The 53,993-nt window shown below is 66.4% G+C and carries 66 protein-coding genes, 2 tRNA genes and 1 pseudogene (1 of these 69 running past the window's edge); 8 read left to right on the top strand and 61 right to left on the bottom strand.

Going from position 1 to position 53,993, the window contains the following annotated elements:
- A protein-coding gene (locus RDU83_11960; GenBank protein MDQ7841720.1) for a 4-hydroxyphenylacetate 3-hydroxylase N-terminal domain-containing protein crosses the window boundary here: on the top strand, positions 1-630 show its 3' end. It extends 870 nt beyond the left edge of the window; the window shows 630 of its 1,500 coding nt (coding positions 871-1,500); the start codon falls outside the window, past its left edge; the stop codon is at positions 628-630.
- 146 nt (positions 631-776) lie between these two features.
- Here RDU83_11960 and RDU83_11955 read toward each other — a convergent pair whose 3' ends face one another.
- On the bottom strand, positions 777-1,055 hold the full coding sequence (locus RDU83_11955; protein MDQ7841719.1) for a helix-turn-helix domain-containing protein: 279 nt from the start codon (positions 1,053-1,055) through the stop codon (positions 777-779).
- A 265-nt stretch (positions 1,056-1,320) separates the two neighbouring features.
- Between RDU83_11955 and RDU83_11950 the strand changes: the two genes are divergently transcribed.
- From RDU83_11950 to RDU83_11925, 6 genes and pseudogenes are all read left to right on the top strand, one after another.
- On the top strand, positions 1,321-3,672 hold the full coding sequence (locus RDU83_11950; GenBank protein MDQ7841718.1) for a glycosyltransferase family 4 protein: 2,352 nt from the start codon (positions 1,321-1,323) through the stop codon (positions 3,670-3,672).
- A gap of 17 nt (positions 3,673-3,689) precedes the next feature.
- A complete protein-coding gene (locus RDU83_11945) occupies positions 3,690-4,715 on the top strand; it encodes a glycosyltransferase family 4 protein (GenBank protein MDQ7841717.1) in 1,026 nt (341 codons plus the stop codon).
- A gap of 209 nt (positions 4,716-4,924) precedes the next feature.
- A pseudogene (locus RDU83_11940) lies at positions 4,925-5,047 on the top strand (ATP-binding protein).
- Positions 5,048-5,253: 206 nt separating this feature from the next.
- Positions 5,254-6,687 (top strand): efflux RND transporter periplasmic adaptor subunit, encoded by a 1,434-nt coding sequence (locus RDU83_11935; protein ID MDQ7841716.1) that lies wholly within the window; start codon positions 5,254-5,256, stop codon positions 6,685-6,687.
- A gap of 1 nt (position 6,688) precedes the next feature.
- Positions 6,689-7,435: an ABC transporter ATP-binding protein gene (locus RDU83_11930; GenBank protein MDQ7841715.1), complete on the top strand. Its 747-nt coding sequence runs from the start codon at positions 6,689-6,691 to the stop codon at positions 7,433-7,435.
- 1 nt (position 7,436) lies between these two features.
- The gene (locus tag RDU83_11925) at positions 7,437-9,848 is read left to right on the top strand and encodes an FtsX-like permease family protein (GenBank protein ID MDQ7841714.1); all 2,412 of its coding nucleotides are present in this window, start codon (positions 7,437-7,439) and stop codon (positions 9,846-9,848) included.
- 35 nt (positions 9,849-9,883) lie between these two features.
- Here the strand turns inward: RDU83_11925 and murA are convergent, their stop codons facing one another.
- The 57 genes from murA to RDU83_11640 form a co-directional block, all read right to left on the bottom strand.
- Positions 9,884-11,161 carry a UDP-N-acetylglucosamine 1-carboxyvinyltransferase gene (gene murA / locus RDU83_11920; GenBank protein ID MDQ7841713.1) on the bottom strand — a complete coding sequence of 426 codons (1,278 nt, stop codon included), beginning with the start codon at positions 11,159-11,161 and terminating at the stop codon, positions 9,884-9,886.
- Positions 11,162-11,191: 30 nt separating this feature from the next.
- Positions 11,192-11,464, bottom strand: a complete 273-nt coding sequence (locus tag RDU83_11915) for an IreB family regulatory phosphoprotein (protein ID MDQ7841712.1) — start codon at positions 11,462-11,464, stop codon at positions 11,192-11,194.
- Positions 11,465-11,493: 29 nt separating this feature from the next.
- A tRNA-Ile gene (locus RDU83_11910) sits at positions 11,494-11,569 on the bottom strand.
- A 39-nt stretch (positions 11,570-11,608) separates the two neighbouring features.
- Positions 11,609-12,400, bottom strand: a complete 792-nt coding sequence (truA, locus tag RDU83_11905) for a tRNA pseudouridine(38-40) synthase TruA (GenBank protein MDQ7841711.1) — start codon at positions 12,398-12,400, stop codon at positions 11,609-11,611.
- Positions 12,401-12,406: 6 nt separating this feature from the next.
- Positions 12,407-13,213: an energy-coupling factor transporter transmembrane component T gene (locus RDU83_11900; GenBank protein ID MDQ7841710.1), complete on the bottom strand. Its 807-nt coding sequence runs from the start codon at positions 13,211-13,213 to the stop codon at positions 12,407-12,409.
- Positions 13,200-14,072: an energy-coupling factor transporter ATPase gene (locus RDU83_11895; GenBank protein MDQ7841709.1), complete on the bottom strand. Its 873-nt coding sequence runs from the start codon at positions 14,070-14,072 to the stop codon at positions 13,200-13,202. The genes RDU83_11900 and RDU83_11895 overlap by 14 nt, the downstream gene beginning before the upstream one ends.
- Positions 14,065-14,931, bottom strand: coding sequence for an energy-coupling factor transporter ATPase (locus RDU83_11890; GenBank protein ID MDQ7841708.1), 867 nt, complete (start codon positions 14,929-14,931; stop codon positions 14,065-14,067). The genes RDU83_11895 and RDU83_11890 overlap by 8 nt, the downstream gene beginning before the upstream one ends.
- A gap of 14 nt (positions 14,932-14,945) precedes the next feature.
- The gene (rplQ, locus tag RDU83_11885) at positions 14,946-15,293 is read right to left on the bottom strand and encodes a 50S ribosomal protein L17 (GenBank protein ID MDQ7841707.1); all 348 of its coding nucleotides are present in this window, start codon (positions 15,291-15,293) and stop codon (positions 14,946-14,948) included.
- Positions 15,294-15,316: 23 nt separating this feature from the next.
- Entirely contained in the window at positions 15,317-16,279 is a 963-nt protein-coding gene (locus RDU83_11880) for a DNA-directed RNA polymerase subunit alpha (GenBank protein ID MDQ7841706.1), read from the bottom strand.
- Positions 16,280-16,324: 45 nt separating this feature from the next.
- On the bottom strand, positions 16,325-16,948 hold the full coding sequence (rpsD, locus tag RDU83_11875; protein ID MDQ7841705.1) for a 30S ribosomal protein S4: 624 nt from the start codon (positions 16,946-16,948) through the stop codon (positions 16,325-16,327).
- Positions 16,949-16,957: 9 nt separating this feature from the next.
- Entirely contained in the window at positions 16,958-17,344 is a 387-nt protein-coding gene (gene rpsK, locus RDU83_11870; protein MDQ7841704.1) for a 30S ribosomal protein S11, read from the bottom strand.
- 17 nt (positions 17,345-17,361) lie between these two features.
- Positions 17,362-17,772, bottom strand: coding sequence for a 30S ribosomal protein S13 (rpsM, locus tag RDU83_11865; protein MDQ7841703.1), 411 nt, complete (start codon positions 17,770-17,772; stop codon positions 17,362-17,364).
- Positions 17,773-17,782: 10 nt separating this feature from the next.
- Complete coding sequence (gene rpmJ, locus RDU83_11860) at positions 17,783-17,896, bottom strand: 50S ribosomal protein L36 (protein MDQ7841702.1); 114 nt, start codon at positions 17,894-17,896, stop codon at positions 17,783-17,785.
- Between the two features lie 27 nt (positions 17,897-17,923).
- Positions 17,924-18,142 (bottom strand): translation initiation factor IF-1, encoded by a 219-nt coding sequence (gene infA, locus RDU83_11855; GenBank protein MDQ7841701.1) that lies wholly within the window; start codon positions 18,140-18,142, stop codon positions 17,924-17,926.
- A complete protein-coding gene (locus RDU83_11850; protein ID MDQ7841700.1) occupies positions 18,142-18,396 on the bottom strand; it encodes a KOW domain-containing RNA-binding protein in 255 nt (84 codons plus the stop codon). The genes infA and RDU83_11850 overlap by 1 nt, the downstream gene beginning before the upstream one ends.
- A gap of 39 nt (positions 18,397-18,435) precedes the next feature.
- Positions 18,436-19,218 (bottom strand): type I methionyl aminopeptidase, encoded by a 783-nt coding sequence (map, locus tag RDU83_11845; GenBank protein MDQ7841699.1) that lies wholly within the window; start codon positions 19,216-19,218, stop codon positions 18,436-18,438.
- Positions 19,215-19,871, bottom strand: coding sequence for an adenylate kinase (locus tag RDU83_11840; protein MDQ7841698.1), 657 nt, complete (start codon positions 19,869-19,871; stop codon positions 19,215-19,217). Before RDU83_11840 ends, map begins: the two co-directional genes overlap by 4 nt.
- Before the next feature lie 13 nt (positions 19,872-19,884).
- Complete coding sequence (gene secY / locus RDU83_11835; protein MDQ7841697.1) at positions 19,885-21,141, bottom strand: preprotein translocase subunit SecY; 1,257 nt, start codon at positions 21,139-21,141, stop codon at positions 19,885-19,887.
- A 14-nt stretch (positions 21,142-21,155) separates the two neighbouring features.
- Positions 21,156-21,620 carry a 50S ribosomal protein L15 gene (gene rplO, locus RDU83_11830; protein ID MDQ7841696.1) on the bottom strand — a complete coding sequence of 155 codons (465 nt, stop codon included), beginning with the start codon at positions 21,618-21,620 and terminating at the stop codon, positions 21,156-21,158.
- 34 nt (positions 21,621-21,654) lie between these two features.
- Positions 21,655-22,167: a 30S ribosomal protein S5 gene (rpsE, locus tag RDU83_11825; protein ID MDQ7841695.1), complete on the bottom strand. Its 513-nt coding sequence runs from the start codon at positions 22,165-22,167 to the stop codon at positions 21,655-21,657.
- A gap of 18 nt (positions 22,168-22,185) precedes the next feature.
- Positions 22,186-22,554 carry a 50S ribosomal protein L18 gene (gene rplR / locus RDU83_11820; GenBank protein ID MDQ7841694.1) on the bottom strand — a complete coding sequence of 123 codons (369 nt, stop codon included), beginning with the start codon at positions 22,552-22,554 and terminating at the stop codon, positions 22,186-22,188.
- A 19-nt stretch (positions 22,555-22,573) separates the two neighbouring features.
- Positions 22,574-23,125: a 50S ribosomal protein L6 gene (gene rplF / locus RDU83_11815; GenBank protein ID MDQ7841693.1), complete on the bottom strand. Its 552-nt coding sequence runs from the start codon at positions 23,123-23,125 to the stop codon at positions 22,574-22,576.
- Positions 23,126-23,149: 24 nt separating this feature from the next.
- Complete coding sequence (gene rpsH / locus RDU83_11810) at positions 23,150-23,554, bottom strand: 30S ribosomal protein S8 (GenBank protein ID MDQ7841692.1); 405 nt, start codon at positions 23,552-23,554, stop codon at positions 23,150-23,152.
- A gap of 13 nt (positions 23,555-23,567) precedes the next feature.
- Positions 23,568-23,753: a type Z 30S ribosomal protein S14 gene (locus RDU83_11805; GenBank protein ID MDQ7841691.1), complete on the bottom strand. Its 186-nt coding sequence runs from the start codon at positions 23,751-23,753 to the stop codon at positions 23,568-23,570.
- 21 nt (positions 23,754-23,774) lie between these two features.
- Complete coding sequence (gene rplE, locus RDU83_11800) at positions 23,775-24,341, bottom strand: 50S ribosomal protein L5 (GenBank protein MDQ7841690.1); 567 nt, start codon at positions 24,339-24,341, stop codon at positions 23,775-23,777.
- Positions 24,342-24,366: 25 nt separating this feature from the next.
- Entirely contained in the window at positions 24,367-24,708 is a 342-nt protein-coding gene (gene rplX, locus RDU83_11795; GenBank protein ID MDQ7841689.1) for a 50S ribosomal protein L24, read from the bottom strand.
- Between the two features lie 27 nt (positions 24,709-24,735).
- Positions 24,736-25,104 carry a 50S ribosomal protein L14 gene (gene rplN / locus RDU83_11790; GenBank protein MDQ7841688.1) on the bottom strand — a complete coding sequence of 123 codons (369 nt, stop codon included), beginning with the start codon at positions 25,102-25,104 and terminating at the stop codon, positions 24,736-24,738.
- 27 nt (positions 25,105-25,131) lie between these two features.
- Positions 25,132-25,389, bottom strand: a complete 258-nt coding sequence (gene rpsQ / locus RDU83_11785) for a 30S ribosomal protein S17 (GenBank protein MDQ7841687.1) — start codon at positions 25,387-25,389, stop codon at positions 25,132-25,134.
- Positions 25,390-25,405: 16 nt separating this feature from the next.
- On the bottom strand, positions 25,406-25,600 hold the full coding sequence (gene rpmC / locus RDU83_11780) for a 50S ribosomal protein L29 (GenBank protein ID MDQ7841686.1): 195 nt from the start codon (positions 25,598-25,600) through the stop codon (positions 25,406-25,408).
- A gap of 2 nt (positions 25,601-25,602) precedes the next feature.
- A complete protein-coding gene (gene rplP / locus RDU83_11775) occupies positions 25,603-26,016 on the bottom strand; it encodes a 50S ribosomal protein L16 (GenBank protein ID MDQ7841685.1) in 414 nt (137 codons plus the stop codon).
- Positions 25,994-26,758 (bottom strand): 30S ribosomal protein S3, encoded by a 765-nt coding sequence (gene rpsC, locus RDU83_11770; GenBank protein MDQ7841684.1) that lies wholly within the window; start codon positions 26,756-26,758, stop codon positions 25,994-25,996. The genes rplP and rpsC overlap by 23 nt, the downstream gene beginning before the upstream one ends.
- A gap of 29 nt (positions 26,759-26,787) precedes the next feature.
- Positions 26,788-27,129: a 50S ribosomal protein L22 gene (rplV, locus tag RDU83_11765; GenBank protein MDQ7841683.1), complete on the bottom strand. Its 342-nt coding sequence runs from the start codon at positions 27,127-27,129 to the stop codon at positions 26,788-26,790.
- A gap of 27 nt (positions 27,130-27,156) precedes the next feature.
- Positions 27,157-27,441, bottom strand: a complete 285-nt coding sequence (rpsS, locus tag RDU83_11760; protein ID MDQ7841682.1) for a 30S ribosomal protein S19 — start codon at positions 27,439-27,441, stop codon at positions 27,157-27,159.
- Positions 27,442-27,465: 24 nt separating this feature from the next.
- A complete protein-coding gene (gene rplB, locus RDU83_11755; GenBank protein MDQ7841681.1) occupies positions 27,466-28,290 on the bottom strand; it encodes a 50S ribosomal protein L2 in 825 nt (274 codons plus the stop codon).
- 21 nt (positions 28,291-28,311) lie between these two features.
- A complete protein-coding gene (gene rplW, locus RDU83_11750) occupies positions 28,312-28,605 on the bottom strand; it encodes a 50S ribosomal protein L23 (protein MDQ7841680.1) in 294 nt (97 codons plus the stop codon).
- Positions 28,593-29,231 carry a 50S ribosomal protein L4 gene (rplD, locus tag RDU83_11745; protein ID MDQ7841679.1) on the bottom strand — a complete coding sequence of 213 codons (639 nt, stop codon included), beginning with the start codon at positions 29,229-29,231 and terminating at the stop codon, positions 28,593-28,595. The genes rplW and rplD overlap by 13 nt, the downstream gene beginning before the upstream one ends.
- Positions 29,228-29,842, bottom strand: coding sequence for a 50S ribosomal protein L3 (gene rplC / locus RDU83_11740; GenBank protein MDQ7841678.1), 615 nt, complete (start codon positions 29,840-29,842; stop codon positions 29,228-29,230). The genes rplD and rplC overlap by 4 nt, the downstream gene beginning before the upstream one ends.
- A 12-nt stretch (positions 29,843-29,854) precedes the next feature.
- Positions 29,855-30,166, bottom strand: coding sequence for a 30S ribosomal protein S10 (gene rpsJ, locus RDU83_11735; GenBank protein ID MDQ7841677.1), 312 nt, complete (start codon positions 30,164-30,166; stop codon positions 29,855-29,857).
- A 4-nt stretch (positions 30,167-30,170) separates the two neighbouring features.
- Positions 30,171-31,388, bottom strand: a complete 1,218-nt coding sequence (gene tuf, locus RDU83_11730; GenBank protein MDQ7841676.1) for an elongation factor Tu — start codon at positions 31,386-31,388, stop codon at positions 30,171-30,173.
- A gap of 22 nt (positions 31,389-31,410) precedes the next feature.
- Positions 31,411-33,489, bottom strand: coding sequence for an elongation factor G (gene fusA, locus RDU83_11725; protein ID MDQ7841675.1), 2,079 nt, complete (start codon positions 33,487-33,489; stop codon positions 31,411-31,413).
- 38 nt (positions 33,490-33,527) lie between these two features.
- Positions 33,528-34,001, bottom strand: coding sequence for a 30S ribosomal protein S7 (rpsG, locus tag RDU83_11720; protein MDQ7841674.1), 474 nt, complete (start codon positions 33,999-34,001; stop codon positions 33,528-33,530).
- 16 nt (positions 34,002-34,017) lie between these two features.
- Complete coding sequence (gene rpsL, locus RDU83_11715; protein ID MDQ7841673.1) at positions 34,018-34,392, bottom strand: 30S ribosomal protein S12; 375 nt, start codon at positions 34,390-34,392, stop codon at positions 34,018-34,020.
- Positions 34,393-34,699: 307 nt separating this feature from the next.
- Positions 34,700-34,978, bottom strand: a complete 279-nt coding sequence (locus RDU83_11710; protein MDQ7841672.1) for a ribosomal L7Ae/L30e/S12e/Gadd45 family protein — start codon at positions 34,976-34,978, stop codon at positions 34,700-34,702.
- A gap of 47 nt (positions 34,979-35,025) precedes the next feature.
- Positions 35,026-38,466 carry a DNA-directed RNA polymerase subunit beta' gene (gene rpoC / locus RDU83_11705; protein MDQ7841671.1) on the bottom strand — a complete coding sequence of 1,147 codons (3,441 nt, stop codon included), beginning with the start codon at positions 38,464-38,466 and terminating at the stop codon, positions 35,026-35,028.
- A 3-nt stretch (positions 38,467-38,469) separates the two neighbouring features.
- Positions 38,470-41,820: a DNA-directed RNA polymerase subunit beta gene (gene rpoB / locus RDU83_11700; GenBank protein MDQ7841670.1), complete on the bottom strand. Its 3,351-nt coding sequence runs from the start codon at positions 41,818-41,820 to the stop codon at positions 38,470-38,472.
- 345 nt (positions 41,821-42,165) lie between these two features.
- Positions 42,166-42,552: a 50S ribosomal protein L7/L12 gene (gene rplL, locus RDU83_11695; GenBank protein ID MDQ7841669.1), complete on the bottom strand. Its 387-nt coding sequence runs from the start codon at positions 42,550-42,552 to the stop codon at positions 42,166-42,168.
- Between the two features lie 66 nt (positions 42,553-42,618).
- Entirely contained in the window at positions 42,619-43,140 is a 522-nt protein-coding gene (gene rplJ / locus RDU83_11690; protein ID MDQ7841668.1) for a 50S ribosomal protein L10, read from the bottom strand.
- A 267-nt stretch (positions 43,141-43,407) separates the two neighbouring features.
- Positions 43,408-44,118, bottom strand: coding sequence for a 50S ribosomal protein L1 (gene rplA / locus RDU83_11685; GenBank protein ID MDQ7841667.1), 711 nt, complete (start codon positions 44,116-44,118; stop codon positions 43,408-43,410).
- Positions 44,119-44,177: 59 nt separating this feature from the next.
- Positions 44,178-44,603, bottom strand: a complete 426-nt coding sequence (gene rplK, locus RDU83_11680) for a 50S ribosomal protein L11 (protein MDQ7841666.1) — start codon at positions 44,601-44,603, stop codon at positions 44,178-44,180.
- Positions 44,604-44,612: 9 nt separating this feature from the next.
- Positions 44,613-45,254: a transcription termination/antitermination protein NusG gene (gene nusG / locus RDU83_11675; protein MDQ7841665.1), complete on the bottom strand. Its 642-nt coding sequence runs from the start codon at positions 45,252-45,254 to the stop codon at positions 44,613-44,615.
- 5 nt (positions 45,255-45,259) lie between these two features.
- Positions 45,260-45,544, bottom strand: a complete 285-nt coding sequence (secE, locus tag RDU83_11670) for a preprotein translocase subunit SecE (GenBank protein MDQ7841664.1) — start codon at positions 45,542-45,544, stop codon at positions 45,260-45,262.
- Positions 45,545-45,625: 81 nt separating this feature from the next.
- Entirely contained in the window at positions 45,626-48,091 is a 2,466-nt protein-coding gene (locus RDU83_11665; protein ID MDQ7841663.1) for a heavy metal translocating P-type ATPase, read from the bottom strand.
- A gap of 8 nt (positions 48,092-48,099) precedes the next feature.
- Positions 48,100-48,258: a hypothetical protein gene (locus RDU83_11660; protein MDQ7841662.1), complete on the bottom strand. Its 159-nt coding sequence runs from the start codon at positions 48,256-48,258 to the stop codon at positions 48,100-48,102.
- 107 nt (positions 48,259-48,365) lie between these two features.
- Complete coding sequence (locus tag RDU83_11655; GenBank protein MDQ7841661.1) at positions 48,366-49,229, bottom strand: ABC transporter permease; 864 nt, start codon at positions 49,227-49,229, stop codon at positions 48,366-48,368.
- A gap of 5 nt (positions 49,230-49,234) precedes the next feature.
- A complete protein-coding gene (locus RDU83_11650) occupies positions 49,235-50,221 on the bottom strand; it encodes an ABC transporter permease (protein ID MDQ7841660.1) in 987 nt (328 codons plus the stop codon).
- A gap of 24 nt (positions 50,222-50,245) precedes the next feature.
- Positions 50,246-51,838, bottom strand: a complete 1,593-nt coding sequence (locus tag RDU83_11645; GenBank protein ID MDQ7841659.1) for an ABC transporter substrate-binding protein — start codon at positions 51,836-51,838, stop codon at positions 50,246-50,248.
- A 131-nt stretch (positions 51,839-51,969) separates the two neighbouring features.
- Positions 51,970-52,728, bottom strand: a complete 759-nt coding sequence (locus RDU83_11640) for a GlcNAc-PI de-N-acetylase (protein MDQ7841658.1) — start codon at positions 52,726-52,728, stop codon at positions 51,970-51,972.
- A gap of 152 nt (positions 52,729-52,880) precedes the next feature.
- Between RDU83_11640 and RDU83_11635 the strand changes: the two genes are divergently transcribed.
- Positions 52,881-53,147 (top strand): metal-sensing transcriptional repressor, encoded by a 267-nt coding sequence (locus RDU83_11635; GenBank protein ID MDQ7841657.1) that lies wholly within the window; start codon positions 52,881-52,883, stop codon positions 53,145-53,147.
- Here the strand turns inward: RDU83_11635 and RDU83_11630 are convergent.
- The 3 genes from RDU83_11630 to rpmG all read right to left on the bottom strand — a co-directional run bounded on the left by RDU83_11630 (position 53,137) and on the right by rpmG (position 53,934).
- Positions 53,137-53,589: a cupin domain-containing protein gene (locus tag RDU83_11630; protein MDQ7841656.1), complete on the bottom strand. Its 453-nt coding sequence runs from the start codon at positions 53,587-53,589 to the stop codon at positions 53,137-53,139. The two genes, RDU83_11635 and RDU83_11630, sit on opposite strands and share 11 nt — an antisense overlap.
- 68 nt (positions 53,590-53,657) lie before the next feature.
- Positions 53,658-53,734 (bottom strand) — tRNA-Trp (locus tag RDU83_11625).
- Between the two features lie 47 nt (positions 53,735-53,781).
- Positions 53,782-53,934, bottom strand: coding sequence for a 50S ribosomal protein L33 (gene rpmG / locus RDU83_11620; GenBank protein MDQ7841655.1), 153 nt, complete (start codon positions 53,932-53,934; stop codon positions 53,782-53,784).
- Positions 53,935-53,993 lie beyond the last annotated feature (59 nt).

Here is a 53,993-nt window from a genome sequence, read left to right as displayed (position 1 = left end):
GGCTGCAAGCCCGCCATCGGCGACGTGCTGCTGGGCGCGGCGGCGCTGGCGGCAGAATGCAACAACATCCACAAGGAACCGCATGTCCGCGAGAAACTCGCCGAGATCATCATGACGACCGAACTGGGTTACGCCGCCGGTTACACGGCATCCGATCTGGGCAAACCCGAAGTCTACATTCCCGGCGCTGGCTTCATGCCCTACGGCCCCGGTTCTTTCATCCCGCACTCCATCTACTGCAACGTCGGCCGTTGTCTTACCGGCGAAGAGGTCTGGCGTGAAGCGGAAATTCTCTGCGATCTGGCCGGCGGTGTCGTCGCGACCTTCCCGCATGAGAAGGATTTCGTCAATCCGGCGACCGGCGAAGCGCTTCTGAAATACACCAAGCGCAGTGCCAGAATGTCCGCCGAGGATCAGGCGCAGTTCTGGAGATTCCTGGGCGACACGATGTGCTCCGCCACCGGCGGGATCATCCACATCGGCAACTACCACGGCGGCGGCTCGCCCATCATGGAGCAGATTGCCATCACCACTCAGTACGACATCGAGTCCCGCAAGAAACTGGTCAGATACATCGCCGGCATGAGCGGAGGGGATCGCGAAGCGCTGGCTAAGAAGATCGGTAGATAAGAGCAATCAATAGAAAGGGGCCTCATCGCCTACCAGCGGCCTGGGTCCGCGCGGCGCAGTGAGCAACCGGCAGACACGGACCAGCGCCACCCCGGTCTCCTCGCTCACCTCAGCGGCTTCCTGAGCGGGATCTGGAGCCCCCTCCCTCAGGCCACCGCCCGGAGCACCTCGTTCTCCATCGTCAGCTCGCCGAGCGTGCGCTCGGCCTCCCTCAGCCGGCGGTCCTCCGGCGCCAGGGGCTTGCCCTTCAACCCATCGAGGCCGCCAGCCACAAACTCATCGCGCCAGGCCTGCAGCCGGTGGGCTTCCACGCGCAACTCGCGGCTGAGCTCATCCAGACTCTCCCCGCGCAGCAGGCGGACGACCGCATCGGCCTTCTTCCGGGCAGACCACCGATTCTCGTGCGGACGACTTGGCTTTGCCACCGCTGACCTCCCGTCTCCCATGGGGACCCCCTCTCATTATCGGGTGTCCAACGAAACCGGGTGCGGTGGAAACCTGCATCTTCACGCCGGATTCATGTTATAGTTTGTTTGTCCTGAGGTTCTGCGCACAGACTACCGAGTCCGGCGCACGCCGGGCCGCCGTCACGCCCTCGCTGGGCATTGGTGGCGGCCGCGGAGCCGGTCTCGCATCGAATCCCCGCGAGTGTCGGGCGCCGGGTCGCCCACAGCGAGGTGTACAGCGTCCATGGACCGCCAGAACCGCGCGCGGCCACTCGAGGTGGCTGTGATCGGAACCTACCCGCCCCGGCAGTGCGGGATCGCCACCTTTACCGGCGATCTCTGTGACGCCCTGGGCGCCGGGTGCCCTGAGGTGACGTGCTTTGCCGTCGCGGTGAACGACACTGCCACGGGTTGCGCGTATCCTCCCCGCGTGCGCTTCGAAATCGAAGAAGGGGACTTCACCTCCTACCGGCGCGCGGCGGAATTCCTAAACATCAATAACGTCGACGTGGTCTGCGTGCAGCACGAGTACGGCATCTTCGGCGGGCCCGCCGGCAGCCATCTCCTGGCGATGCTGCGCGACCTCCGCATGCCGATAGTCACCACGCTGCACACGATTTTGCGTGAGCCCGACCCCCTGCAGCGCCGGGTCCTGGAGGAGCTGGTTCAGTGCTCGGACCGGCTGGTGGTCATGAACCAGCGCGCCGCCGACTTTCTCCGGGAGCTGTATGGTGCGCCCGAAGCGAAGATCGACACCATACCCCACGGCATTCCCGACGTGCCGTTTGTCGATCCCAACCTCTACAAGGGCCGGTTTGGGCTGGAAGGCCGGCAGGTCTTGCTGACCTTCGGGTTGCTATCTCCCAACAGAGGAATCGAATACGCGCTCGAAGCGCTCCCGGCCATCCTGGCGCGCTACCCCAATGTGGTCTACATCATACTGGGCGCCACTCATCCACACGTGCGGCGCCGGGAAGGCGAATCGTACCGGCTGTCCCTGGAACGGCTGACCCAGGCGCGCGGGGTGGGCCAGCACGTCATCTTTGACAACCGGTTCGTCAGCCTCGAGAGACTCGTGCAGGTCATCGGGGCCGCGGACATCTACATCACACCGTATCTCAACCCGGCGCAGATCGCCTCGGGCACGCTGAGCTACGCGGTTGGCGCGGGGAAAGCCGTCGTCTCGACGCCATACTGGCATGCCGAGGAACTCCTGGCGGACGGGCGCGGGGTGCTGGTGCCCTTCCGGAATCCCCAGGCCATCGCCCAGCGGGTCATCGAACTGCTCGACAACGAGGCCGAGCGGCACGCCATGCGCAAGCGCGCGTACCTCTATGGCCGCGAGATGATCTGGCCGGTCATCGCGCGGAAGTACGTGGAGAGTTTCGAGCGGGCACGCCAGGATCGGATGCGCCGGCCGCGGCCGGCGTTCGCGGTCAAGCCTCTGCGGGAGCGGCCCGTCGAGCTGCCGGCTGTCGAGCTGCCGGCCCTCAAGCCCGACCACCTGCATCGTCTGACTGACGATGTGGGGATCATGCAGCACGCCGTCTTCACGGTGCCAAACTACGACGAAGGGTATACCACCGACGACAACGCCCGGGCCCTCATCGCGGCCGTCTTGCTGGAAGAGGCGGGGGATGTGGCCATCGACGAGGCCCATGATCTGGCGTCGCGCTACCTGGCCTTTCTTTGGCATGCCTTCGATGGCCCGTCGGGCCGGTTCCGGAACTTCCTTCCATTTGATCGCCGGTGGCTGGAGCGGGCGGGTTCGGAGGACAGCCACGCCCGCGCCCTGTGGGCCCTCGGGGTGGTCGTGGACCGGTCCATACATGCGGGCCTCCGGGGGCCTGCCGGCAGGCTGTTTGACCAGGCGCTCCCGACGGTGCTGGACTTCACCAGCCCGCGGGCCTGGGCATTCGCCCTCTTCGGCATCCAGGAGTACCTCAGGCGGTTCTCCGGGGACCGGGCGGCCCGGCAGGCGCGCGAGGTGCTGGCCGGCCGGCTCCTGGACGCCTACCGGCGGACGGCCTCCCCGGACTGGCCCTGGTTCGAGGAGATCGTGGCCTACTGCAACGCCAGCCTGCCGCATGCCCTGCTGGAGTGCGGCCGGTGGATGGGGCGGTCCGATATGATCGAGGCCGGCCTGACCTCCCTGGAGTGGCTGGCGAGCGTCCAGCGATCGCGCAAGGGGCACTTCGCGCCCATCGGCTCCAATGGATTCTATCGCCGGGGCGGGGAGCGCGCCCGCTTCGATCAGCAGCCTGTCGAAGCGCAGACCATGGTCTCGGCGTGCCTGGCGGCCTCGGGGATCACCGGCGAGGCCCGCTGGCAAGAAGAAGCCCGGCGGGCCTTTGAGTGGTTCCTGGGACGGAACGATCTCGGCCTGCTGCTGTACGACCCATCGTCCGGCGGCTGCCGCGACGGGCTGCACCCCGATCGCGCCAACGAGAACCAGGGCGCCGAGTCCACCCTCGCTTTCCTGCTGGCCCTGCTGGAGATGCGGCTGGCCGAGCACGTGATGCGCCCGGCGGATGCCATCGTCCCGGAGGTCCCGGCGGCGCCGGTCCTCTCGCAACCAGTTGTGGTCCATCCCTGATTCGAACGGAGACGTCCGTGCGCGTCGCGATGCTGGCTCCGATCTCCTGGCGTGTGCCGCCCCGGCACTATGGGCCGTGGGAGCGCGTGGTTTGGCTGCTCACCGAAGGGCTGGTCGAGCGTGGGGTCGATGTCACGCTCTTCGCCACGGCCGATTCCATCACCCGGGCACGGCTCGTGTCGGTCTGTCCGCGGCCCTACTCCGAAGATCCCACCCTCGATGCAAAGGTGTGGGAGTGCCTGCACGTCGCGGCGGCATTCGAGCGCGCCGCGGAGTTCGACCTCATCCACAACCACATGGATTTCCCGCCGCTCACCTACAGCGGCCTGGTCCAGACCCCGGTGCTCACCACGATCCACGGCTTCTCGTCCGACCGGATCCTCCCCGTCTACGAGCGCTACGACGGGCGGACGCACTACGTCGCCATCAGTGAGGCCGATCGCCATCCGCGGCTCGACTATGTCGCCACGATCCATCACGGCATCTTGCTGTCTGAGTTCACGCTGTGGGAGACTCCGGGCGACTATCTGCTCTTCTTCGGTCGAATTCATCCGGACAAGGGGACGGCCGAGGCGATCGAGGTGGCCAGGCGGGCGGGGCGCCGGTTGATCATTGCCGGCATCATCCACGATCGCGACTACTTCGAGCGCCAGGTCGTGCCGCACCTGGACGACGACCGGGTGCGCTACGTGGGCTCGGTGGGCCCCGAGGAACGCGATGACCTGCTGGGCGGCGCGTTCGCCCTGCTGCACCTCAACAACTTCGAGGAGCCGTTTGGGCTCAGCATGGTGGAGGCCATGGCCACCGGCACGCCGGTCATCGCGCGCGGCCGCGGCGCGGTGCCGGAAATCGTCAGCCACGGGGAGACCGGCTTCATCGTGGACACCGTGGATGAGGCGGTGCGCGCGATGGACGAGATCCCGGCCCTGGACCGAAGGCGGGTGCGCCGGCATGTCGAGCAGCACTTCAGCCGCGACCGCATGGTGGACGACTACCTGCGGGTCTACCACGAGGTCCTGCGGAAGCATGCCGCTGCACGATGACCTTCCGGCTGGGCATCAATTACTGGCCGCCAGACACCACCATGGCATGGTGACGGCGCTTCGACCCCGCGCGCAGCGCGCGCGACTTCGCGGTGATCCGCGCGGCGGGGTTCGATAGCGTGCGCATCTTCCTGTTGTAGGAGGACTTCCAGCCCGCCCCCGACCGCGTATCTTCGACGGCGCTGGGTAGACTGGCGCAGGTCTACGACGCCACCGCGATCCTCGACCGGCTCCTGCACCACAGCATGACCATCAACATCAAGGGCGAGTCCTACCGGCTGAAGGAAAAGCAGAAGGCGGGGATCCTCAAGCGGTCGGTGGTTTCCGCCTGATCCGTCAGAGGGGGGTGGGTCAAAATTCGAGCATCGTTGACACTTGATGGGCAGAAGATCATCGTGCAGGCGGTCGATCCCGGCGGGGGAGAGCCGTCAACCCCCTGCAGGCCCCTGCATTATGCCCCGCGAATCCAGACACAGGCCAATCGCTGCAGCCCTATTGGCACGCGATTCCGCCCGAGGCATGAAGTGCGAGGTGTCCGATGAAGCGCTGGAAGATCGTTGTCGGCATCGTTCTGGTGGTCTCCGTCCTGGTGGCCTACGCCATGTGGTCAAGATCAGGCGGACCGGCCCCGGTGGAGGTGGCCAGGGTCAGCCGAGGCCCCATGACCGCGTCGTTCACTGCCGACGGCGTCGTCAAGGGAAAGACCGTGAACATCGCGGCCAGGATCGCAGCCCGGGTCGAGGCGATTCCTGTCAGGGAGGGCCAGTCGGTCAGGTCCGGGGAGATCCTCCTCAAGCTCGACGACCGTGACCTGCGCGCCGGTCTCAGCGAAGCCGGGGCCGCCCTGCGCGCCGCGAGTGCGGGAGTGAAGCAGGCCGAAGCCGCGATAGCGCTCACCCGACAGCAGATCGAGGCCCGGGAGGCACAGGCCGAGGCTCTGCTAAGAGCGGCTCAGGCGCAGCTCCAGCAGGTGCTCTCCGGGGCCCGGCCGCAGGAGGTGGCCCAGGCCCAGCAGCAGGTGGAGCAGGCCCGGGCAAACCTCACGGCCGCGGAGGGGGCGCTTAGGCGCGCCCGCGATCTGCACGCCCGGGGAGCGGTCTCCCGGGCGGATCTCGACGAGGCAGAGGCGCGCCATGAGGTGGCGCGCGCCCAGTTCCGCGCGGCCGGCGAGGTCCTTGATCTGATCAAGGCAGGAGCGCGGCTTGAGGAGCAGGCAGCGGCCAGAGCCCAGGTGGAATCGGCCGGGGCAGGGGTTCTGGCGGCAAGAAGCGCCCGCGGCGAGGTTCGCCTGAGGCAGGCCGATGCTGAGATGGCCCGTGCCAGGGTGGCACAGGCAGAAGCCGCGGTTGAAGCCGCCACCGCCCTGCTGACTTCGGCCACGCTGCGGGCACCGTTTGCCGGCACTGTCAGCCGCGTCGCCGTGGAGGTGGGGGAACTCGTCTCCCCTGGCCTTCCTGTCGTCATCCTGTTCGACCCGGCCGACCTCTGGATCACATCGGACGTGGCAGACGAGGACGCCGCCAAGGCCCAGGTATCCAATGAAGTCGCGGTCACGGTGCCGGCCTACCCCGGCCGCCGGTTTCGTGGGCGCATCGAAGAGCTCGCCCCGCAGGCGGAGCTGAAGCAGGATGCGGCGCTGCGCACGCGGATCGTGAGGATCAAGGTCAAGCTCCTGGAGGGCTCGGACCTGCTCAGGCCCGGGCTGGAGGTGGACGTGGAAGGAGAAGGCACGATCGTCGCCTCCGCGCTCTCGGTGCCCGGCGATGCGCTGCTCTTTCGCGAGAACCGCAACATGGTGTTCCTGGTGGAAGGCGGTACCGCGCGCCTGCGCGAGGTCAAGATAGGGTACACGACCCACGCCGCCGCGGAGATCCTGGAAGGGCTGAAAGAAGGGGACCTGGTTGTCATCAAGGGCAAGGACGTTCTTCAAGATGGCCGGCGCGTTCGCGTCACTAGGACCGGGGGCTCCTGACATGCCGCTGGGCGACGAAGCACCTGGCGGCGAAGCGCCGGGCGGCGAGGCCCTGGTCAGACTCGAACGGGTCTCCAAGGTCTACCGGATGGGAGAGGTCGAGGTGCACGCCCTCCGCGACGTTGACCTTGATGTCCGCCGGGGAGAGCTTGTGGTCATGTTGGGCCCGAGCGGATCCGGCAAGACGACCGTCCTGAACCTCGTGGGAGGCATTGACACCCCCACCTCCGGGCGCGTGCTCGTCGGGGGCACGGACATCACGAAGTTCGGCGACGCCGAGCTCACCGCGTACAGGAGGGATCGCATCGGTTTTGTGTTCCAGTTCTTCAACCTCATCCCGACGCTCACCGCACGAGAGAACGTAGAGCTGGCCGCCGAGCTCGTCCGCTCGCCCAGGAACACCGATGAGGTCCTCGACGCGGTGGGCCTGGGCGAGCGCGCCGCCCACTTCCCTGGGGAACTGAGCGGCGGAGAACAGCAGAGGGTCGCAATTGCCAGGGCACTCGTGAAGAACCCCCCGATCCTGCTGTGCGACGAACCCACCGGAGAACTCGACCACGAGACAGGCCGCAGGATCCTCCAGGTAATCGGGGAGATAAACCGCTCCGAGGGTCGCACCGTGCTGCTGGTCACGCACAACTCGGCGATCGCGTCAATGGCCGACCAGGTGGTGCGCCTGCGCAGCGGCGCCGTGGACTCGCGAGAGGAGAACCCCGCGCCGACAGATCCAATGGAGCTGAAGTGGTGAGATGTCGCTGCTCGCGCTGAAGCTGGTCAGAGACCTGTGGCAGTCGCGCTGGCAGTACCTTGCCGTGGGCTTCACGGTAATGCTGGGCGTGACCTTCTACGGCGCCGCCTACATGTCGTACGGGAACCTGGACGCGTCCTATCGGTACTCCTACGACCGCCTGCAGTTCGAGGATTTCGGCATATCGTTCCACGCCGCGCCGGAGCGGGTTGCGGAACGGGTGCGGCGGATACCTGGCGTCAAGGCGGTCGAGGGACGGCTCATCGAAGACGTGGTGATCCAGATCCCCGGGCGGTCCACGAAGAAGCTGATAGGAAGGCTCATCTCCACCCCGGCCGACCGTCGGCCCTCTGTCAACGACCTGTTCATCGTCCAGGGCCGGTATCTCTCCACCCGGACCGCGCGCGAGATAGTCCTCGAGAGCAGCTTCGCGAAACACCACAAGCTCCGGCCCGGAGACACCATTGAGGTTGAGCGGGCCGGCACCCGGGTAAGGTTCCTGATCGCCGGGATAGCCATGAGCCCGGAGTACCTGTACGTGGTCCGCAGCAAGCAGGACCTAATGCCCTTCCCCGAGTCCTTCGGGGTGATGTTCGTCTCCGGCGACGTCCTCGGGCCGCTCGTGGGCAAGACGGGACTGGTCAATCACATCGTGGCCACCATCGCCGATCCTCATCGCGGGCCTGCGATCATGCGGGAGACAAAGAGACTGCTTGACGTCTACGGGGCTGAGGACCCGGTGGCCCGAGAGGACCAGCCCAGCCACCAGCTCCTCGAACAGGACCTGCAGGGGTTCCAGGCCTACTCCGTCCTGTTCCCGTTCCTCTTCCTCAGCGTCGCCGGTCTCACGGTCTACACGCTGCTGACGCGCATGGTCCACATGCAGCGACCCGTGATAGGAATGCTGATGGCGATAGGGTTCTCGCGGCGGAGGGTCGTCCTGCACTACCTGGCCGCCGCGGTGCTCATCGGCGCGATCGGAAGCCTGCTGGGCAGCGCTTTGGGGTTCTGGCTCTCTGGGTGGGCCACCCGCGGCTACACCTCGTTCCTGTCACTCCCCTATGTCCTGATCGTGCCCCGCTGGGGAGCGCTGCTCATTGGGTTCCTCATCGGAACCGGGGTCTGCCTGGCGGCCGGCATCATACCCGCCCGTGCGGCCGCGCGGATCAGCCCGGCCGAGGCCCTCCGCGCCGCGGTGCCCGCGACCGGACGCGTCGTCCTGCTCGATAGGGTAATACCGGGGCTGGGGAAGATGGCGCTGGCCTGGCGCATCCCGCTGCGCAACGTCTTCCGCCACCCGAGGCGGACCGTCTCCACCCTCTTCGGCGTCGCGGCAGGGATATCGCTGATCATGGTCTCCCAGGGGTTGCTGGATTCATCGGAAGAGGCAATGAACCGCTGGATCCATGACACCCTCTATGATGACATCCGGGTAGAGTTCGCAATCTACCAGGACCGGGGTGTGGTCAACGCCGTGCGGAGCTGGCCAGGGGTGATCTGGGCCGAGGGCGCGCTCGAGATGCCCGTGGAGTTCAGGAAGGGAAACCGTACTTACTCGGCACTGCTCGTGGGACTCGAGAGCGGAAGTCGACTCTACCGCCTCCGGTCTGAGGGCGGGGAGAATATGCGCCCGGTGGATGCCGGTTTCCTGTTCGGCCAGGTGCTGCGGTCGAAGCTGGGGGTCGAGCAGGGTGATACGGTCCTCGTCTCTCTGCCGCGCACCCGCGCAGAGCAGGAACCGGTGCAGCGCACGGCAAGGGTCGCCGGGTTCGTGTGGGAGTCGATCGGGACGGTGGCCTACCTGCCCCTGGACCGCACGAGGCAGCTGTTCCGGGAAGACCTTCCACTGCCGCCCGGCGCCATCACGGGCGTGCGCGTCAAGGTTGACCCAGACTACCTGGCGGAGGTGAAAGAACGCCTGCTGAACCTGCCCGGGGCCGGCGCCGTGAACGTCCTCGCCGACCTGCGCAAGATGCTGGACAGCATGATGGCCCTGGCGCGGAACATCTTCGCGATCATGCTCCTGTTCGGAATGGCCCTGGCCTTCTCGATGGTCTTCAACATGATTACCATCAACGTGTTGGAACGGAGCAGCGAGGTGGCTACTATGCGCACTCTGGGCATTGGTCGCTGGAAGATCCTGGGGATGATCACGCTGGAGAACATGCTCACTGCGGCGATGGGGGTGTGCCTGGGACTGCCCGCGGGCAGGTGGCTGGTGGACGCCTTCATCAAGGCGGGGTCAACAGAGAAGCAGATGGAGCTCTTTTCGTTCAAGGCGGTGGTGTATCCGCGGACCTACGTGATGGCCGCGGTTGCGATCGTCATCGTGGTGCTCATAAGCCAGCTACCGGCCATCTCGCACGTCAACCGGCTCAATCTGGCCCGCGCCACGAAGGAACGCGTAACGTAGACGCCCCGGCCTAGGCGCCCCGGAGCGGGCCTGCCCTACCCGACCTCCCTCGACTCGACAGAACCGGCGCGCGTAATCTGCGCGCCCAACAACGTGAGCTTGCGCTCGAGCCCCTCGTAGCCGCGGTCCAGGTTCTCGACCCGACTGATCTCGGTCACGCCCTCGGCGGCCAGGGCCGCGATCAGCACGGCCGCGCCCCCCCGGATGTCCGGCGCCTCCACCGGCGCGCCGGTGAGCCGCTCGACCCCGGTGATGTGAACGCTGTCGCCTTCTGCCTTGATGTTCGCGCCCATCCGGCGCAGTTCGTCGGTGTAGGCAAACCGCGCCTCAAACACGGTCTCGCGTATTGTGGACGAGCCGCGCGCCAGAGTCAGGAGCGCGGCCATCTGGGGGTGAAGGTCGGTGGCGAACCCAGGGTACGGGGCGGTGTCCACGTCCACCGCGCGCAGGTCGGCGCCGGCGCATGCCCGCACGCCGTCGGTGTTGCGGATGACCTCGATGCCCGCCTCCTCCATCTTAGCCAGCAGGGCGGTTATGTGCTCAGGGATCATTCCCTCTACGAGCACGTCGCCGCCGGTGGCGGCACCGGCCATCAGGTAGGTTCCGGCCTCAAGCCGGTCAGGGATGATTGCATAGGAGTTGCCGTGCATCTCCCTGACCCCCTCGATGGTGATGGCATCTGTGCCGGCCCCCTTGATCCTGGCACCCATGAGGTTCAAAAAGACCGCGGTGTCCACCACCTCTGGCTCCCTTGCGGCGTTCTGGAGAACGGTGGCGCCCCGCGCCGTGCTGGCGGCCATCATGAGGTTGATGGTCGTGCCGACGCTGCTGCGGGGCACGTAGAAGGTGTTGCCCTTCAGCCGCCGCGCCGAGGCCTTCATGTACCCGTGCTCTGTCACGACGCGGGCGCCCAGCGCGGCAAAGCCCCGCAGGTGGAAGTCCACGGGCCTGGCGCCGATTGAGCAGCCGCCCGGCAGCGGGACCTGGGCCCGGCCCATCCGCCCGAGCAGGACCCCGGCGGTGTAGAACGAGGCCCGCATGCTCCGGCACAGGTCGTAGGGTGCCACATGGCCGTTCAGCCCGCGCGCGTCAATCGTGAGGCGCCCACCTTCCAGCGAGGTGCGGGCTCCCAGCGCCTCCAGGATGTCGAGCAAGGTTGCAACATCCCGGCAGTGCGGCACGTTCTCCAGGGTCGAGACATCGGGGGCGAGAGCAGAAGCGGCTATCACGGCCAGCGAGCTGTTCTTTCCCCCGGCCACCCTCACGGCGCCGCGCAACCGGCGGCCGCCGTTGATAATCAACTCCACTGACATGATCCTCCTGCGAGATGTGCGCGTGCGATGCTAGGACGTTGCGGTGCGCAGCCTGGCGTCCACGTAGGCCTTGACCAGCTCTTCGAGCAACAGTATCCGGTCCACCTGGCGAATGGCCTTCCGCGCGTCGCCGTGGCTGGTGATGTAGGTCGGATCTCCCGACAGGAGGTACCCAACGATCTGGTCCACGGGGTCGTATCCCCGCTCCTCGAGCGCGCGGTATACGAACCTCAGGATCTCCTCCACGCCCTGCGCCGTGAGGTCGCCGAACTGAAAGACGCCGGTGCGCTCGCGTTCTTCCAAGGACATCACCCCTACGGCCAGGCGCGCTTTGGTGGGCCCGCCTGGCTTCGATCCAGGAACCGGCGCCTTATGAGGGCGCTGCTCTGCCACTTGAGCTACGGGCCCGCGCGACGATTATAGCACAGGCCCTGCGCCGCTCACCCGCTATCCCGCACCGCTCGCCGGTGATCCCGGGCCGCTCAGCGCTGGGCCGTGCTCCGGCCCGTAGATGACGCGCCGGAGGTAGAGACCGCAGGGAGGCATCGCGGGGCCGGCTCGCTGGTTGTCCCCGGAAGCCAGAATTGCGGCGATCGCCTCGGGCGGCCGCGCACCGCGCCCCACCGCAACCAGCGATCCCACGATCAGCCGCACCATCTGCCTCAGAAACCGGTCGGCGGCCACCGTCACCGTGACCAGGTCGCCGCGGCGCTCCACCCTGACGGCGCGCACGGTGCAGAGCGCGGATGCCGTGGCCGTTCCCACGACGCGGAACGCGGTGAAGTCGTGCCGGCCGACCAGCGCTGCGGCGCCGGCCCGCATCGCATCGAGGTCCAGGGGTGCAACGATGTGGTGCGTGTACCGGCGCAACAGCGCCGAGGACCTGGGACGGGCCAGGATCGCGTAGCGGTATATGCGCAGGCGCGCGTCATAGCGCGCGTGAAACGCCGGCGCCACTTCCAGCACGTCGCGTATCACGATGTCGTCGGGCAGCAGCGCGTTCAGTCCCGTCCGGATGCGCTCCACCGGCAGGGCGCTGCGGGTAGAGAGGTGGGCCACCTGCCCAAGCGCGTGGACGCCCGCGTCGGTGCGGCCGGAGCCGATTACCCGACAGGGCTCCGAAAGGATCGAACCGGATGCGGCCTCGATCGCGCCCTGGATCGTGGGGGTGGAGCCCTGGCGCTGCCAGCCCGCGTATCGCGTGCCGTCGTACTCGATCAGCAGCGCGAGGGTTCGCACGGGGAACTACCGCAACCTCACCAGGACTGTGGAGACGGCGATCACGAAAGCGCCGGCCACCAGGTCCGCGATTCGCCAGCGCAGCTCCTTCATCCGCGTGCGCCCCTCTCCTCCCCGATAGCAGCGCGCCTCCATCGCCAGGGCCAGCTCCTCGGAGCGGCGGAAGGCGCTGATCAGCAGCGGCACCAGAACCGGCACGAAGGCCCGGGCCCGGCGGAGTATCGATCCCTGGCCGAACTCCGCCCCCCGCGCCATCTGGGCCTTCATGATCTTCTCGGTCTCCTCCAGCAGGGTCGGGATGAAACGGAGCGCGATGGACATCATCATGGCCAGCTCGTGCGCGGGCACCCCTACGCGACGAAACGGGCGCAGCAGCCACTCCAAACCGTCGGTCAACTCCACCGGCGAGGTGACGAACGTCAGCAGCGTGGCCGCGGTCACCAGCAGGATGAATCGGAGTCCCACAAAAAGAGCGCGCCTGAATCCCTCCTCCGTCGCGACCAGCGGGCCGGCCTGGAACAGGGTGCGCCCCCCTTCTCCACCGCCAAAGAAGGTGTTGAGGAAAACCGTCAGCAGCAGCAGCACGGCGATCGGCCGCAGGCCTCTCAGCGCGTACCCGAGCGGGATCTGGCCCAGCACCAGCAGCGCCAGAAGTCCCGCGGCCAGCAGCCCCAGGCCCGCGAAGGAGGGAATGAGGAACAGGGTGACCATCAGCGCCGTCGTTGCCAGGATCTTCGTACGTGGATCCAGGTTATGCAGCGGCGATGATCGCGGGAGATACTGCCCGACCGTAATGTACCTAGTGAGCTCCACTGCCCATCTCCCGCACGGCAGCCATGATGGCCTGCCGTGCCTCCGCGATCGTGATCGCATCACCAACCGGCATCCCGCGATCGCGCAGCAACCGCACCAGGCGCGCGGCCTGCGGCAACGCAAGCCCTATGCGCCGGAGATCGTCTTCTCGGGCGAAGACCTCATGGGGGGGACCGTCCAGCATCACCCGGCCGGCGTCCATCACCACGATGCGGCCGGCCAGTAGGGCGGCCTCGTCCATGCTGTGCGTGACGATCACCAGCGTCAGGCCCTTCCGGTGCAGCGCGGCTATGCGCTCGAGCAGCTCCTCCTTGCCCCGCGGATCCAGCCCGGCAGTGGGCTCGTCCAGGACCAGGGCACCAGGGCGCATCGCCAAGACGCCTGCCAGCGCGACGCGCCGCATCTCACCTCCCGAGAGGGTGAACGGGGAGCGATCGCCAAACCGCCCCGGATCGAGCCCGACCGCTCGGAGGGCCTCGTCCACCCTCGCGGCGATCGTCTCGGCGGGCAGCCCCAGGTTCTTGGGCCCGAAGGCGACGTCCTTCCGCACGGTCTCCTCGAAAAGTTGATACTCGGGGAACTGAAAAACCAGCCCGATCTGCTGCCGGGCCCGGCGACGATCGGCGCGCGGCGCCCAGAGATCCTCCCCGGAGATCCTAACCTCGCCGGCAGTCGGACGCAGCAGTCCGTTGAAGTGCTGTATCAGCGTGGACTTACCGGACCCGGTCGGGCCGATGATTGCCACCATCTCTCCGGGACGGATTTCAAGTGTGACCCCGTCCAGGGCCGCGGCCTCCATCGGCGTCCCCCGCAGGTAGGTGTGGCAGAGCCCGCGGCAGGCGATCAGTGGGTCAGACATCGCCCTGGGTCCGGAGGCCCGCGGCGGCTGCCACCGCATCCGCGAGGGCTTCCACCGTGAGCACGCTCTCTGGGAGTCGGAGGCCATCCTCCCGAAGCCAGCGCGCGAGCTTCACCATGGGAGGAGCACCCAGCCGACCGCCGGGGATCTCCTCGGCCCGCGCCATGACCTTCTCCGCGGGGCCGTCCAGCACGATGCGGCCGCGGTCCATAGCGATGATGCGCTCTGCGTCGGAGAGGTCTTCCATCGCGTGGGAGATCAACATGACGGTGACCCCGTCGCGCCGGTTGAGGACGGAGAGGGTTTCCAGTACCTCGGCCCGGCCCGCGGGGTCCAGCATCGTGGTCGCCTCGTCCAGCACCAGGCATGTCGGCCGCATGGCCAGGATGCCCGCAATCGCCACGCGCTGCTTCTGGCCGCCGGAGAGGAGGTGCGGGGCCCGGCGGCGGAACGCCGTCATGCCCACCGCCGCGAGCGCTTCGCCCACGCGCTCCCGGATCACCGCCGGCGGCAGGCCGAGGTTCTCGGGGCCGAAGGCCACGTCTTCCTCGACGACCGTGGCCACGAGCTGGTTGTCGGGATTCTGAAAGATCATGCCCACACGGCGGCGGATCTCCCAGATTGCCGCGCGGTCGCGGGTGTCAAGGCCTCCCACGCGCACGCAGCCCGCTGTGGGCAGGAGAAGCGCGTTGAGGTGCTTGGCCAGGGTGGACTTGCCGCTTCCGTTGCCGCCGACGATTCCCAGGTACTCCCCGGGCTCAACCGAGAACGACAGACCGTCGAGAGCGACGACGGCCTGAGGGGTATCAGGGTGATAGACGTATCGGAGGTCGGCGACTTCAATTAGGGGCTCGCTCACGCGGCGAACCCCCCTTACTTGACCAGTTCGACCAGCGCCATCTCCGCGCCGTCACCCCGGCGGGTCCGCGTCTTGATGACGCGGGTGTACCCGCCGCGACCTGCCTGCAGCTTGGGCACCACGTCCCCGAAGAGCCGGTTCAGCACGGTTCGATCGGTGAGGAAGCGGCGAACCTGCCTCCGCGCGTGCATGTCGTTGCCCAGCGCCGTGGAGATCAGCGTATCGGCTATCTTCTTGGTTTCCTTGGCCTTGGCGCCGGTCGTCTCGATCCGCCCGTGCATGATCAGCGCGCCGACAAGATCCCGGAACAGCGCCCGGCGCTCTCCTGTGTCACGGCCCAACTTGCGGCCTTTCGCTCCCATGCCCATGGTATCGCTCCCTACGCCTACGACGGCTCCGGCTGCCGCAGACTAAGTCGGTGAAGGGCCAGCTTCTCCCTCACCTCGTCTAGCGACTTCCGACCGAAGTTCTTGACCGCGACGACCTCATCCTCGGTCTTCCGAATCAGGTCGCCCACGGTGTGTATTCCCGCGCGCTTCAGACAATTGTACGGCCGTACCGATAGGTCAAGCTCCTCGATCGGCATCGTCGCGGCACGGGCCTGGTCGGGATCCTCGGTCCCACCGAAGGAAACCCCAGGGCCCGCCTCGTCCGCAATCCCTGCGAACAGGCGGAAGTGATCAATCAGGAGACGTGAGGCCTCCTGCAGGGCCTCTTCGGGCCGGATGGATCCGTCGGTCCAGACCTCCATCACCAGCCGATCCAGATCGATCGAATGACCTACCCGCGTGTCCTCCACGGTGAAGTTCACCTTCTGGAGCGGTGAGAAGATCGAGTCAATCGGTATCACGCCGATCACATGCTCGCTGCGGCGGTGGCGGTCGGCCGGGACGTATCCCTTCCCGCGCTCGACGACCATCTCCATCGCCAGGTGCGCGTCCTTTCGATCCAGGGTGGCCAGGTGCAGACCGCGGTTGATGATCTCGACTTCCGGGTCTTCCTGGATGTCCGCCGCCGTGACTTCCCTCTTGCCCTTGACGTCGAGCCGCAGCAGCTTGGGCTTGTCCGTGTAGAGCCGGAGCGTGAGCTCCTTCAGGTTGAGCACGATCTGGGTAACGTCCTCCACGACCCCGGTGATCGTCGAGAATTCGTGAAGCACGCCGTCTATCTTGACCGAGGTCACGGCCGCGCCCGTGATCGCCGAGAGCAACACCCGGCGCAGTGAGTTGCCAAGCGTCACGCCAAACCCGTGATCGAGCGGCTCCAAGACGAACTTGCCGTACGTATCAGAGAGTTCAGCCTGCTCCACCTTGGGGGTTGGAGCCTCCCACACGATGCCCACAGCCATAGTCAACCTACCTCCTGCATCCCTACCGGCGCTCCCGGAGGATCATCACCGGGAGTAGTACTCAACGATCAACTGCTCCTGAACCGGTACATCGATCTCCTCGCGCGCGGGAAGCGCCAGCACCCGGGCCTCCAGGCGGGAGGGGTCGAACTCCAGCCAGGACGGGGGCTTGCGCCCGGGCAGGGCCGCCAGTTCCTTGACCCTCGGTGGAACGTCGGCAGGATCGGCCACCGTCACCCTCTGTCCGGGTCGGACCTGGTACGACGGTGCCTTCACGCGCCCGCCGTTCACAGCCAGATGCCCGTGGGCCACGAGCTGGCGGGCCTCCTTGCGGGACGCGGCCAGGCCGAGCCGGTAGACGACGTTGTCCAGCCGGGCCTCGAGCATCTGCAGCAACCGGGTGCCGGTGACTCCCTTGGTCTTGGAGGCGCGCTCGAAATAAGTCTTGAACTGCGTCTCGTAGACCCCGTAGATGCGGCGAAGCTTCTGCTTCTCGCGCAACCGGACCCCGAACTCGCTGAGCTTGCGCCTGGAAACGCCGTGCATCCCAGGAGGCGCCGGCCTTTTGTGCACCGGGCACTTCTCGGCATAGCACTTGTCCCCCTTGAGATAGAGCTTCATGCCTTCGCGCCGGCAGAGCCGGCAGACCGCTTCCGTGTAGCGTCCCATCCTCTCCCCCTACACGCGCCGCCGCTTCGGCGGGCGGCACCCGTTGTGCGGCACCGGCGTCACGTCCTTGATCACGTTAACTTCCAGCCCGGCGGATTGCAGCGACCGAATGGCCGCCTCGCGCCCCGCTCCCGGACCTCGCACAAATACCTCCACCACCCGCAGGCCGTGCTCCATCGCCTTGCGCGCTGCCGTCTCCGCCGCCACGCTGGCGGCGAAGGGCGTGCCCTTTCGGGAACCCTTGAAACCAGAGGTTCCCGAGCTTGACCAGGCCACGACGTTGCCGCGCGGGTCGCTGATGGTCACGATCGTGTTGTTGAAGCTCGACCGGATGTGGGCGATCCCCACCGGCACGTGCTTGCGCTCGCGCTTCCGGCCCCTCGGCTTGTTTGCCATCTCGATCTCCCTCGCGCCTACTTGGTTGCCGGCTTGGTTGCCGGCGCCGATGTGGCTACGGTCTTGCGGCGGATCCCCACGGTCCTCTTGGGCCCTTTCCGGGTCCGCGCGTTCGTGCGCGTGCGCTGACCGCGGGTCGGTAGGCTCTTCTTGTGTCGGAGCCCCCTGTAGGAACCAATCTCCACGAGCCGGCGGATGTCCATGGCGACGTCGCGGCGCAGGTCGCCCTCCACCTTGTAGTTGCGCTCGATGAAATCGCGCAACCGTGTCACCTCGTCCTCGGCCAGCGCCCGCACCCGCGTATCCGGGCTCACTCCGGTCGCCCGGCAGATCGCCCGGGCCCGGCTCGGCCCGACGCCGAATATATACGGGAGCGCCGCCTCAATGCGCTTGTCTCGCGGCAGATCCACTCCGGCGATCCGTGCCATCCTCGGCCTCCTATCCCTGCTTCTGCTTGTGCTTCGGGTTCTCGCAGATAACCCGCACCCGACGCCCACGCTTGATGATCTTGCACTTCTCGCACATCGTGCGAACCGACGCCCGAACCTTCATGCCTGCCCGCTCCCTCTGCCGGGACCCCTACCGGTACCGGTAGGTGATCCTGCCGCGCGTAGGATCGTACGGCGACAGTTCCACCTTCACGCGGTCACCGGGGAGGATCCGGATGAAGTGGATGCGCATCTTGCCCGAGATGTGGGCCAGCACCTTGTGCCCGCTGGCCAGCGTTACGCGGAACATCGCGTTCGGCAGCACTTCCGCGACCGTCCCCTCGACCTCGATGGCATCCTTCTTTGTCATCAGCCCTCCGTGGGCCTGGTCAGTACCGCCCGAAGATCCTCGTCGGTTATGGCCCGACCCTCACGCAGCCGCTCCGCGATTGTACCCGCCGGACCGTGCACGGCCAAGTGCTTCACGTTCTTACGCTTGGGGCAGCCTGTACTCCGACGCCGGCCGTCGGCCACGAGCACCATGTCATCCCCGGCTGCGCCGACAACCACGTAGCGATCGCCCGCATCACGGCCCGCCCGCGAGGTAACCACCATCCCGACCATCTCTTCCAGGGACCTTCCCCCAACCTGATCCACAAAGTCTTAGTATAGAGTGCCGGCGTCTTCCAGTCCAGTCAGGATCATCGGGCCATCCGCCGCTACGGCCACGGTGTGCTCCGCGTGCGCCGACCATGCGCGATCGAAGGTGCGCACCGTCCACCCATCGGCACCCAAGGCCACCCCTGGCCCCCCGGCGTTGACCATTGGCTCTATCGCCAGCGTCATGCCGGGCTGGAGCGCCATGCCCGTCCGGGACCGGCCCACGTTAGACACCTGCGGGTCCTCGTGCAGCGCCCGGCCGATCCCGTGTCCGGCGTAGTCCCGAACCACGGAGAATCCGGCGGCCTCCACGACCGACTGCACGGCCCACCCTATGTCCCCCAGGAAACCGCCCGGCCTCGCCGCGGCCACCCCGGCTTCGAGCGCCCTGCCGGTGACCGCCAGCAGCCGCCGGACCTCCGGCTTCACCTCGCCCACGGGCACGGTCAGCGCCACATCTGCGTGGAAGCCGTCCAGGAACACCCCAAGGTCAATTGATACGATCGAACCTTCCTCCAGGACCCGGTGGCCTGGGATGCCGTGCACAACCTCATCGTCCACCGACGTGCAGATGCTCGCCGGGTATCCCCTGTAGTCCTTGAACGAAGGCACGCCACCGTCGTCGCGAATGAACGTCTCAGCGGTGCGATCAAGCTCCGCTGTGGTGGCGCCCGGCACCACAGCCCGCGCCACCTCACGGATCGCGCGCGCCGCCAGGCGTCCGGCGCGCCGCATGCACGCGATCTCGTCCGCGGCCTTGATCACGACCGTGCAGACCGGCTTCACCCGCGCACCCGCGGGGCCGCGGCTGCCAGAAGGGCTTGGTAGATATCCTCTATCTCGCCCTCGGCGCTGATCGCCGCGAATACGCCCCGCGCCTGGTAGAAAGCAACCAGCGGTTCGGACTGCTCGCGGTACACCTGCATCCTGCGCCGTATCGTCTCCGGCCGGTCGTCGTCACGCTGGTAGAGCGGGCTCGCGTCAACGTCGCAGACCCCGGAGGTGACCGGGGGATTGGAGTCCAGATGGTAGATGTGGCCGGACGCGCTGCAGATCCTACGGCCGCTCATGCGGCGGACAATCGTGTCCTCGGCCGCCTCGAACGCGATGACCCAGTCGAGCCGGCGGCCCATGCCGGCCAGCACGGCATCCAACGCCTCGGCCTGAGGGATCGTCCGAGGGAAACCGTCCAGGACGAACCCCGCAGCCGTATCGGGCCGCTGGAGCCGTTCTGCCACGGCCTCGATCATCACCGCATCTGGGACGAGGTCGCCGCGGCTCATGTAACGGTCGGCTGCCTCCCCAAACGGGGTCTTGCCTGCCCTCGCCGCCCGAAGTATGTCGCCCGTAGCGATCTGCGGGATCCCCATCCGCTGCTCGATCAGGCGCGCCTGCGTGCCCTTGCCGACGCCGGGCGGACCGAGAAAGATCAGGTTCATCGCGCCGGACCGCTCACTTCATGAACCCCTCGTAGTGGCGCATCAGCACGTAGGCCTCGAGCTGCTTCATCGTCTCAAGCGCCACGCCGACGACGATGAGCAGTGAGGTCCCGGCGAGATACAGGGTGAGCGCGCCGGCGCCGCGCGCCATGTACACCGGGGCGATGGCGATGGTGGCCAACGACAGCGCTCCCACGAACGTCAGCCGCTCGGTAACGCGTGCCAGGTATTCGCTCGTCGGCTTCCCCGGCCGGAGGCCGGGTATGAAACCGCCGTACTTCTTGATGTTGTCGGAAACGTCGTTCGGGTCAAACGATACCGCGGTATAGAAGTACGTGAACACGATGATGAGCGCGAAGTAGAGCAGGTCGCCCATGGGCTGACCAGGAAGGATTTGCTGCCCCAACCGCTGCAACCACTCCCAGCGCGAGAACTGCGCAATCGTCCCCGGGAACTGCAGCACCGAGATCGCGAAGATGATGGGGATGACGCCTGCCTGGATCAGGCGCATCGGCAGGTGCGTGGACTGCCCGCCGTAGACCCGCCGCCCCACGACGCGCTTGGCATACTGGACGGGGATCTTGCGCACTGCCTGGGTTATGAAAACCACCGCGACAATGCTGGCCAGGATGATGATGATGTCCAGAAGGAACTTCCAGATCGCCACCTCGCCCGCGCGCACCAGCGTGAGCGTCTGGGCGGTCTGCGCGGGCAGCCGTGCGACGATGCCCCCGAAGATGATCAGCGACACGCCGTTGCCCACCCCGTACTCGGTCATGATCTCACCCATCCAGGTGAGCAGCATGGTCCCCGCGGTAAGGGTGATGATGATGGTGGCCATGGTTATCGGCCGGGGATCGAGGATGGCTCCCTGGCTCCGGATGAGGAAGACCTGCCCGATGCCCTGCAACACCGCCAGGACCACGGTCAGGTACCGCGTGTACATCCCTATCTGGCGCCGGCCGGCCTCGCCCTCCTCGGTGGCCATCTCCTTGAGACGCGGGAAGACCACCCGCAGCAGGCTGAAGATGATGGAGGCGGTGATGTACGGAAAGACGCCCAGCGCGAAGATGGCGAAGTTGGAGAGCGCCCCGCCGACGAACAGGTCGAGGAAGCTGAACAGGCTGCCCTTCTGCTTGAACAGGTTCTCGAGGGCGGCGACGTTCACGCCGGGCACCGGCAGATGGGCCCCAAGCCGGTAGAGAGCCAGCATTACTGCCGTGAAGAGCAGCCGTCGCCGCAGATCGGGGATCCGCAGCGGGTTGGACATCGAGCGGACCTGGATCACCGACCGATCACCTCGGCGCGGCCGCCCGCGGCCTCAATCGCCCGGCGTGCGCCCGCCGTGAAGGCCTGCGCCCGGACGGTCAGCGGATGCGCCAGTCTTCCGGTGGCCAGGACCTTGACCCGACCAGCGCCCACAATCCCGGCACGCCGCAGCAGTACCGGTGTAACCTCACTCCCCGCCGGGAACCGGTTGAGGTCGCGCAACCGGACCTCCTGCATCGCGGGCCTGGGCCCGCCGCCGGTCATGTTGCTGCCGGCGCCACGCACCCCGCGGCGGAACGGCAGACGCTTGATCAGCGGCGTCTGTCCGCCCTCAAACCCGGGGCGCATCCCGAAGCCCGAGCGGGACTTCTGTCCCTTGCGGCCCTTGCCGGAGTACACCCCACGACCGGAGCCCAATCCCCGGCCCACCCGACGGCGGCGCCTGTGAGCGCCACGCGGTGGCTTCAACCCTCCCAGCATCGGCTTCGTGCCTCCCCCCTCCACGCGCGCCATCCTAGGCCCTCCGGGCCGCGGACTCGAGCGGCCGGCCGCGCAGGCGCGCCGCCTCCTCCGAGAGACGCAGCGCGTCCAGTCCGGCCAGCGTTGCGCGGGCCACGTTGATGGAGTTGGTGGAGCCCAGCGCCTTGGTCAGGATGTCCTTGATCCCGGCGGCTTCCAGCACCGCCCGTACGGCCCCCCCGGCTATGACCCCGGTGCCCCGCGAGGCCGGCCGCAGAAGGACACGCGCCGCCCCGTAGGCGCCTATGATCTCGTGTGGAATCGTGGTGCCGTTCCGGCTGATCTTCATCAGCCCCTTCTTGGCATCCTCGACCGCCTTGCGGATCGCGTCGGGCACCTCGGAGGCCTTCCCCAGGCCCACCCCGACGTGTCCGTCCTCGTCACCCACGACCACAAGAGCGCTGAACTTGAATCGCTTCGCGCCCTTCGTCACCTTGGCGACGCGGTTGATGAAGACCGCCTTTTCAACGGTCAGGTTAACGGACGATGGATCGATGCGCTGCGGCACGTCACTCCTCCAGAGACACTAGAACTGCAGCCCGGCCGACCGCGCCGCCTCTGCCAGCGCCCGGATGCGACCATGGTAGAGGTACCCTCCGCGGTCGAAAACCACCGCGGCAATGCCTTTGGCCAGAGCGCGCCGGGCCAGCACCTCGCCCACCACCGCGCCGGCTTCCGTCTTCTTCTTTGCGGCGATCTGCGGGCGCACCTCGGGATCCAGCGTAGAGGCCGACACCAGCGTCCGACCGGTCTGGTCGTCAATCACCTGTGCGTAGATCTGCTTCAGGCTGCGAAAGACGGACAGACGTGGACGGGTGGCTACGCCGGCCAACCGCCGCCGGGAGCGCATGTGCCTCCGGCGTCGAAGGGCGTTGCGATCGGGTAGAGTGTACATCTCGTTCTCTCTGACCTCCCTACGCCTTCCCGGCTGTGCGCCCGGCCTTGCCGGCCTTCAGACGCAACCGTTCTCCAGCGTACCGGATTCCTTTGCCCTTGTAGGGATCTGGGCGCCGGACCGCCCGCAGGGTGGCCGCGAACTGTCCCACCGCTTCCTTGTCGTTGCCGGTCACCGAGATCCGGTTGGGTTGCGGGATCACCAACTCTACTCCCTCGGGCGGGGTCAGCTCAACGGTGTGAGAATACCCCACCTGCAGAACCAGCCCACGCCCCTGCTTGGTAGCCCTGTATCCGACGCCGTGGATCTCCAGATCAATCCTGAAACCCTCCACCACGCCCTTCACCATGTTGGCGATCAGCGCACGGGTCAGCCCATGCAGCGCGCGGTGGAACTTCTGCTCGGTCGGCCGGGCAACCGTCACGACGCCGCCCTCGACCGCGACACGCATGTCGGGGTGGATCTGGCGGGCCAGGTTCCCCTTGGGGCCGCGTACCTCGACGCTACGGCCGCTCACCGTGACGTCTACGCCCGCGGGCAGGGTGACGGGCATGCGCCCGATGCGTGACATGGCTACTCCCTCCCCGCCCACTGACTACCAAACATAGCAGATGACCTCCCCGCCCACGCCGCTCTGACGGGCTTCCTTGTCGGTCATGATCCCGCGGGACGTTGAAATGATTGCCACGCCCAGCCCTCCCCTCACCCGGGGAACGGCCAGCCGCTTCGCATAGAACCGCAGGCCAGGCCGGCTCACGCGCCGGATACCGGTTAGAATCTGCTGGCGCTTGGGACCATAGCGGAGCAGCAGTCGCAACTGGCTCTGCGGCTTGCGCTCGACGACCTGGAAGTCGGCGATGAAACCCTCCGCCTTCAGGATCTTGGCGATCTCCTGCTTCATCCGGCTTGCCGGAACAAGGACATTGTCGTGCTTGGCGGCGTTCGCATTCCGCAGCCGGGTCAGCATGTCCGCTATCGAATCCGTGACCACTCCACCCACGGCGTTACCCCCCTTACCAGCTTGCCTTCATCATCCCAGGGATCTCGCCCCGGTACGCCAGCTGCCGCAGACACAACCGGCACAACCCCAGGCGCCGGTAGACGGCACGTGGCCGACCGCACCGGCGGCACCGGCTATACTTGCGCACGGCGAACTTCGGCGTGCGCTTCCATTTCTCGAGCATCGACTTTTTCGCCACCCGCGGATTCCCCCTCCGGACCTATGCGCCCGGTACAGTCTGTGCGGCCTCCCGAAGAGGGAGGCCCAGATGACGGAGCAGCTCTCGCGCCTGCTCGTCCGAACGCGCGGTGGTTACCACCGTCACATCCATCCCGCGAATCTTGTCAACCTTGTCGTACTCGATCTCGGGAAAGATCAGCTGCTCCTTGAGACCCAGGTTCAGGTTGCCGCGGCCGTCGAACGCACGCTCGGAAACGCCCTTGAAGTCCTTGATCCGCGGCAGGGCAATGTTCAGGAGCTTGTCCAGGAAGTAGTACATCCGGTCGCCGCGCAGCGTCACCTTCACGCCGATCGGCATGCCCTGGCGCAGCTTGAACGCCGCGATGGACCTGCGGGCCTTCGTGACCACGGGGCGCTGGCCGGCGATCGCCACAATGTCCTCGACAACCTTGTCGATCAGCCGGGGGTCAGCCACCGCGCCGCCCACGCGCACGTTGATTACGACCTTCTCGAGCCGTGGGACCTCCATGCGGTTGCGATACTGAAACCGCTCGAGCATCTTCGGCACGACATCCGTCTGGTATCGTTCTTTCAGCCGAGTTGCCATCTATCTCCTCGCTCCTGCCCGCCGCCTACTTGTCCATCTGCTCCTTGCAGCGCTTGCAGTACCTAACCTTCGTCCCGTCTCCCAAGTACCGGTGTCCGACCCGCGAGGCCTCCCCGCACCTGGAGCACACGATCATCAACCGCGCCACCGGAATCGGCGCCTCTTTGGGCACTATGCCGCCCTGGGGCGACTTGCGGCTGGGCTTCACGTGTCGCTTCACGATGTTGACGCCCTCGACGATGGCTCGCTCGTCGCGGGGCACAACCCGAAGCACCTTGCCCCGCTTTCCGCTGAACTTGCCGCCGGTCACCTCCACCATGTCGCCCTTGCGGAGGTGAAGCCGTACATGCACCGTTGCTACCACCATCGTCCCTGCCTCCGTCCGAATCCGCTACTACAGCACTTCAGGCGCGAGCGAGATGATCTTCATGAACTGCTTCTCTCGGAGTTCGCGCGCAACCGGCCCGAAGATGCGAGTGCCCCGGGGATTAGTGGCATCGGACAACAGCACCGCCGCGTTGTCGTCGAACCGTATGTAGGACCCGTCGTGACGGCGCAATTCCTTCCGGGTGCGCACGACGACTGCCCGAACGACCTCCCCCTTCTTGACGGGGCTGTTGGGGATGGCCTGCTTCACCGTTGCCACGATGATGTCCCCCACGCTGGCGTATCGCCTGTGGGACCCTCCCAGGACGCGAATGCAAAGCAGCTGGCGCGCGCCGGTGTTGTCCGCCACCTTCAATCGGCTCTCTTGTTGAATCATGGCTCCACCTCAGTCCAGCCCGCGCGCCTAGCGCGCCCGCTCAATGATCTCAGCAACCCGCCACCGTTTGTCGCGGGACAAAGGACGCGTCTCCACAATTCGGACGCGATCACCCACATGAACCGTGCCCTGCTCATCGTGAGCCTTGAGCGTCTTGGACCGCCGGACGATCTTCTTGTAGAGCGGGTGGCGTGTCACGACCTCGATCTTCACCACCACGGTCTTAGCCATCTTGTCGCTGGTCACAACGCCCACCTGGCTCTTGCGCCTCGCCCGCTCCTCCATGCTCAACCCTCCGACCCTACTTCTGGCCTGCGGCCATGCGGCCGCCCAGCACCGTCTTCATGCGCGCGATGTCGCGCCGCAGCTCGCGGATCCGCGCCGTGTTGCGCTGCTGGGACACCTTGATCCGCAGCGACCATAACTCGCGCTCCGCCTCATCGAGCTTCTTCTCGATCTCCGCCGGGATCATCTCCCGTAGCACGCTCGCCTTCATCTTCAGGCCACCACCCGGGAAATGAACTGGGTCTTGATCGGCAGCTTGTGCGATGCCAGGGACATCGCCTGCCGGGCCTGGGGCTCAGCCACGCCGGCCAGCTCGAACAGGATCCGGCCCGGTCTGACGACGGCAACCCAGAACTCAGGGTTCCCCTTGCCGCTGCCCATGCGCGTCTCGGCCGGCTTCTTCGTGACCGGCTTGTCGGGAAAGACCCTGATCCATAGCTTTCCCCCGCGCTTGATGAATCGGGTAATCGTGCGCCGGGCCGCCTCGAGCTGGGCGCTGGAAACCCAGCCTGGGTCCAGTGCCTGAAGGCCGTACTCGCCGAACGCCACGGAGGTACCGGCGCGAACCTTGCCGGCCATGTTCCCCCGGTGCGCCTTCCGGAACTTAGTCCGCTTGGGCATCAACATCGCTGCCCTGCCTCCTCACGCTAACCGGCGCCGTCCGGCTCGGAATCACAACGGGCCCAACGCCTGCGGCCGGCTCATGGCGGGGCGGCCGGCGGTGTTCGGGCTCATGCCGGCGGCTCTCGGGAAGCTGGTCTCCCCGGTAGATCCAGACCTTGACCCCGATGCGCCCGTACGTGGTAAGCGCCTCGGCCATCCCGTAGTCAATGTCGGCCCGGAGCGTGTGCAGGGGCACGCGCCCTTCCCGGTACCATTCGTAACGCGCGATCTCGGACCCGCCGAGCCGTCCGCCGCACGCGATGCGTATGCCCTTGGCCCCTGCCCGGAGACTGCGCTGAACCGCCTGCTTCATGGCGCGTCGGTAGGCGATCCGTCGCTCCAACTGCTGCGCCACGTTCTCGGCGACAAGCTGTGCCTCGATCTCGGGCCGGCGCACCTCGTTCACGCTCAGCATTATCTGCCGGCCGGTCAGGGCATCCAGCTCCTTCTTGAGAGCATCAATCCCAGTCCCGCCGCGCCCGATGATTATGCCGGGCCGCGCGGAGTGTATGACGACTCGGACACGGTTTGCCGCCCTCTCGATCTCGACGCGCGAGATTCCGGCGCGGTGGAGCTTCTTCTTAATCATGTGCCGGATCTTCTGATCTTCCTCGATCAGATCCGCCATGTTCCGGGCATACCATCGGGACTCCCAGTCCCGAATGATACCGACCCGCAGCCCGATTGGGTTGACCTTCTGCCCCACCTCACACCTCCGGAACTACGCTACCCAGCCTACCGACCCGCGCGCTCGCCCACCACGACGGTAATGTGGCTGCTGCGCTTGGTGATGACGTCCGCCCGCCCGCGCGCGCGCGGCGTGACCCGCTTGGTCACAGGCGCTTTGTCGGCATAGGTCCGCATTACGATCAGGTCATCGGCATCCATCTCGTGGTTGCTCTCGGCATTGGCCACCGCCGACTTCAGAACCTTGGCCACCGCCTTGGAGGCCATGTCAGGTGCAGCCAGCAGCCGAGCCTCGGCCTCTCGGACCGGGAGCCCGCGCAGGACCGCCAGCGCCCGCCGTGCCTTCAGGGGCGATATGCTGATGTACTTGGCGATCGCCTTGGCTTCCATGCTGTTCCTCCCGTCGTCCTCCGCGGCCTACTTCGGCGTCGTTGCGCGCTCGGTGTGAGCGCTGTGCCCCTTGAACGTGCGCGTCGGCGCGAACTCGCCGAGCTTGTGTCCCACCATCTGCTCGGAAACGTATACCGGAACGTGTTTCCGGCCGTCGTATACGGCAATCGTGTGCCCGATGAAATCGGGTAGCACGGTCGAGCGTCGCGACCAGGTCTTGATGACGCGCCGCTCACGAGATCGGTTCAGGCCCTTGATCTTCTCGACCAAGTGCTGGTCCGCAAACGGCCCTTTCTTTTGCGATCGTCCCATGGCTCGTGCCCGACCTCCCTCGCCCTACTTGCGCCGCTTCACGATCACCGCGTCGGAGCGCTTGGCCTTGCGCGTCTTGTACCCCAGCGTGGGCTTGCCCCACGGAGTAACCGGCCCCGGCATCCCGATCGGGGACCGTCCTTCCCCGCCCCCGTGCGGGTGGCTGGACGGATCCATGGCCACGCCGCGGACGGAGGGCCTGCGGCCCAGCCACCGCGATCTCCCGGCCTTGCCGAGCTTGGTGGCATCGTGGTCCACATTGCCGACCTGGCCGATGGTGGCAGTACAGTCCAGCGGCACCAGCCTAACCTCGCCCGAAGGCAACCGGATGTGCGCCACTTTCCCTTCCTTTGCCATGACCTGCGCGCCCGCGCCGGCGGCCCGCACCATCTGGCCGCCCCGTGAGGGCATCAACTCAATGTTGTGAACCACGGTGCCCACCGGAATCGCCCGCAGCGGCAACGCATTGCCGGGGCGGATGTCGGCCTGCGGGCCGGAGGACACCGTGTCCCCAACGCGCAGGCCCACCGGCGCCAAGATGTAGCGCTTCTCGCCGTCGGCATAGTGCAACAGCGCGAGGCGCGCCGACCGGTTGGGATCGTACTCCACCGCCGCCACGCGGGCGGGGATTCCGTCCTTGTCGCGCTTGAAGTCAATGACCCGGTAACGTCGCTTGTGCCCCCCGCCCTGGTGGCGCACGGTCACCTTACCCTGCCCGTTGCGGCCCGCGCGCCGGCGCAACGGCTCCAGAAGCGGCCGTTCGGGCCTGGTCTTCGTAATCTCCTCGAAGCTCGAGACGCTCCCAAACCGCCGCCCCGGCGTCGTTGGTTTGAACTTCTTGATTCCCATCGTGGCCTCCCAGCCGTCGGCCTACGTCATGCTCTCCAGGTCTATCTTGTTGCCCGGGGCCAGCGTGACCACGGCCTTACGCATGCCGGGTGAGACGAACTCGTACCGGCCCCTCCGGCGCGTGCGCCCTGGGATGTTGATCACGTTGACCTGACGCACGCGCACCGAGAAGATCGCTTCCACCGCCTGCTTCACGGCGATCTTGTTCGCGCCGCGCGCGATCTCGAACGTGTACTTTCCGCCCTCGTTGCCGCGCAGGCTCTTTTCGGTCAGAATCGGGCGGCGGATGATCTCGCGCGGGTTCACGATCCCCATGCCTCCTGCAACACGGCCAGAGCCGATTGTGTGATCACCAGGGGGCGCGGCACCAACAGGTGACGAACCGCAAGGCGCCGGGCAGAGAGCACGCGGGCGCCCCGCAGGTTGGCCGCGGCCCGTACCAGATCCTTCTCGGCGTCGGCCACAACGATAACCGCCGGGGGACGCACCCCCACCGCCTCCAGCAGCGCCGCCAGGGACTTCGTCTTGGGCTCGCCGCCGGCCAGACGCTCCAGGATCACGATTCGGCCCGCTTGGGCCTGGGCCGACAGCGCCGATCGCAGGGCCAAACCCCGCTCCTGCTTGGAGAGCTTCTGAGAGTAATCGCGAGGCTGCGGGCCAAAGGTGATCCCACCGCCCGTCCAGAGGGGAGAGCGCCGGCTTCCGGCTCGCGCGCGCCCAGTGCCCTTCTGGCGCCAGGGCTTGCGGCCTCCTCCCCTGACTTCGCCCTTGGTGCGGGTCGCGTGCGTACCCGCACGGGCGTTGGCAAGTTCGGCGAGTACCGCGCGGTGTAGTAGGGCCCGGTTTGGCCGCAGGCCAAAGAGCGCCGCGGGCAGCTCGATCTCGCCGGCGGGCGCGCCGGTCACGTCAAAGGCGGTGGCCTTGGGCATCATGGTCGTCATGCGCTCCTCACCATCAGCAGCGCCCCCCGAATGCCCGGCGTGGCGCCGCGTAGCAGCAGCAGGTTGTTCTTTGGATCCACGCGGACCACGCGAAGCTTCTGCACGGTCACCCGCTTGTTACCGTGGCGTCCGGCCATCCGCTTGCCGGGAAACACTCGAGCGATATCCGACGATCCGATGGAGCCTATCGCGCGGTGCATCAGTGACACGCCGTGCGAGTCTCGCTGGCCGCTGAAACCGTGCCGTTTCATCGCGCCGGTGAATCCGTGCCCGATGCTGGTGCCGGTTACGTCCACGATCTGCCCGGGGGAAAACTCCTCGACGGTGATAACCTGCCCAGGAACTACCCCTCCCTCAGGCAGTGGCAGCTCTCGGATCACCCGATGGGGCGCCATCTTTAGCTTAGCGAACACGCCCTTCATCGGGCGGTTCACCTTACGGTCGGGCACGGGCTCAAAGGCCACCCGCATCGCGGCGTAGCCGTCGCGCTCGAGCGTTCGGGCGTCCACTACGACGCAAGGACCCGCCTCGATAACCGTCACTGCGATGCTGGCCCCTTCGTCGTCGAAGATACGGGTCATGCCGAGCTTCCGTCCAAGAATGGCCGTCATCTCCTGCAACTCCTACAACTTGATCTCAATGTCAACGCCCGCGGGAAGGTCGAGGTGCATGAGCTCGTCCACCGTCTTCTGCGTGGGGTCAAGGATATCGATCAGGCGCCGATGGGTCCGAATCTCGAAGTGCTCCATCGAATCCTTATCGACATGCGGGGACCGGATGACACAGAAGGCGCTGCGGTTGGTCGGCAACGGGACCGGGCCGCTGACCCGCGCCCCGGACTTGCGCACCACGCTGACGATCTTCTCGGCCGACTGGTCGAGGACCTTGTGGTCGAAGGCCCTGAGCTTTATGCGAATCTTCTGCGCCACCGCCATCCCTTTACGCCTCCACCTTCACAACGACACCGGCGCCCACCGTCCGTCCGCCTTCCCGGATCGCAAACCGCAGGCCCTCCTCCAGCGCCACCGGGGTGATCAGCTTCACCCCCATCGTGATGTTGTCACCCGGCATCACCATCTCTACCCCTTCGGGTAGCACTATGTCACCGGTCACGTCCGTCGTCCGGAAGTAGAACTGCGGCCGGTATCCCGTGAAGAACGGCGTGTGCCGTCCCCCCTCCTCTTTCGCCAGTACGTATACCTCCGCCTGAAAGTCCGTGTGCGGCTTGATCGACCCAGGCTTCGCCAGCACCATCCCCCGCTCTACCTCGTCCTTCTCTACCCCTCGCAGCAACACGCCTACGTTGTCCCCTGCCAGCGTCTCGTCCAGCGACTTGCGGAACATCTCCAGCCCCGTCACCACCGTCCGCCGCGCCTCTGGCCGCAACCCTACTATCTCCACTTCTTCCCCTACGCTAAGCTTCCCACGCTCTACCCGCCCCGTCGCTACCGTCCCCCGCCCTGTGATCGTGAAGATGTCCTCTACCGCCATCAGGAATGGCTTCTCTACCTCGCGCTGTGGCGTCGGAATGGATTTGTCCGCCGCGTCCATCAGCGCCCACACCCCGTCTACCCACTCGTTCTCCCCGCGCGCTAGCTTCGGGTTCCCCTGCAACGCCTCCAGCGCCCGCAACGCCGACCCCCGGATCACCGGCAGGTCGTCCCCGGGAAACTTGTAGGCGCTCAGCAGTTCCCTCACCTCTAACTCCACCAGCTCCAGCAGCTCAGGGTCATCCACCATGTCTACCTTGTTCAAGAACACCACCACGTACGGTACGTTCACCTGCCGCGCCAACAGGATGTGCTCCCGCGTCTGCGGCATCGGCCCGTCCGCCGCCGATACCACCAGGATCGCACCGTCCATCTGCGCCGCTCCCGTGATCATGTTCTTGATGTAGTCCGCGTGCCCCGGACAGTCTATGTGCGCGTAGTGCCTCGCCACGGTCTCGTACTCTACGTGGCTGATCGCTATCGTGATCCCCCGCTCCTTCTCCTCCGGAGCGTTGTCGATTTCGTAAAATCCCATCGCCTTGGTCTTGCCTGCCACCGCCAACGCATGCGTCACCGCCGCCGTCAGCGTCGTCTTTCCGTGATCTACGTGCCCTATCGTCCCTATGTTTACGTGCGGCTTCGTCCGCTCAAACTTCTGCTTGGCCATCGTCGGTGGCTCCTCTCAAGTCCTACGCCCGCACGCCCACGCCTGAACGGGCGCGGACCGCGTCGGCAACGCTACCGGGGACCTCCTCGTAGTGCGAGGGCTCCATCGAGTATGTGGCGCGCCCCTGGCTGGCCGAGCGCAGCGTCGTCGCGTACCCAAACATCTCCGCCAACGGGATAATCGCCCGGACGACCTGCAGCGGCCCCTGAGCCTCCATGCCCTCTATGCGCCCGCGCCTGGAGTTGAGGTCTCCGATGACGTCGCCCGTGTATACCTCGGGCGTCACTACCTCGATCCGCATCATGGGCTCCAGGAGCACCGGCTTGGCGCGCAAGGCCGCTTCCTTGAAAGCGAGCGAACCGGCGATCTTGAACGCCATCTCGCTCGAGTCCACCTCGTGGTACGAGCCGTCCACCAGGGTGGCGCGGAAGTCAATGACCGGGTAGCCGGCCAGCACGCCGCCCTCAGCGGCTTCACGGATCCCAACCCCCACCGGGCGTATGAACTCCCGGGGGATGTCGCCGCCCGTGATCTTGTCGACGAACTCAAAACCGCCACCGCGTCCCAGCGGTTCCAACTCCACGACCGCGTGGCCGTACTGCCCGCGGCCGCCGGTCTGCCGTATGTACCGGCCCACGCCCTTTGCCGCCTGCCGGATGGTCTCCTTGTACGCGACCTGCGGCCGGCCCACGTTGGCTCCCACCTTGAACTCGCGCAGCAGGCGGTCCACGATGATCTCCAGGTGAAGCTCACCCATACCGGAGATGACGGTCTGGCCGGTCTCGGAATCGAAGCGCACGCGGAAGGTCGGATCCTCCTCCGTGAGGCGTGCCAGCGACGCCGTGAGCTTCTCCTCATCGGCCCTTGTCTTGGGCTCCACCGCCACCGAAATGACCGGGTCTGGAAAGTGCATGGACTCCAGCACCAACGGTGCATCCTCATCGCACAGCGTGTCGCCCGTAGCGGTGATGCGCAGGCCTACCGCCGCGACCACGTTGCCCGCCGACACCTCGGAGATATCCTCACGATGGTTTGCATGCATCTGCAGGATGCGGGAAATCCGTTCCTTCTGAGCCTTGTTCGCGTTGAACACGTACGACCCGGCGCGGAGCGTCCCCGAGTACACACGGAAGTAAGTAAGCTTACCCACATAGGGATCGGAGATGATCTTAAACGCCAGCGCCGCCAGAGGCCCGGAGGGATCGGCCAACCGCTGAACCGCTTGCCCTGTCTTCTTGTCCACTCCCGTTACCGGGGGCATGTCCAGGGGGGACGGCAGGTAGTCAATCACGGAGTCCAGCAGCGGCTGCACTCCCTTGTTTCGGAACGAGCTGCCGCACAACACTGGGATGATGCGCCCCGCGATCGTGCCTCGCCGGAGGGCGGCGCGCAACTCCTCCTCGCCGATCGGCGCACCATCGAGGTACTTCACGGCGATGGCGTCGTCCAGGTCGGCTGCGGTCTCGATCAGCCTCTCGCGGAACTGCTCAGCCAGCTCGCGCGGCCCCTCGGGGGTGTCGGTCTCGTCAGATCGCGTGCCCAGGTCGTCCAGGTAGATCGTGGACTTCATGCGGATGAGGTCAACCACGCCCTGGAAGCCGTCCTCGGCGCCGATCGGGAGTTGCACCGGTACCGGCACAGCCCCCAACCGCTCGCGAATCATCTCGACCGTTCGGAGAAAATCGGCCCCGGTCCGGTCCATCTTGTTGATGTAGATGATCCGGGGAACCCGGTAGCGTTCCGCCTGGCGCCAGACGGTCTCCGACTGCGGCTGCACACCCTCTACCGCGGAAAGCAGCACGACGGCGCCGTCCAGCACGCGCATCGAGCGCTCAACCTCCATGGTGAAGTCCACGTGACCGGGAGTATCAATGATGTTGATCCGGTGGTCCCGCCACTCGCAGGTGGTGGCCGCGGAGGTAATGGTAATCCCACGCTCCCGCTCCTGGATCATCCAATCCATGGTCGCGGAGCCCTCGTCTACCTCTCCCAGCCGGTGCACCCGGCCCGTGTAGAACAGGATGCGCTCGGTAGTTGTAGTTTTCCCGGCGTCAATGTGGGCGACGATGCCAATGTTCCGAATTGTAGCGAGCGCGGCCATGTCCACCGTTCCCACTCCCGCCCGCGGCGAAACCGCAGTTACCATCGATAGTGTGCGAAGGCTTTGTTAGCCTCTGCCATCCTGTGTATGTCTTCCCGCTTCTTCACCGATGCGCCCTGTCCGGCCGCCGCGTCGAGGATCTCGGCCGCCAACCGATCGGCGATGGTCCGACGGTCCTTGCGCGCGCGCGAATACCCCACCAACCAGCGAAGCCCCAGCGAGAAGCGGCGCTCAGTCCGCACCTCAATGGGCACCTGATAAGTCGCGCCGCCGACCCGGCGGGGACGGACCTCGAGCACCGGCATCACGTTGCCCAGAGCCTTGTCGAACATCTTCACCGGATCCTGCCCGCTCTTCTCTTGGACGACCTCGAATGCACGGTATACGGCGCGCGCGGCCAGGCCTTTCTTGCCCCGCGTCATTACCTTGTTGATCAGCCGATGTACGGCCACATTCTCGAAGACCGGATCCGGACCGATCTCGAGCCGTGCGACGCTTCCCTTCCTCGGCATCCCAGTCCCCTCCGGTCTACTTCTTGGGCCGCTTGGCCCCGTACTTGGAGCGGCTGCGCATGCGATTGACCACCCCCGCCGAGTCCAGCGAACCCCTCACAATGTGGTACCGGATGCCCGGGAGGTCCTTAACGCGACCGCCACGGATCAGCACCACCGAGTGCTCTTGTAGGTTGTGGCCGATCCCCGGGATGTAGGCGGTCACCTCCATGCCGTTGGTCAGCCGGATGCGGGCGATCTTGCGCAGGGCGGAGTTCGGCTTCTTGGGCGTTGTCGTCTTCACCTGGATACACACGCCGCGCTTCTGCGGGCACTCGCCCAGTGCCGGCGATTTGCTCTTTTCCCGGACCTGGTAGCGCCCAAGTCGGACTAGTTGACTCACGGTCGGCATGCATCTCCTCCTTCACCCGCATCACACAGCATACCCCAGCGACCTCCGGAAGGAAGCCCGTGCGCGGGGCGCGATGCCTCAGCCGTTACCACGCGCGGGCGGCGGCTGGGTTATCGCAGTGCTAATCTGTCTTCAGTTGACGCTGCGCCATACGAGATACGCCATCGTTGGAGCCTCGCCCAACCGGACGAGGCCGGCAGTACCCTGCGGCGCAACCAGAGGGCTCTGGAGGATCGAGGGAGCGCAACGACCAGACGAGCCCCGATTAGCTCCGGCCGGAACCGCACCGGCCGGATCGTACCCGGCGCTACGAAGGATCCGGGCTGACAATCAGAACCGCCGCGGCAGTGGCGCCTACGGCAATCCCGCAGGCCCGCCCCAGGGCGGTCATCGATTCCACCTCGACAACGGCGACCCCCCGCTCGGCTGCCGCGCGCACGATCGGCGCGACCACCTTCGGATCCGCGTCGGCCGCGATGAACACCTCCACCGCCGCCCCGCGCGTGATCGCCTTCGTCGTTTGATGCGCACCAACCGCACGAGCCGGTGCGCCTCGAATCCGCGCAAGAGCACCAGATGCGCTCATGCGCGCCAGCCGATTCTAGCACCGGCCCGAAGGAGTGTCAACACGGCCTAGAGCTCCGCGTGCACCTTGAGTTGACGGTACCGGGCCATGCCCGTGCCGGCCGGAATGAGCTTACCGATGATGACATTTTCCTTCAACCCTATCAACGGATCCACCTTGCCGCGCGTTGCGGCGTCGGTCAGCACGCGCGCCGTCTCCTGGAACGAGGCGGCGCTCAGAAAACTCTCGGTCGCCAGCGACGCCTTGGTTATTCCCAGCAGCGCCGGTCGGGCCTTGGCCGGCTCTCCGCCGGTGGCCATCACGCGGGCGTTCTCCTCCGCGAAGGCGAACCGATCCACCAGCTCGGCGGGCAGGAACTCCGTATCCCCTTCCTCATCAACCTTCACCTTGCGCAGCATCTGACGGGCGATAATCTCGATGTGTTTGTCGTTGATGTCCACGCCCTGCGACCGGTAGACGGACTGGATCTCCTGGACCAGGTAGCCCTGCAGATCCTGGAGACCCTTGATGCGGAGGATGTCATGCGGGTTGGCCGAACCCTCGGTAAGCTGGTCGCCCGGCTCCACCTGATCGCCGGCGGCCACCCGCAGACGGATGCCCAACGGCACTGCATAGGACCGCTCGTCGTTCTTGCTGGTGATGGTCAGGCGCCGCACACCGCGGGACTCGCTGACCGCCGCGGTCCCCCCGATCTCGGCGACTATGGCCTGGCCCTTGGGCTTGCGCGCTTCGAACAGCTCCTCGACCCGGGGCAACCCCTGGGTGATGTCGAAGCCCGCGATCCCGCCGGTGTGGAACGTGCGCATCGTCAGCTGGGTGCCCGGCTCGCCGATGGACTGCGCGGCAATGATCCCAACGGCCTCACCGATCTCAACCGCCTTGCCCGTGGCAAGGTTGCGGCCGTAGCACTTGGCGCAGACCCCGTAGCGGCTCTTGCAGGTAAGCACCGAGCGAACCACTACCTGGTCCAGCCCCGCCTCCTCGATCCGCTCCGCAGCCTCCTCGTCAACCTCCGCACCGGCCTCCAGCAGCGGCTTGCGGCGCGGCGCCCCAGCGTCCTCGGCCAGGGTCCTGCCCACGATCCGCTCGCGCAGCGGCACGACGACGTCGTTACCCTCCTTGACGGCCGTCATGGCCACGCCCTCAGTCGTCTTGCAGTCCACCTCGCGGATGATGACATCCTGGGCCACGTCCACCAGCCGGCGGGTTAGGTACCCGGACTCGGAGGTCCGGATGGCGGTGTCGGCCAGGCCCTTACGCTGCCCGTGGGTCGATATGAAGTACTCCAGGACCGTCAGCCCCTCGCGGAAGTTGGCCTTGATGGGCAACTCGATGATCCGGCCGCTGGGGTCGGTCATCAGGCCGCGCATGCCGGCGAGCTGGCGGATCTGCTGGATGTTGCCGCGCGCGCCGGAGAGCGCCATCATGTACAGCGGGTTGAACGGCTCGAACTGCTCGAGCATCGCGTCCGTGATTTCCTCAGTGGCCTTCGTCCAGACGTCAATCGCCCGCTGGTACCGTTCGCCGTCCGTGATGAGGCCCTTACGGTACTGCTGTTCAATGGCATCGATGCGTTTGTCCGCCTCCGCCAGCACCTTCTTCTTCGCGTCGGGGATTACGATGTCTGAAATTGCGATACCCGATCCGCTGCGGGTGGCGTACTTGAAGCCCAGGTCCTTGAGCGCATCGAGAAGGTGCACGGTCTTCGTCGAGCCCAGCCGGTTGTAGGACTCCGACACGATCTGGGAGAGAACCTTGCGGTCGCACACGTCGTTGACGAAGCGCAGCTCCTCGGGAATCGCCTCGTTGAAGATCACGCGTCCCGCCGTGGTGACGATCAGCTCCGGGTCCCGGTAGCGAACCCTGATCCGGGAGTGGAGACCCAGTGTTTCGCTCTCCAGCGCCAGAACCACCTCGCTGGGTGAGGAGAAGGCCTTAAGGTCCTTCTCGAGCTTATCCTTGTCGGCGGGATCGTCCATCGTCAGGTAGTAGCAGCCGAAGACTATGTCGCGGGTCGGGCTGGTGATGGCCTTCCCGTAGGCCGGCGAGAGGATATTGTGGGCCGAGAGCATCAGCAGGCGGGCCTCGGCCTGCGATGCGGCGGAAAGCGGCACGTGCACCGCCATCTGGTCGCCGTCGAAGTCGGCGTTGTAGGCGGTGCAGACGAGCGGGTGGACCTGGATCGCCTTCCCTTCGATCAGGACCGGCTCGAACGCCTGGATCCCCAACCGATGGAGCGTGGGCGCGCGGTTGAGCAGCACCGGGTGTTCCCGCACGACCTCCTCCAGGACGTCCCAGACCTCGGGGCGCGCGCGCTCCACCATGCGCTTGGCGCTCTTGATGTTCTGAGACAGGTTGCGGTCCACCAGCTTCTTCATGACGAATGGCTTGAAGAGCTCCAGCGCCATCTCTTTGGGCAGGCCGCACTGGTAGAGCTTGAGGCGCGGGCCGACCACGATCACGGAACGGCCGGAGTAGTCCACTCGCTTGCCCAGCAGGTTCTGCCGGAAGCGCCCCTGCTTGCCCTTGAGCATGTCGGACAGCGACTTAAGAGGCCGGTTGTTCGGCCCGGTTACCGGCCGTCCGCGGCGGCCGTTGTCGATCAGCGCGTCAACGGCCTCCTGCAGCATCCGCTTTTCGTTGCGCACGATGATCTCCGGCGCGCCCAGGTCCAGCAGCCGCTTGAGCCGGTTGTTGCGGTTGATGACGCGGCGATAGAGATCGTTGAGGTCGCTGGTGGCGAAACGGCCGCCGTCGAGCTGCACCATTGGGCGCAGATCAGGCGGGATGACCGGGACGACGCCGAGGATCATCCAGTGGGGCTGCTGGCCGCTCTTGCGAAAAGCCTCCACGACCTCCAGCCGCTTGAGGACCTTCAACCGCTTCTGACCTGTGGCGGTCTTGAGGTCGGCGCGAAGCTGGCGGCTCAGCTTCTCGATGTCCATCTCGTCAAACAGCTCTCTGATCGCCTCGGCGCCCATGCTCGCGCGAAACGCGTTCCCGTACTTCTCGCGCATGTCGCGGTAGTCGCTCTCGGAGAGCAGCTGACGCTTCTGGAGCGGCGCGGTCCCAGGATCCACCACCATGTAGGCGGCAAAGTACACCACGCGCTCCAACGCCCGGGGGGACACGTCAAGCAACAGCCCGATCCGGCTCGGGACGCCCTTGAGGTACCAGATGTGGCACACCGGCGCGGCCAGCTCTATGTGCCCCATGCGCTCGCGCCGCACTTTGGCCCGGGTGACCTCAACGCCGCAGCGGTCGCAAACGATCCCCTTGAATCGGATCCGCTTGTACTTGCCGCAGTGACACTCCCAGTCCTTCGTCGGACCGAAGATGCGTTCGCAAAACAGGCCGTCCCGCTCGGGTTTCAGCGTCCGATAGTTGATCGTCTCCGGCTTCCGCACCTCGCCGTGCGACCAGCTCCGGATAACCTCGGGGGATGCCAGCCCGACCTTTACCGCGTCGAAGTTGTTTACGTCCTGCATCGCCTAGTAGTCCTCCACCAGGGCTTCTTCGCCTTCCAGATTAATGCCCAGCGCCCGCGCGGTTTCCGTGATGTCTTCCTCGATTTCCTTGAGCTCGATCTCCTTCTTGTCCTCGCTGAGCACCTTGACGTCCAGGCAGAGCGCCTGCATCTCCTTGAGGAGCACCTTGAACGACTCCGGCACGCCCGGCTCCTGGATGTTCTCTCCCTTGACGATCGCCTCGTAGGTCTTGACCCGTCCCACGACATCGTCGGACTTCACGGTAAGCAGTTCCTGGAGGGTGAAAGCGGCACCGTAGGCCTCGAGCGCCCATACCTCCATCTCCCCAAACCGCTGCCCGCCGAACTGGGCCTTCCCGCCCAGCGGCTGCTGGGTGATGAGGCTGTAGGGTCCGGTGCTGCGCGCGTGGATCTTGTCCTCAACCAGGTGCAGCAGCTTCATAATGTAGATGGAGCCCACCGTGACCTCCTGGTCGAAGAGGCCCCCGGCCTGTCCATCGCGGAGCTTGACTTTCCCGGTCGGCGGAAGCCCGGCCAGCTCGAGCATCTGGCCGATCTCGGCCTCCCGGGGCCCGTCAAATACCGGCGACTCCACCCAGAGCCCCAGCCTCTCGGCCGACCACCCCAGGTGCGTCTCAAGAACCTGTCCCACGTTCATCCGCGAGGGCACGCCCAGAGGGTTGAGGACGATGTCAACCGGGGTCCCGTCCAGCAGGTGGGGCATGTCCTCGTCGGGGAGGATAACCGAGACCACGCCTTTGTTACCGTGCCGGCCGGCCATCTTGTCGCCCACGGCCAGCTTTCGCTTCTGGGCCACGTAGACCCGCACAAGGCTGTTCACGCCCGGCGGCAACTCGTCGCCTTCCTCGCGGTCACCCTTCTCCCGGGTGAACATCTTGACCGAGACTACCTTCCCGCGCTCGCCGTGCGGCACCTTGAGAGACGTGTCGCGCACTTCCCGCGCCTTCTCCCCGAAGATGGCTCGGAGCAGACGCTCCTCAGCGGTCAGCTCGGTCTCGCCCTTGGGCGTGACCTTGCCTACCAGGATGTCGCCGGCGCGAACCTCTGCCCCGATTCTGATAATGCCGTACTCGTCCAGGTCCCGCAGCGCTTCCTCGCCTATGTTGGGGATGTCCCTCGTGATGTCCTCGGGGCCGAGCTTGGTGTCGCGCGCTTCCACCTCATACTCCTCGATGTGGATCGAGGTGTAGAGGTCCTCGCGAACCAGCCGTTCACTCACGACGATCGCGTCCTCGTAGTTGTAGCCCTCCCAGGGCATGAACGCGACCAGCACATTGCGCCCCAGCGCGAGCTCCCCGTTGTCGGTGCATGGACCGTCGGCGAGCACGTCGCCCTCGTCAACCTCGTCCCCGCTCCGGACAACGGGTACCTGGTTGATGCAGGTACCCTGGTTGCTGCGCTGGTACTTGATCAGCGAGTACTCGTCCACCTCACGCCCGACCCTAACGGCCACGTGCTCGCCGGTAACTTCCTCGATGACTCCGCCCCTTCGCGCGACGACCACGGCGCCGCTGTCAATCGCGGCCCGGTACTCAACGCCCGTGCCCACCCTGGGCGCCTCGTTCTGCACCAGGGGCACCGCCTGGCGCTGCATGTTGGATCCCATCAGCGCGCGGTTGGCGTCGTCGTGCTCGAGGAACGGAATCAGCGCGGTCGCCACCGAGACGATCTGCTTGGGCGAGACGTCCATGAAGTCCACGTCCTCGGGCCGCACCAGCTTGACCTCCGGACCCTGGCGGACGGTCACGCGGGGACCGACCAGCCGGCTCCGCTCGTCGAGAAGCGCGTTGGCCTGAGCGATCACGTGCTGCTCCTCAACGTCGGCGGTAAGGAAGCGAAGCCGCCGGCTGACAACGCCGTCCTTCACCTCTCGGTAGGGAGTCTCGATGAACCCCAGGTCGTTGACCGCGGCGAAGGTCGCCAGCGACGAGATCAACCCGATATTCGGGCCCTCCGGCGTCTCGATGGGGCACATGCGGCCGTAGTGGGAAGTGTGCACGTCGCGGACCTCGAAGCCCGCGCGCTCCCGGGAGAGCCCGCCCGGGCCAAGTGCCGACAGCCGGCGCTTGTGCGTCAGCTCCGCCAGCGGGTTCGGCTGGTCCATGAACTGCGAGAGTTGGCTGGAGCCGAAGAACTCCTTGATCGCAGCCACCACCGGGCGGATGTTTATCAACTGCTGGGCGGTGACCTGCCCAGGATCCTGGATCGTCATCCTCTCGCGGATGACGCGCTCCATCCTCAGCATGCCAATGCGGAACTGGTTCTGAAGCAGCTCGCCCACCGACCGAACCCGTCGGTTGCCGAGGTGGTCAATATCGTCCACGACGGCTTCGCCGTCGCCGGCGGCCAGACGCATGAGGTATCGGATGATCTCGACGATGTCCTCCGGGGTCAGGATGCGCTGACCGGCGTCCACCCGGAGGCCGAGCTTCTTGTTGAGCTTGTGGCGGCCGACCCGGCCCAGATCGTAACGGCGCGGCTCGAAGAACAGCGTCTGAAGCAGCGTCCGCGCGCTCTCCACCGTCGGCGGGTCTCCGGGGCGCAACCGCCGGTAGATCTCGATCAGCGCCTCTTCGCGCGAGCGCGTGGGGTCCTTCTCCAGCGTGGCCTGCAGGAACCGGTCGTCGCCATAGAGCTTGTGCAGTTTCTCGTCGGTCTCGTATCCCACGGCCCGGAGCAGCGCCGTCGCCGGCAGCTTCCGCGTGCGGTCAATCCGGGCGTGAACGACCCCTCCCGCATCCACCTCAAGCTCCAGCCAGGCTCCCCGGTGCGGGATCACGACCGCCACGGGAAGGGATCGGCCCGCGCTGTCCGGGGCGAAGCTGAAGTAGGCGCCTGGAGAGCGCACAAGCTGGCTCACCACCACCCGCTCCGCGCCGTTGATGATGAACGTTCCACGCCCGGTCATCATGGGGAAGTCCCCCATGAACACTTCCTGCTCCTTGATCTCCCCGGTCTCCTTGATGATCAGCTGGACCTTCACCTTGAGCGAGGCGCTGTAGTTGTAGTCCCTGTCCCGGCACTCCTCCTCGGAGTACTTCAGCCGCTCGAATCGGTATCCGCCGAAGTCCAGCACCCCGCCGCCGTCGAAGATGCTCCCCGGCGGCGCCGGCTTGCGCCGCCCGCTCTCGACGGCGAAGTGCAGCTCGAGGTTGCCCGTGAAATCCTGAATCGGTGAAATCTCGTCGAAGACCTCGCGGATGGCCTCGCGCAGGAACCAGTCAAAGGAGCGACGCTGGACCTCCACAAGATCGGGCATCTCCAGGATCTCGGGGAACTTCGCGAAGCTGACCCGAGTGCGACGCCCGCGGCGCACCTGGCGGGTACCCTCAATGACCAAACGGGCTCGGGTTGGTCTACCTGCTTCCTGCCTGGTCTTCGTCTTCACGGTGGAGCGCGTCACCTCCGCGAGAAGTAGGCACCGCGCCGGGAGGCACGGTGGGTAATGCTAGGCCTAAATTCAGAGAGGCTCGGTCTTCGCGGACCAGAATGGCGTGGCCGTACGGTCACGGAAACACGAAAGCGGGGCCGGTCCTCCCTGCCTCGCCTTCGCGTTGGTCAATTGCACAGGTTCGCGTGCCCATCACGCCCCGTCGTCGTGCCCAAGAGCCGTACACACAAAGATACCGCCCGGGCCCTGCGCCTGTCAAGAGCCCGTGCGGTACCGCCGGTGGTCCGGCTACTTGATTGTAACTGTCGCGCCCTCGGCCTCGAGCTTGGTCTTGACGGCCTCGGCCTCTTGGCGGCTGACCTTCTCCTTGACCGGCTTCGGCGTGCCGTCCACCAACTCCTTCGCCTCCTTGAGGCCCAACCCGGTGAGTTCACGCACGACCTTGATCACCTGGATCTTCTTCTCGCCCACGACCGCCAGGATCGCGTCGAACTCGGTCTGCTCCTCAGCCGCCGAGGCAGCCGCCGACGCCCCCGGCACCGCTGCGATGGCAACCGGTGCTGCCGCAGAAACGCCGAACTTCTCCTCGAGCGCCTTGACCAGTTCGGCCAAATCGAGCACCGTAAGACCGCTGATCGCCTCGATGATCTCTTCCTTGCCAAGCTTCGCTGCCACGGTCGTCCCTCCCGTCGGTTTCGTTCAGTATAAGCTTGCTCTGGCGACTAACTCTCGACGCGCCGGCTAGGCCGCGGCACGCTGTTCTCGAATCTGGTCTAGTGCGCGGACGAGCTTACGCGGAAGCCCGGTCAGAACCCCGGCCAGGCCGCTCAGGGGTGCCGCGATGCCGCTCACGACCTGGGCAAGGAGCTCCGTGCGGCCCGGGAGATCGGCAAGAACCCTCGCCTGGGCGTCATCAATGACGGCGCCGGCCAAGATACCCCCTTTGATCGTCAACTTGCGGGACTGCCGGACGAACTCCTGGATCACCCTGGCGACCGGCACTGGATCGCCTGAGACGAAGGCGGCCGCGGTAGGCCCTTCCAGCTGCCGCTCCAGGCCTTCGATGCCGGCCGCGCCGGCGGCAATTCGAAGGAGGCGGTTCTTCACTACCCGGTACTCCGCACCGACATCGCGCAGCCGGCCCCGCAACACCGTAATCTCCTTGACGGTCAGCCCCCGGAAGTCCGTGAGAATCACGGCCGCGCAGCTGTCCAGGCGAGCCTTGAGCTGTGTGACCTCTTCAACCTTCTCGGGTCGAGCCATCGGGCCCTCACCCTCCTGCAACATAATGGACCCGCCGCAGGCAGACGGGTCCACACCCGATCCGCTCCTCGGCAGGCGACCTGTGTCCTTAGGCCCGCAGGGCGGGCACCTGCTGTCTTTGGTGCGCGGCCGCCCATGGGCGGCCCTGTATTCGCTTCCCGCTGTGCGAGGATGTCGCACAGCGCCACCGATCTCAAAGCCCGCGCGATTGTAGCACGGACCCGAACCACCGTCAAACCGGACCGGCCCCTCGCGCTTGACCGCCCGCTACTGCGGGCGTGTGACGTCCAGGGCCTTAGCCGGGTCTATCCGGATCCCCGGTCCCATTGTGGGCGAGATCACAAGCGACCGCAAATACTGCCCCTTGGCGGCGGCCGGCCGAGCCCGGGACACCGCGTCCATCAGGGCCGACAGGTTCTCCAGCAGCTGTCCCTCCGAGAACCTGGCCTTGCCCAGAGGAACGTGAATGATACCCGCCTTATCAAGCCGGAACTCGATCTTGCCGGCCTTGATCTCACGCACGGCGCGGGCCAGATCCATCGTCACGGTTCCCGCCTTGGGATTGGGCATCAGCCCCCGCGGGCCCAGTAGACGCCCCAGCCGGCTCACCAGGCTCATGACATCCGGGGTGGCCACCGCGACGTCGAACTCCAGCCACCCACCCTGGATCTTCTCGATCAGGTCCTCGGCGCCGACAACATCCGCGCCCGCGGCCTCGGCCTCCCGGAGTTTCTCTCCCTTGGCAAAAACCAGGACCCGCACCGACTTACCCGTGCCGTGGGGCAGCACCACGGTGCCACGCACCTGCTGGTCGGCCTGCTTCGGGTCCACACCCAGCCGGATGTGGGCCTCGATCGTTTCCTCGAACTTCGCCGTGGAAGTCCCCTGCGCCAGCCGGACGGCCTCCTCAGGAGTATGAAGCCGCCGGGCTTCCACCTGCTTCGCGGCCGTGAGGTATCGCTTGCCGTGACGTCCCATCGTGAAACCTCCCTGCGGTGCGAACGGGGTGTTCCCCCTCCCGCGTGTGGTGCCTGCGCCTATCCGACGACCTCTATGCCCATGGACCGGGCGGTACCCTCGATCATCCTCATCGCCGCCTCAACCGTAGCGGCGTTTAGATCTGGCATCTTGCGCTCCGCGATCTCCCGTACCTGCTTGAGCGTCACGGAGCCCACCTTGGTCTTGTTGGGCTGCCCGGACCCCTTGTCCAGGCCCGCGGCCTGCCGCAGCAGCACGGACGCCGGGGGGGTCTTGGTGACGAACGAGAAGGTGCGGTCCGCGTAGACGGTGATCTCCACGGGCACAATCGTCCCCGTGAGCTTGGCGGTCCGCTCGTTGTAGGACTTGCAGAACTCCATGATGTTGACGCCGTGCTGGCCCAGCGCCGGGCCGACCGGCGGCGCCGGCGTTGCCTTCCCGGCCTGGATCTGCAGCTTGACCATCGCCACGATTCTCTTGGCCATCTCTGCCTCCTACAGCTTCTCTACCTGGCCGAAGTCCAACTCGACCGGGGTCTCGCGGCCAAAGATCGAGACGAGAACCCGGACCTTCTCTTTCTCCGGCATGAGATCGTCCACCAGGCCGGTGAAATCCATGAACGGCCCCGAGGTAATCCGGACCGGCGACCCCTTATGGTAGGTGATGCGATACTTCGGGGTTTCGTCCTTCAACTGCCGCAGCAACGTCCGGACCTCGCGGTCCTCGAGCGGGATGGGCCGGTTGCCCGATCCGACGAAGCCGGTCACGCCGGGCGTGTTCCGGACCACGTACCAGGTGTCGTTTTCCAGCTCGCCCTTCTCGTCCACGCGCACCTCAACCAGCACGTATCCGGGGAAGATCTTGCGATCGACCTCCCGCCGCTTGCCGCCCTTGATCTCCTTTTCCTTCTCGGTCGGTATCAGCACCTGGAAGATCTTGTCCTTCATGTTCATCGAGGCGATGCGGCGCTCCAGGTTGGATTTCACCTTCGCCTCGTAACCGGAGTAGGTATGGATAACGTACCATTTCAGCCGCGGATCACGCGCCACGGCCTCTTCCGGCTCGACGGTCTCCACGACCGGCTCGACCGGATCATCGGCAAACAGGCCCTTCAGGGGATCGCTCGTCTTCGACATTGGCGCTACCGCGGCGACGGAGGGAGCAGCACGCTCTTGACCAGGACCGTGTAGATATAGTCGAAGATGCCCAGGTAGATGGCCATCACCGTCAGGACCACGACGACCACGATGGTCATGCTGGTCAGCTCCCGGCGGGACGGCCAGTCCACGCGGTTCAACTCCACCCACACTTCCCTCAGGTACCCGATGATGCGCTCGATGAACGCCGGCCACCGTCGCGGTGCCACGGCACGAACCTGCCGCTGGATCGGGCGTGATCCCGGCTTCGCCTCTGTCGTGCGGGCCATCGCTGCTCTCCCTCGCGCTCTCCGACGCAAAAAAAAAGAACCTGCGGCCTGACAACTACAACCCAGAGTATACCACACCTGTCAAATCCGCGCGCCCAGGCGGGATGCGATCATGCGTACGACGCAGTCCATCGCGGCCATGGCGGGAGCCGCCTGCTCGCAGGCGACCTCATCCTGCCAGAGGATGAGCCGGGAGACGACCTCCAGGATCCGGACATCCACCACCACGCGGGAGTAGAACATCGCCACGCGTGGGCCCGGGCGCTCCCTCTCGACCTCCTGGAGGACCTCGATGATGCGTCCGGTGAGCACCGCGTCGGCCCCCACCCGGGCGCCGAGCGTTGCGGTCCGCGTGGGGCTGATCAGGTCGGCCGGTGCCCATCCGAGGAGCCGCATCTCCTGCAGGACCCGCGATGCCGGGACAACCTGGAATGGACCGCGCCCGGCCAGGTCGCTCAGGTGGGCCGAGGCCTGCTCGGCCAAGGCCCGCGAGAGGGAAGCCTCGTCAGCCAGCGGCGCGATCGCCAGGATCCTGACGCGGGCCAGATCCGGAGGCCCTGCGGCGGCAGAGGCAGAGGCAGTGCCCAGCCCTGCCGCGACCAGGGCCAGGGCCCCGGCGGCGGCGGCAGACGCTGCCAGGCGGCGGGCAACGGCGCGGGTCCGGTGCGCAAGCAGCCTGCCGGAGTTCACGACCACGAACAGCGAGGCCACGTTGTGCACGACCGCAGCGCCGATGGGAGAGAGGAAACCGCTGCCGGCCAGCACGATCCCGACGATGTTCACCGCAACCGCAAAGCCCCAGATGTTCTGGTGGATGATACCGAGCGCCCGACGGGAAAGCGCCAGGACCTCGGGCAGCAGGATCAGATCGTCGCCCATCAGCGCGATGTCGGCCGATTCCAGGGCCACATCGGTCCCCGCGGCCCCCATCGCGATGCCGACATCGGCCAGGGCCAGCGCCGGGGCGTCGTTCACGCCGTCGCCGACCATCGCCACCACCTCCCCGGCCGCCTGCAGCCCCCGCACCACCGCGAGCTTCTGCTCCGGGAGCAGGCCGGCCCGCACCTCGCTTATGCCGGCCTGGCGGGCGATGACTTGGGCGGTCACCTCGTGGTCCCCGGTGAGCATAACGAGCCGGTGGATTCCCATCCCCCGCAGGCGATCGAGTGTCTCGCCCACGCGCGGCCGCAGCGCGTCCGCCAGGGACACCACGCCCCACGGGACGCCGTCCACGCGCACGACCAGCGCCGTGCGGCCCTGCTGCTCCTGCGCCACGAGCACGGCGGATGCGGGATCGTCCGGTCCCAGCAGCCGATGGTTGCCCACCTCGATGCGTGCCCCGGCCCAAACGGCCTCGACGCCCCGGCCGAAGGTCGCCGTGAATCGTTCGGGATCGGCCAGGGCAATCCCGGACGCCCGCGCGTGGGCAACGATCGCCCGCCCCAGCGGGTGCTCGGAGCGCAACTCCGCGACCCCGGCCATCTCCAGAATCTCCGAGGCCGCCCTGCCGGAGAGAGGCTCCACCGCGACGACGACCGGATGCCCAGACGTCAGCGTCCCGGTCTTGTCGAACGCCACGGTGGTGACGCGGCCCGCCACCTCCAGCGCCACCCCGCCCTTTATCAGCACGCCGCGGCGGGCCGCGTTGCCGACGCTGGCCACCACGGCGGTGGGGGTGGCAAGGACCAGCGCGCAAGGGCACGCGATGACGAAGACGGCCATCACCCTCATGAGGTCGTGCGTGAGCAACCAGACAAGAGCGCCCGTTGCCAGTATCGCAGGCGTGAAGAAGGTCGCGAAGCGGTCCGCGATCTTCTGGACCGCCCCTTTCTGCTCCTGGGCGGCCCGCACCACCTGGATGATCCGTCCCAGCGTCGTCTCCCGGCCCACGCGGTCGGCCCGCACCACGACCGCGCCGCTCTGACTGGTGGTGCCCGCAAACACGTGGGCGCCGGAGGTCTTGTCCACCGGCATGGCCTCGCCGGTGATGGTCGCTTCCGAAAGGGACACCTCTCCCGAGATAATGGTGCCGTCCACGGGTACTCTGTCGCCGGGCCGCACGAGGACGCGATCTCCGGGCGCCACCTCTCGGAGCGGCACCTGCACCCAGGTACCCCCGCGCTCGGCCCATGCCACCTCCGGGGCCAGGCGCACAAGTTCGCGCACCGCGTTCCGCGTGCGCTGCAGCGTCACTTCCTCAAGGAACTCTCCGGCGAGCATCATGAACGAAACCACGGCGGCGGCCATGTACTCGCCCAGGTACGCGGAGCCGGCAACGGCTATGACCACGAGCGTGCCCGCGGTCACCCGGCGGCGCTCGATCATCATGGAAAGCGTGGGGTACGCGATCGCCGCCCCACCCAGCAGCATCGGCAGGACGGCGACATCGAACCCTACCGCCGCATCCAGGCCCGGGATCAGGGCAACAAGGATCAGCGCCAACAGCCCTGCCGGCAGCATGCCCCGGCGCCACGGCAGGCTGCTCAAGAGCGGCGTAGGCGCCTTGGCATGGGCAGAGATGCGCGCCGTCGAGATCGTCGAGATCATGGAGGGTGTTACAGGAACCGCCAGACCAGGAAGAGCACCACGGAAGCGGCCACGACCGAGGCGGCGACTATGCGGCCGACGCCCGCGCGCCGGTCCTGAACCGTGGGACGGTGGTCGTGTTCGTGCTCGCCACCAAGATCGATTATGCCGTGCTCGCCCTCGTGCATCCGCGCACCTACAGGTGGGTAACCATATCCCCCCAGGGGGGATATGTACCCAGCGTATCCGGGACGGCTCGCCGTGTCAAATCCCGCGGGCCCGTGACCGGCGAGGGTCAGCAGCCGCGATTGCCGCGTATGCGCGGGTTGAGCTGCTCTTCGAGAGCGAAGCCCGTGAAGGCGAACCCCAGGGTGGCGGCGGTGATCAGCAGTCCGGGCGGCAGCACCCACCAGATCCAGGCACCGCTCAGAAACGCGTTGCGGACCTGCGCGTAGTAGAGCACCGTTCCCCAGCTCTTGGCGGTCGGGTCCCCCAGGCCTAGGAACGAGAGTGAGGCCTCGATCAGGATGGCGTTGCTGGCCGCCAGGATGAACTGGGCCAGCGCAAGCGGCAGGACAGCCGGCAACACGTGCCGCGCCATCACGCGCACCGGGCGGGCTCCCAGGGCCCGTGCCGCCTCGACGTAGTCAAGGGACTTCACCTGGAGCACCTGGGAACGGATCACGCGCGCGGGCCGGGCCCACACCAGCACCCCGATCACGATGATGATGTTCCAGTAGCTCGGTCCCAGGTAGGCCGCGAGGAGAATCATCAACGGCAGGAACGGGATCACCAGCACGAGATCCACCGTCCGCATCAAGACGGTGTCCGTCCAACCGCCGAAGAATCCGGCCACGATGCCGACGGTCGTGCCGATCCCTATTGCCAGCGCCGCCGCTATGAATCCTATGGTCAACGAGATGCGCGCGCCGTAGATCAGCTCGCTCAGGATGTCCTGCCCGATGTCGTTCGTTCCCAGGAGATGCGCCCGAGTCGGGACCAGGAACGGGTCGGCCACGGTCTCCTCGGGGTTGTACGGGCTCACGAGCGGGGCCAGCACCGCGGCGGACACAAGGATGCCCAGCAGGAGAATCCCGGCCCAGCCGGCCGCGCCCAACCTGAGGCGGCGCGCGCCGGATGGGACGGGTACCTGGTTCATGCCGTTCACCGCCGTCGCACCCGCGGGTCTATGAGCGGGTAGAGCAGGTCGGAGGCGATGTTCGCCACGATCACGCTTACCGTGATGACGAGAAAGGTCCCCTGCAGCACGGGGTAGTCACGGTTTAGCACCGCCTCATAGAGGAGGCGGCCGACGCCCGGGTAGGAGAAGACCGTCTCCACCACGGTGGCGCCGCTGGCCACGAAGCCCAGGTTGAGCATGAAGACCGTCGCCACCGGCAGAAGGGCGTTTCGCATCGCGTGCCGGAGCAGCACTGCCCGCTCGTGCACCCCCTTTGCCCGCGCCGTGGTGATGTACTGCTCACCCAGTACCGAGAGCATCGAGTACCTGGTTATCAGCAAGGTACCCGGGATGGTTATCAGGGTCAGGGTGGCGAGCGGCAGCATCAGGTGGCGAGCGCGGTCAACCAACAGGGCCCATCCGGCGAGGGTTACGCCGGCCGTGCCGGCCCCGAATATAGGAAGCCAGCCCAGCCCGGCCGCAAAGACCGCGATGAAGATCATCCCGAGCCAGAACGAGGGCACCGACTCAAAGAACATCGCCACGCCGAGAGTGCCGAGGTCCAGGACCGAGCCGCGCCGCCAGGCGGTCACGGCGCCCAGCGCGGCGCCGAGCAGCGTGGCGATCACGAGCGAGAGCCCGACCAACAGCATGGTCCAGGGAAGGCGCTCGCCGATTATCTCGGCGATCGGGCGGCCGCGCTGGAACGAGTACCCGAGTTCGCCACGGGCCAGGTTGCCGGCATAGGTGAGAAACTGCTCCCACTGCGGCTGGTCGAGGCCGTAGAGCGCGTACAGCTGGGCCCGCTGCTCCGCGTCGAGGAACCCCACGTCCTCACCGGCCAGGAAGACCAGCGGGCTGCCGGGCATCATCCGGGGCAGGGCGAAGTTGAGCGCCACTGTCAGCGCCAACAAGAGCAGGTACTGGGCCACACGCCCGGCCAGGAAGCGCCACACGGCGGAATCGTTCACGCCATCACGCCAGATTCGCCCGGCTCAGCGCTTGGGCGGACCGATGAACGACAGCTTGTTAACGATCCCCTGCCCCTTCTGGTAGACCCAGGCGTCGTGCTTGTCAGGCCGGTAGGCGTAGATGCCGTCCATGTAGAACAGCACGTGCACCGGCAGATCGGCCGAAATCGTCTTCTGCATCTCGAACAGGATCTGCTTCTGCTTCGCGGGCTCCACCGCCGCGGCCAGCTCGTTGCCCAACCTGTCCACCTCGGCGCTCTTGTATCCACCGATGTTGATCGTACCGAACCGGCAGTCCGAGTGGAACAGGTCTCGCAGGCTGGTGGCCCGGTTCATCACCGGTGCCGACCACCCGAAGATCGCCATGTCGAAGTTGCGCCCATTGCAGACGTCGAAGTCGGGCCACACCTGAGCGATGATGCTAGCGTCCTCCTGCGCAACGACGCGCACGTCAATCCCGATGTCGCGGAGCCACGTGCGCATCAGATCGGCTCCGCGCACGCGGATGGGGTTGCCGGCAAGGGTCAGCAGGTTGAACCGGAGCGGCCGTCCGTCCGGCGTGTCCCGTATGCCGTCGCGGTCGCGGTCAATGTATCCGGCCTCGTTAAGGATCTGGACTGCCCTCGACTTGCTCGCCGCGAAGGTCACGGCAGGGTTGTGGAACGGAGAGTCAGGGTGGATATATCCCGGGCTTCCCACGACGCCGTAGCCGAGCAGGAGCAGCCTGACCATCAGGCGGGTGTTGATGGCGTTGGCGATGGCCTGGCGCAGCTTCACATCCCGTAGGATGGGGTGCTCCAGGTTTAACTGGAGAATGGTGCTTGCGTATCCAGCACCTCGCACGACCTTCAGTCCCCCGGCCTTCTCGAACGCGCCGACCAGTTCCGGCGAGAGCGCCCTGGCCGTGGTGTCAATCTCGCCCGCCTTGAGCGCCGTAAACGTCACCGTGGCATCGCGGATGATGGGGAGCACGATCTCGCGCACCTTAGGCCGCCCGCCGAAGTAGGCGTCGTTGGCGACCAGACGGTAGAACTGGCCGTCACGCATCTCCGCAAGCTTGTACGGACCACTGCCGATCGAGTCGTTGAATCGCCGCGGCTCCGCGACTCCTTCCCAGATGTGCCGGGGCAGAATCGGCAGGTCGGCGAGGGGCTGCATCAGGAACCCGCCGCTTTGAGCGGTCAGGCGGATGGTCAGCATCGTGGTGCCCGAGGTCTCGATGCTCTCGATCAGGCGGACCTGCGAGGTCCAGCGCGAGTGGGCGTGCTTCCGCACATACTCATACGTGAACTTCACATCGTCGGCCGTAAGGGGGCGTCCGTCGTGCCACTTGATGTTGGGGTGCAGCGTGAGCGTCCATGTCCTGCCGTCCGGGCTCACGGAGTACCTGCGCACAAGCCAGGGCTGCGGGATGTTGTCGGCGTCGGGCGTGAACAGCGGCTCGTAGACGAGGGTCATCAGGTTCCAGCCGGGATACCCGCTCTGGTAGGTGTACGGGTTGAGCGAGCCCTCGTCCCTCGAGATGGCCATGCGCAGCGCCGCCGTCTGGCCGCGGGCCGGAGCCCCCGCAGAGAGTAGGCTCACCGCCAGAACGGAGATCAGCAACAGGATTCGCATCGTTGGTCCTCACCTTCCCTGAAGAATGCGGGACACCACGGCAACAAGCGTAACGCTCCCATGTGGCTGCGACAATCCGGCCGGAGGGGATCCACGGAACGTAGCGGGCGCCGCCACTCCGCGGCTGGGTCCTACCGCACCAGGTAGCTGAGGGTGAAGACGCCTTCCCGCCGGAAGGGCTCGGCCAGCACGGCCTGCGCCGTGTGACTCATCAGCCCGTGATAGAGGTGAAGGGACTTGTCGGTCTGGCGGTGGATGGCCAGCCCCAGCACTTCGTCGGACGCTCCCGTATCAACGCCCGCGACGTGCGCGAGAACCTCGGGGGCCAGCCTGCGCCGCATCATCTGGGCGCTGAAGGCGTGTTGGCTGCGCAACTCAGCAAGGGCCTGCTGTTTTATCCCGGCCACCTCGGTTATGTCCACCACGCAGTTGGGCCGGTCGGGCATCATGTAGTAGATCGTGGGAACCGGATGGCGCCCCAGCTCCTCGAGCTGCTCGGGCGCGAAGTCACGGCCGGCCAGGGCCATCGCCTCGAGGTAGAGGATCATCGCCTGGCGGCGGTCCGGATCAAGGTCGTGAAACGAGTGCTCGGGGTCCTGCGTGATCACAACGTCCGGCCGGACTTCCCGGATCAGGCGCACGAACCGTTTCTTCGAGTTCATGTCCGGGGAAACCTCACCCATCGTGAACTCCATGAACTGAACCGTCGTGCCCAGGATGGCTGCCGCTCGCTCGACCTGGGGCCGCGACTCCGGCCTGACCAGCGTCACCGAGGAGTGAACGCGCCCCCCGGCCCGGACGTGGCGGGCGATTGTGCCCCCGACCTCGACTATCTCAAGGCCGTAGGTGGCGATCACAAGGAGCGTGCCGGGCTGATCAGGCTGGATCATCGGGTGCACCTCGAAGGCTTACGAATCCTAGCACGGCGCTGGCAGGCGATCAACGCGCGGTGCTATACTGCCCACGCCGGGTCCGGCCGGACCGTCTCGTAGGCGGGCGGCGGTAGGCTCAGTGCGGGCCACTTGATTTGAAGGAGGGCGAGATGCCGCATACCAAGACGAAGCAGATCGCAAACCGGCTGGCACGCCTGGAAGGACACGTCCGCGCCATCCGTACCATGGTGATCGAAGGCCGGCCTTGTCCGGAAGTCCTCATCCAGATCGCAGCGGCCCGGGCTGCACTTGATCAGGCCGCGCGGGTCCTTCTGGAAGACCACCTGGAGCACTGCATCGTGGACGCACAGAACCATGGAGACATATCCTCGGCCATCGGAGATCTCAAGGAGGCCCTAAACAGGTTTATCGGCTGACCGGCGTCTGCCGGATGAGCGCCTCCATCTCTTCAGGCGACTTGATTCCGCTTCCCCGACGCTCGTAGCGTTCCCGTAGCGCCTCCGGTGACGGAATCGGAGGCGGCGGCGCAAACGTCAACAGGAATCCGGCAGTACGGGTCCCGGAGTTGCGGACTCCCAGCGAGACGCCCGGATCCACGTGGATGGCCTCGCCCGGCGCCACCGCGAAGGTCTCGCCCTCCAGCGTAATCTCCAGTTCGCCCTCCAGCATGTAGAACGAGAGTTCGTACGCGTCCTCCTCGTGGCCGTGGGGAGGCATGGACCCTCCGGGCGGCACGTAGGCCAGATAGGTGAAGAGACCCTTACCGAAGACCAGCGGGCGGTACCAGTAGTCGTCACGGGCGTGCTGGAACCCCTCGAGGGCGCTGGCGTGGACGCGCCGGTAGCGGCTGCCTTCCATTGATGGTCCTCCAATCTCGTCGGTCTTACCCGGGTTGTACCGTGGGTGGGGACACCAAGAGGACTGCCTGGCAGGGGCGGAGGGATTCGAACCCCCAACACCCGGTTTTGGAGACCGGCGCTCTACCAATTGGAGCTACGCCCCTGTGCCGTCTCCCATTATAGGAAGGGACCGGCCGCGCTGCAACCGAGGCTAGCGCGTCTCGCGGTGGGCGGTGTGCTTGCGACACCACCTGCAGTACTTCGACACCTCGATCCGGTCGGGATCGTTCTTCTTGTTCTTCGTGGTCGTGTAGTTACGCCGCTTGCACTCCGTGCAGGCGAGCGTGATGATATCCCTCGGCATGGACTACGCCTCCACCTTCACAACGACACCGGCGCCCACCGTCCGTCCGCCTTCCCGGA

It is taken from the genome of bacterium (assembly GCA_031082185.1).
Taxonomy (GTDB): Bacteria; Sysuimicrobiota; Sysuimicrobiia; order Sysuimicrobiales; family Humicultoraceae; genus VGFA01.
This window is presented reverse-complemented; position numbering and strand designations above follow the sequence as displayed.

What these genes read in the sequence shown, in the direction of transcription:
- RDU83_11840 (MDQ7841698.1), bottom strand. Translation starts at nt 19,871, where the DNA reads ATGAACCTGATCTTTCTCGGTCCGCCCGGCGTCGGCAAGGGCACGCAG.
- RDU83_11935 (MDQ7841716.1), top strand. Translation starts at nt 5,254, where the DNA reads ATGAAGCGCTGGAAGATCGTTGTCGGCATCGTTCTGGTGGTCTCCGTC.
- rpoC (MDQ7841671.1), bottom strand. Translation starts at nt 38,466, where the DNA reads ATGCAGGACGTAAACAACTTCGACGCGGTAAAGGTCGGGCTGGCATCC.
- rpmC (MDQ7841686.1), bottom strand. Translation starts at nt 25,600, where the DNA reads ATGAAGGCGAGCGTGCTACGGGAGATGATCCCGGCGGAGATCGAGAAG.
- secE (MDQ7841664.1), bottom strand. Translation starts at nt 45,544, where the DNA reads ATGGCCCGCACGACAGAGGCGAAGCCGGGATCACGCCCGATCCAGCGG.
- rpsJ (MDQ7841677.1), bottom strand. Translation starts at nt 30,166, where the DNA reads ATGGCGGTGGCGCAGAAGATTCGCATAAAGCTCAGGGCCTTCGACCAC.
- tuf (MDQ7841676.1), bottom strand. Translation starts at nt 31,388, where the DNA reads ATGGCCAAGCAGAAGTTTGAGCGGACGAAGCCGCACGTAAACATAGGG.
- rplA (MDQ7841667.1), bottom strand. Translation starts at nt 44,118, where the DNA reads ATGGGACGTCACGGCAAGCGATACCTCACGGCCGCGAAGCAGGTGGAA.
- RDU83_11930 (MDQ7841715.1), top strand. Translation starts at nt 6,689, where the DNA reads ATGCCGCTGGGCGACGAAGCACCTGGCGGCGAAGCGCCGGGCGGCGAG.
- RDU83_11950 (MDQ7841718.1), top strand. Translation starts at nt 1,321, where the DNA reads ATGGACCGCCAGAACCGCGCGCGGCCACTCGAGGTGGCTGTGATCGGA.
- rplB (MDQ7841681.1), bottom strand. Translation starts at nt 28,290, where the DNA reads ATGGGAATCAAGAAGTTCAAACCAACGACGCCGGGGCGGCGGTTTGGG.
- RDU83_11630 (MDQ7841656.1), bottom strand. Translation starts at nt 53,589, where the DNA reads ATGGAAGGCAGCCGCTACCGGCGCGTCCACGCCAGCGCCCTCGAGGGG.
- rplW (MDQ7841680.1), bottom strand. Translation starts at nt 28,605, where the DNA reads ATGGGGATCGTGAACCCGCGCGAGATCATCCGCCGCCCGATTCTGACC.
- rplF (MDQ7841693.1), bottom strand. Translation starts at nt 23,125, where the DNA reads ATGTCACGCATCGGGCGCATGCCCGTCACCCTGCCCGCGGGCGTAGAC.
- RDU83_11640 (MDQ7841658.1), bottom strand. Translation starts at nt 52,728, where the DNA reads ATGATCCAGCCTGATCAGCCCGGCACGCTCCTTGTGATCGCCACCTAC.
- RDU83_11665 (MDQ7841663.1), bottom strand. Translation starts at nt 48,091, where the DNA reads ATGATCTCGACGATCTCGACGGCGCGCATCTCTGCCCATGCCAAGGCG.
- RDU83_11880 (MDQ7841706.1), bottom strand. Translation starts at nt 16,279, where the DNA reads ATGGCTGTGGGCATCGTGTGGGAGGCTCCAACCCCCAAGGTGGAGCAG.
- rplN (MDQ7841688.1), bottom strand. Translation starts at nt 25,104, where the DNA reads ATGATTCAACAAGAGAGCCGATTGAAGGTGGCGGACAACACCGGCGCG.
- rpsM (MDQ7841703.1), bottom strand. Translation starts at nt 17,772, where the DNA reads ATGGCACGGATCGCCGGAGTGGATCTGCCGCGAGACAAGCGCATTGAG.
- nusG (MDQ7841665.1), bottom strand. Translation starts at nt 45,254, where the DNA reads ATGTCGAAGACGAGCGATCCCCTGAAGGGCCTGTTTGCCGATGATCCG.
- rplE (MDQ7841690.1), bottom strand. Translation starts at nt 24,341, where the DNA reads ATGGCAACTCGGCTGAAAGAACGATACCAGACGGATGTCGTGCCGAAG.
- rpsL (MDQ7841673.1), bottom strand. Translation starts at nt 34,392, where the DNA reads ATGCCGACCGTGAGTCAACTAGTCCGACTTGGGCGCTACCAGGTCCGG.
- rpsQ (MDQ7841687.1), bottom strand. Translation starts at nt 25,389, where the DNA reads ATGGAGGAGCGGGCGAGGCGCAAGAGCCAGGTGGGCGTTGTGACCAGC.
- rplR (MDQ7841694.1), bottom strand. Translation starts at nt 22,554, where the DNA reads ATGTACACTCTACCCGATCGCAACGCCCTTCGACGCCGGAGGCACATG.
- rplO (MDQ7841696.1), bottom strand. Translation starts at nt 21,620, where the DNA reads ATGCTGGGAGGGTTGAAGCCACCGCGTGGCGCTCACAGGCGCCGCCGT.
- RDU83_11655 (MDQ7841661.1), bottom strand. Translation starts at nt 49,229, where the DNA reads ATGAACCAGGTACCCGTCCCATCCGGCGCGCGCCGCCTCAGGTTGGGC.
- rplK (MDQ7841666.1), bottom strand. Translation starts at nt 44,603, where the DNA reads ATGGCCAAGAGAATCGTGGCGATGGTCAAGCTGCAGATCCAGGCCGGG.
- rpmG (MDQ7841655.1), bottom strand. Translation starts at nt 53,934, where the DNA reads ATGCCGAGGGATATCATCACGCTCGCCTGCACGGAGTGCAAGCGGCGT.
- infA (MDQ7841701.1), bottom strand. Translation starts at nt 18,142, where the DNA reads ATGACAAAGAAGGATGCCATCGAGGTCGAGGGGACGGTCGCGGAAGTG.
- RDU83_11645 (MDQ7841659.1), bottom strand. Translation starts at nt 51,838, where the DNA reads ATGCGAATCCTGTTGCTGATCTCCGTTCTGGCGGTGAGCCTACTCTCT.
- RDU83_11660 (MDQ7841662.1), bottom strand. Translation starts at nt 48,258, where the DNA reads ATGCACGAGGGCGAGCACGGCATAATCGATCTTGGTGGCGAGCACGAA.
- murA (MDQ7841713.1), bottom strand. Translation starts at nt 11,161, where the DNA reads ATGTCAGTGGAGTTGATTATCAACGGCGGCCGCCGGTTGCGCGGCGCC.
- rplV (MDQ7841683.1), bottom strand. Translation starts at nt 27,129, where the DNA reads ATGGAAGCCAAGGCGATCGCCAAGTACATCAGCATATCGCCCCTGAAG.
- secY (MDQ7841697.1), bottom strand. Translation starts at nt 21,141, where the DNA reads ATGTCCAACCCGCTGCGGATCCCCGATCTGCGGCGACGGCTGCTCTTC.
- rplQ (MDQ7841707.1), bottom strand. Translation starts at nt 15,293, where the DNA reads ATGGGAGCGAAAGGCCGCAAGTTGGGCCGTGACACAGGAGAGCGCCGG.
- rpsS (MDQ7841682.1), bottom strand. Translation starts at nt 27,441, where the DNA reads ATGGGACGATCGCAAAAGAAAGGGCCGTTTGCGGACCAGCACTTGGTC.
- RDU83_11895 (MDQ7841709.1), bottom strand. Translation starts at nt 14,072, where the DNA reads ATGTCTGACCCACTGATCGCCTGCCGCGGGCTCTGCCACACCTACCTG.
- RDU83_11925 (MDQ7841714.1), top strand. Translation starts at nt 7,437, where the DNA reads ATGTCGCTGCTCGCGCTGAAGCTGGTCAGAGACCTGTGGCAGTCGCGC.
- rplP (MDQ7841685.1), bottom strand. Translation starts at nt 26,016, where the DNA reads ATGTTGATGCCCAAGCGGACTAAGTTCCGGAAGGCGCACCGGGGGAAC.
- rplX (MDQ7841689.1), bottom strand. Translation starts at nt 24,708, where the DNA reads ATGGTGGTAGCAACGGTGCATGTACGGCTTCACCTCCGCAAGGGCGAC.
- rpsG (MDQ7841674.1), bottom strand. Translation starts at nt 34,001, where the DNA reads ATGCCGAGGAAGGGAAGCGTCGCACGGCTCGAGATCGGTCCGGATCCG.
- rpsD (MDQ7841705.1), bottom strand. Translation starts at nt 16,948, where the DNA reads ATGGGACGCTACACGGAAGCGGTCTGCCGGCTCTGCCGGCGCGAAGGC.
- RDU83_11635 (MDQ7841657.1), top strand. Translation starts at nt 52,881, where the DNA reads ATGCCGCATACCAAGACGAAGCAGATCGCAAACCGGCTGGCACGCCTG.
- rplD (MDQ7841679.1), bottom strand. Translation starts at nt 29,231, where the DNA reads ATGACGACCATGATGCCCAAGGCCACCGCCTTTGACGTGACCGGCGCG.
- fusA (MDQ7841675.1), bottom strand. Translation starts at nt 33,489, where the DNA reads ATGGCCGCGCTCGCTACAATTCGGAACATTGGCATCGTCGCCCACATT.
- rpsK (MDQ7841704.1), bottom strand. Translation starts at nt 17,344, where the DNA reads ATGGCAAACAAGCCGAGGGGCCGGAAGCGCGAGCGCAAGCACGTGCCG.
- rplC (MDQ7841678.1), bottom strand. Translation starts at nt 29,842, where the DNA reads ATGACGGCCATTCTTGGACGGAAGCTCGGCATGACCCGTATCTTCGAC.
- rplJ (MDQ7841668.1), bottom strand. Translation starts at nt 43,140, where the DNA reads ATGGCTCGACCCGAGAAGGTTGAAGAGGTCACACAGCTCAAGGCTCGC.
- rpmJ (MDQ7841702.1), bottom strand. Translation starts at nt 17,896, where the DNA reads ATGAAGGTTCGGGCGTCGGTTCGCACGATGTGCGAGAAGTGCAAGATC.
- RDU83_11850 (MDQ7841700.1), bottom strand. Translation starts at nt 18,396, where the DNA reads ATGGTCGGGATGGTGGTTACCTCGCGGGCGGGCCGTGATGCGGGCGAT.
- RDU83_11710 (MDQ7841672.1), bottom strand. Translation starts at nt 34,978, where the DNA reads ATGAGCGCATCTGGTGCTCTTGCGCGGATTCGAGGCGCACCGGCTCGT.